This window comes from Nocardia sp. CY15 (assembly GCF_009829295.1).
GTDB classification, from domain to species: Bacteria; Actinomycetota; Actinomycetes; order Mycobacteriales; family Mycobacteriaceae; genus Nocardia; species Nocardia sputi.
Genome location: NZ_VUOT01000027.1, coordinates 57,672 through 99,283 on the forward strand (window position 1 = coordinate 57,672; position 41,612 = coordinate 99,283).

The window sequence follows — 41,612 nt, forward strand, 5'->3', positions numbered from 1 at the left end:
AGTCGACGCGAGCGGGCTCGGCGTTGGCGCGCTGGCTCGGGTTGTCGGATACCGAGTTCTATCGAATGAGCCCGACTCGCCTGCGTGCGGCGGTCGAGTTCCAGGTGGAGCGGGCGGAGCGGTTGCCGGAATGGGGGGAGCAGGCGCGCGCGTCCGCGGGTGAGCTGATCGGCGATACGGTGCGCCGGGGCATGGCGGCCGATGCCGCGAACGGGGGTGGCCCGGTCGGTGACCCGGTGAATCCGGCACAGACACTGCCGGCGGAACTGCTCAACAGATTGCAAGAGTGGGTGGGAGAGAACGCCGCACCGATGCAGCGGTGGATGGAGGTGCACGCCACCCGCGACCGGCTGCTCGACACGCCGGCGTTGATGTTGCGCCTGGAATCCGTTCCCGCGGATCCGGTGCCGGTGCGGGGCGAGGTCGTCCTGGATCCCGCGCTGAAGCCGGTGCGTGAGCTGCGGGATCTGGAAGCGGTCGAGACGCGGGTTGCGAGCCGGATGGCGGTGGGTGCACTGACGCCGGAGGCCGCTGCGGTGTTGGCCCGAAGTGGTTTGGCGCCAACGGTTCCGGCGGGTCCGATACCGATGTCCGTGGCGGGCACACCACCGTCCGGTGTGGCGCCCGCCACGGCCAGGGACAGTTCCGGCAGCGACGGGACCGGCCCGTATTCGGCTCCGGAGCCATCGGGTACCCGACCGGCGAGCTCGTCGAGTTCGGCGGCACTCGGACGTCATCGCGCCGATGTGCGGACGAGCGAGGTGGATCCCGCGTGGGCGGCAGCGGTGGAGCAGGTGCGCGACGCTCGGCAGCGGGAGTTGGCGGAAACTGCTGCCGCGCAGACTGATTCCCGGGACACGTCGACCGCCCGGACCGATGTGGCGCCCTCGGCGAAACCATCGGGCACGAGCGCGGCGGCGAATTCAGTCGACCCCGCGCCGACGAGTTCCGCGGCATCCGAATCCAGCACCGGCCACGGCGATGCCGCGGGCCGGACGAGCAGTACTGAGTCGGCATCCGCTCATGGCGACGGTCACACCGCGTCGCAGACCCCCACGCCGCCCGCGAAGGAGTCGACGGCTCCATCGAGTGCCGTGATACTCGGTGCCGGCATGGCTGCCATGGATGACGATGAGTCCACCGGTCCGTCTGCGCCACTGGTGGACTCGAAGTCGGCGACCACTCCGCTGGAGCCGGTGCCGGTGCCCGCCGTGGCATCGGACGACGCCGCGGACACCGTGCCACGAGTCGCGGTGAGCACGGGCGAAGTGCCGGGCGATCCGGCGGATCTGCGCCGCTCGCACGCCGAGGCGACGGCGCGCGCGGCCGAGCTGTTGGGGGTCGCACCCCAGGAATTGAGGTTGTGGGGCCGGGAACTGCTCGAGCAGGTGATCGACCGGTTCACGGCCTGGTCGAGCCCGTCGGGTGGTGACGGCTGGAATCAGCTGAGTCCGGCTGCACAGCAGGGACTTCGGCCAGAAGTCGGCGAGTTGTTCGGCCGGCAGTTGCGCGAAGTCGCGGAAGTGCATCGCCAGGCGGCGGCCGCGCTGGATTGGTTGCGCGCGGCCGAATTGGTGCCGGATGGCACGGCTGTCCCGGTCGAACAACGGCTGGCGGAACTGCGGCGGCTGGCTGATGCGCACGGCCCCTCGTCGCCGTTGCACGAAACCGTCGACGTTCTGGATCGCTATCTGACGCTCGATGACCGGGTAGCGGCCTTGCCGCCGGAGCCGTTGATAGAACAGGCCGCAGCCTCGGACGATGCCGCCAAGACCCTGCCGCGAGATGTGCCGACGGTGCATGACGAACCGGACGAACCTGACAGACCGGTCGACGTGCGGCAGTCGCATGCCGAGCTGGCGGCGCGGGCGGGCGAGTTGCTGCAGGTGGCGCCGCAGGAGCTGCGGTTGTGGGGCCGGGCACTGCTAGAGCGAGTGATCGATCGGTTCGAGTTCTGGTCGAATCCGTCGGGGTCGGATGGGTGGAGCCAGCTCAGCCCGACGGAGCAGGCGGGGCTGGCGCAGGACCTTCCGACGCTGTTGGGTCGTTGGCTGCGCGACCTCGCCGAAGCACACCGTACGGCGGCGCCGGTGCTGGATTGGCTGCGCACGGCCGGACTGGAACCGGACGGCACGGCTGTTCCCGACGGCCGACGGCTGGCGGAACTGCGGCGGCTCGCTGCCGAGCAGGGGCCGTCGGCGCCATTGCACGAATTGGCCGACGTCCTCGACGGTTACCTGAAGATCGACGCTGAGGTCGCGGCCATGCCACCGGAACCGATACCGGCACCGAACCTTTCCGCCGATCGCTCGAATGACGTGCTGTCGCCGTCGGCCACGCCGACGAGTTCCGCCAGGCCACGTCAGTCACTCGGGGAGTCGTGGTGGTTCGCTTCCCCGCTGCGCGGGGAATGGATCGAGGTAGGACACACGCTCGGCGAACAGGCACGCACACTCGCCCGCGAGCACGGTGTCGAGGTCGATCACTGGGCATTGCGGTCCGATTCCCCAGAGCTGGCCCGGTTGCGTGCCGAACGTGCCGCGCGGACCGCGGGATTGGCTGAGCTGATCGGCATGTCGGCCGAGGAACTGACCCTGCGGCGGATCGACGAGGTACGTGCCGAGGCCGCGGCCGAGATCGAGGCCCGGTCCGCGACGCAGCCACCCGGAACGGCGGAGCGCGTGATCGACCTCGCCGAGGCGTGCTTGCTCATGGCCGCGCTGGCCGGTACCGCCGCCCGCTTCCACTGGTTGTCGTCCCGGGTGGGGGCAGCCGTCCCGGGCGGATCAGGAGACGACCAGCGCTGGCTGGCCCAGGTGATCAAGCTCGGTCCGGCCGAGCTGCACAGGCGCATGCAGGTGCTGGGCATCCCGACCCGTCCGGTGTGGTCGAGCCCGCCGGTGGCGTCGTCGATGCCACCGCGCGCGGTGTCCGCCCCTGGAACAGTGGATTCGCCTGGGCGGGTGGTGCGGCCGGACCGTCCGGCTGCCGCCGGTGGACGCGGACGGCCGACTGTGGTGCATCGGCGGCCGAGCCCCTCGGACGCCCGGCCGGTGACCGCGCGAATCACACCGGGTCCCGGCCGACGGCGGCCACTGGCGCCGATCGCCGGAACCGGACTTTCCGGAACCCCGGACGGCGCGGGCGAGATTCGCCCACCGGATGTGCTGCCCGGCTCGAAACCGATCGATTGTGCGGTGCACACCTTCGGGTACCTGTCGCAGGAGAACCCGAACATCGCCGAGAACCTGGCCGGCGCCGCACCGACGCCCGATCCCGGGCTCGGGGGGACGGACGGTACGCAGCTGCTGAAGGCTTTGGGCGGCAAGCGCTGGGTCCAGTTCCGCACTTGGCTGAAGATCGTGGACCTACTCGACAACCTGGGGCCCGGCGCCGCCGCCTATGTGGTGATCGAGAGCAGGCGTGCCCGCCGTATCTCGGGCACCGGCCATGCGCGACTGGTGTTCCACGATCGGGCGCAACCTGGCGTGATCAAGTGGCGTGACCCACTGGTCGAGGGTGGCGCGAAGCAGTTGTTCGAGCCAGGAAAGTTCTTCCCCTCCGGCGACTTGCTGTTCGCCGTCGTCTACGGCGCCGACGGCGCCGTGTATTCGGTCCCCGAGGAGTCGACCGGAATCAGCGACCAGACGGGCTCGTCTCCGCGGCGCGCGGTCGCAGGCGTCGGCGACGCGAGGCACCCCGAGGGCGACCTGGGTGACCATGTGCGGTGGTTGCGCGCCGACGCGGCGGCCGAGCTCGAGCGGCAGGCGGTGCTTGCGCGGGACACGCTGTCCGATATCGATCTGACCCACGAGGTGCACGGTGTCTCGCTGGCTCGTTTGCGCGACCGGATCGAGCACATCGATGCCGTCGCCGCGGCGCTGGCCGAGGCGGCGGCGCAGCACCAGCGGGCGGCGGCCGAGCTCACCGCGCGCATCGTCGAATGCCGAAGCATGGACGACGAAGCCGGCTATCGGGGACCAGGGCAGCTGCGGGACACTCGGATGCTGCGCGACGACGTCCGGAATGTCCTGGCGTCCTTGTTGCGCCGAACGGATCGATCGGATGCCGAGGTGGCCAACGCGACGGCGTGGCTGCGTGAGCTCGACGCGGTCATCGACGCGGCCGCGGCCTACGAATACCGTGGCGACCTGCTCGAGATGTTCGAGAGAGAACTCGCGGACCTCGACCTGCGCGCGCGACTGATCCATACCACCCGGTCTGAATTCGCTGCCGAGCCCACCACCGCCGACCCGGCACCCGACCTGCTACAGCGGCTGCGCGACGAGCACACGGCCTTCGACGACCGCCTGCATGGCATCGTGCACCGCTACGTGGATCGAGGCCACGCCGACCCCGGGCGGCATGTGACACAAGCACGGCAGCAGGCCCGTTTCGACGCCGATGATCTGACCCAGTGGCTGCGGCAGTCCGCTCCATTCCGCCGATATCAGTTGTCGGACAGGGAATTCAGCGAGCTGCTGCGCCCGGATTCCGCAGCAAGGGCGCAGTGGCGACATGCCTTGATCGCCCGGCAAGATCAGTTGATCCGATCAGTGCCGTACGAGCCGGAGCCGTTCGCGAGCGAGCACGACCGCATGCGCTCGATGGCGGAGGATCTGCGCCACCGCGCGGACTTGCCGGCCGAATCCGCTGTGATGTTCGAGGATTTCGACGCTCGGTTTCTGGTGCTGAGCACACTCGAGGGTATCGACCGTGTCGAGCGTCGGGTCGAGCGCATCGACGCGCTGGGCGCTGTGTTGCGAGATCTGCGCTCATGGCTCGCCGCGGCCAGGGCACAGGGGCAGACCGCCGACATTCTGGCAGCCGAGTTCGATCGCATCGCCACCTCGGCCCATCGATTCGCTCGCTTGGCCGACGAGCAGTATCGGCTGCCGGAATCGGACGACGTCGTGTTCTCGTCGCTTGCCGCGATGCGTGGGTTCCACTATTGGCAGTTGCGGCCGGGCCGGCCGGAACACCAGCGCTTGAAACTCGACCTGGAACTGGTTCTCTCGGCGTTGATTTCGTTCGTGGGGCGAGAGGTTGAGCTCGACGAATCGGCGCGATTGGCGCAGCGCTATCGCGAGCGGTGGGATCACTCGGACCATGCCGCGAAGTGGCTGCGCACCCAACTGCGATCGGTCCTCGGACGGGCCGTCGATGGCGTCGACGGGGCCGTGCTGGCCGAGCTCGCGCAGCTGTGCCGGGACGGGACCGATCCGTTCTCCGATTCACTGCGCGATTACCTGCAGTCGATGTCGGCGCGCTGGTATCTGGATCTGCGCGCGATCGCCCGGCAAGCCGACCTGGCCGAGGAGCACCGCCGCTTGGATGCCGAGCTCGACCACGTCCTGCTCGGCGCGGTACGGCGGCTGCGTGGGGCGCGGTACGGCGACGATCGTGACTCCCGTCCGGTGGAGCGCACGTTCACGCTGGGAAAACATTTGGCAGGCCTGCGGGACACCGCGGTGCGCACCCGCGCCGCCGCTGCCCGAGTCCTTGCCGCCAGCGGGCGAGCGGTGGGCGTCGACGCGGTGTGGCACGTCACGCCCGGTTCCGAGACGCTGCGGCGGTTGGACGGCCGTCTCGAGCGCGCGCGTACGCTCCTGGCCGAGCTGTGGCAGTGTGCCCCTGCCGCGGTGACCGGTGACCTGGTCGACCAGCGACATGCGGAGCTCGAATCGATCTCGAACAGCACCGCCGAGGCCGAAGCGATCGCGGAGATCCGCGCAGTCGAGCCGGTGGTCGACGCCGCAAGGCAATTCCATCGGTACGACGCGTGGGCGCGGGCCATCGATGCCGTGGATGAGTCGATCAACGTGGCGCGCTGGGAGGAGGCGCACAGCGAAACAGCACCCGCGGACGATGCCGCGGCGCTGCGTCGGCGCGCGAGCCTGGCCGCATGGACAGCGTCGCTGATCCGCCGGGCCCACCTGCTCGATGACGCCGCGTCGGCTCGCGCGGCGGCCGTCGCCGCCGGGCGGACCGCCGAGGTCGAGTTGCGCGATAGCGACCTCGATCGGCTGCTGGATGCGGTGGCGGCGGAGATCGCCGAACGAGCGGCGCGGCTGGACGGACCGGTCGGCTCCACCCCGGACGGTTCCGCCGCGGACACGGAAGACACACCGCAGCCGTTGCCGCCGGACGCCCGGCGCGCGGTTGTTCGCAGCGTCGACCGGCAGCGCGCCGAGCTGCGCCGGCAACTCGATGACCTGCTCCGGCCGCTGGCCATCGATTCCGCCCAGCTGCTCGATATCGGCTCGCCGGTGTGGGCGCACTGGTCGGCACAGCACGGGCAGGCGCGCGATGACCTGATCAGGCTGCTGTGGCCCGAGGTCGAGCCCGGCCGGGTGGCGGACTGGTGGTTGCACCGGATGGTGCTGCATCGGCGGGAGCTGGGCGACATGCCTGCCGAACTCGCCGCGACGGCGCAGCGTTTCATCGAGTCCCACGCGGTGTCGGAGTTGCTCGACGCTATCGGACGAGCGGACCGATGGGCCCGCACGATCGAGACGGTGGAACAGGAGCTGACGTGGCGGTCCATCGAACGCCGTCGGCGGGCCGCAGCGGTGCGCGAGCTGCGCCGGGCCCCGGAAGGCCTGCGTTCACCAGGTGCGCCGGTGCCCGACATCGAGACCGCGCTGGCTTCGATGATCAAGCAGGACGACGTGTTCCAGCGGATGGACGGCCAGCTCGATCGCCTGTATCGGCTCGGCATCGCCATCGCGGATGTGCAGCGGCGGATGCGCTCGCTCGCGCCGACCCGTGCGCGATTGCTCTCATCGATGCTCGAATACGGTATGGCGGAGCCGGACTCGCGGCCGGCGATGCTGTTCGGGAATGCTCGATTGACCCACTTGGCCGCACGTCCTCTGCCGGAGCCACCGCGTGCGTCCGGCGTCGCCGGGCCGGAACGCGACCTGGGTGAGCTGCTGTGGGAGTCGAGAATGCTCGCCGGGCTGGACGACCAACTGTATTGGCTGAACGCCGATCTGGAAGCGTCCCTGGACGAGTTGACGTCGGAGCTCGCCGGTGTACCTGCCGCTGCGGCCCGGCCGCAGGGACAGGTCGTGGAGCTACCCGGCATCGGCTTGATATGGGGTGCTTTGGACTGGGTGCGCGTCGATGTTGCCGCCCGGCGTCGACTCGCTGTCGCCGCACTCACCGCGGGGCCGAGCGCGGAGTTCGGCATCGACACAACGCGACTGGACACCGGCCGCGACGGTGAGTGGGGATTGACGCGCCTGAACACGCTTCGTGCGCAGGCGGCAACCGTGCCGGCGCAGGCCGAGCAACTATCGCGACTCGATACCGCCATCGGCCTTGTGCGCACGGTGATCCGGACGACCGCCCAGGTCGACGCGATCGACATTGTGGCGGCGGCACTCGATGACGCGAACCGAAGGCTGGATCGGATCGAACAGCGGTTCGCGCGCCTGTCGGCAGACCACCTCCTGCGGCACCCGCTGGATGGCCGGGCGATCCGGGCAACAACCCGAACGCAAGCGCACGCACTGCGTGACGCCGCCTTGTGGTGCGGTCAACCGTTGGAACACGCGGGCTGGGATGTGCGCCCGGATCAGTTGCGGCAGCGAATGAATACCGCACGGGCCCAGCCCGATACGGACGTCGGCGCCAGCGAGATTCGCCTGGCTGAGGTTGCCGAGCGGTATCTCGGATTGCGCGGCCTCGAGGACGTGTTCGACGAGCGAAGTCAGCTGATCCAGTGGATCGGCAGTCTGAAGTCCCGGGTGCTCGCACTTTACCACAACGTCGCCTTCCGACACATCGCCGAGCGATGGTCGGACATGCAGCGGAACATGCCCCGCAGACCGGCCGACACCGTCGTGGCCGAGCCGACCCGACCCGGCAGGACGCCCGATCGGCCACGGCGGCTGCGGCACATGCTCACTCGAGCCCTGCATCAACTGGTTCACACGCTCGGTCCGAATCTCGTCCACGACGTGCACAAGCAGTCCCGCGTCCCGTCCGCTCAGCTGGATATGCACCGGGTCCTGCTCGCGCTGATCGAACTTGACCGGCTGACGGTGCGTTATCCGCAGCTGGGCACCGACGCCGTGGTGCGGCGAGCCCACCGCTGCCAACGGCTCTGCCTGCTGGTCGCCGCGGCCGAACAGACCCCTTTGCTCGTCGAATCCCATGACGATGACCAGGAATTCGGCAAGCTCGTGCGGTCCACCCTCGCGTTCGCGGTCCGCCAGGGCGACGAGGACGACGATCTCCCTCCCATCACACTCCCGCCCACCGGCCACGACCTCAATCGCTGCGCGAGGCTGGTGCTGGAAATGCACCAGCACGAAACCGGTAGGCCGACGTCGGGCGATCTCAGCGATACGGGCTTGGGCGGGGTACTGGCCGGGCGCTACCTGCGCGCGCTGGGTGCCGGTCGCCCCACCCGCTATGCGATCGATCCTGATAAGCCACTGCGGCGGGTCGTGGCGGCGCTCGACGAGTTGGTGCGGGATATGTCTGCCGCGAACCGTTCCGGTGTCTCGATCATCACGATCGAGGGCACGCACGCGGCGGACGAACACGGGGTGGCCGCACACACGCGTCGCTGGGTGTACCGGTGCGACGAGCAGGGCAACAACGCCCGTATCGAACTGCAGGATCCAGGCAAAGCGCTGTTCGGCACCCCGGACGAGGACAAAACGAACGCGTCTGACCTGACCGCGATCTGGGCCGTTGCGTTCGACAAGAACGGCAATCCGTTGCCGTTGCCGGGCGGCGATGCCGAGGGACCGCCGCAGCACATGCGGGTCGGCCGAAGCGATGAGCCACCGCCGTCGGTCCGCGGCGGCATCGATGGTGTGCGAGAACCCTCGAGGGCCGAGCGAGCGGCGCGGTTGGCCGAATTGCTCGCTCGGACAGAACCTCTCGACCGTGCCGAGATGGATACCGTCATCGATGACGCCTCGGTTCTTCATCCGAAGGAGTTCGGCGACTGTCTCGCTCAGTTGCCCGGCGGGCAGCGCGAGTGCTTCACCCTGCGGTACCAGGACGGACTCAGCGAAGCGGAGGTGGCGACGCAGCTACACAAGACGAGAAAAGCGGTCTGGCTCGTCGAGCGGCGCATGGTGCGGCAACTGGTGTCGTTGCTGCGTGAAGAGCTCGGGCGCGCCGGCCGATTCGCCGAGTTGCTGAACCGCGTCGGGTCGCTGAGCCTACCGGAGGCGGCGGCGTTCGTGCGTGACGCGCTGGCGCTGCATCCCGAGACGACGGACCGTTGCCTCGCCCAGCTGGGCGACGAGCAGCGCGAGATCGTGCAACCGAGGTTGCTCGACCGGCTCAGGAAAGGGCCGGTCACGCGGCTGGATAATCCGGTCGGGGACATCCGGACCGCGGCGGTGTGGCGGATGGTGGACTTGCTGCCCGCTGAGCTCGAGCGGCACGCACGTCTCGTCGAGCAGGTGAAGCAGGCTGGTTCGCTATCTATCTCGCAGGCATCGGCGTTGATCGAGACGGCGTGCGAGCTCCGTCCGAAAGCGACGACCTGGTGCCTTCCTCAGCTCGACGACGCGGAGCGCCGGTGGGTGGAGTTGCGGTATCTGGAGGGACTCGGCCGGGCGGAGGTGGCGACGCGGCTCGGCGTCGCCACTGAATCGGTCGAGCATGCCGAGACGAGCGCGGTGCTGCGCTTGCTCGAGGTGCTTCCCGGAGCGCTCGATCGGCCTGCGCGATTCGCTGAGCTGATGGTCAGGATCGACTCGTTGAGCGATGCGGAGGCTGGGACGCTGGTCCGCATCGCGCTGGACATGCACCCGGAGGCAGCCGACCGCTGTCTGGCTCGGCTGCCGGAAACGGAGCGCGAGTGCATCAGGCTGCGATTCCGGGACGAGCTCACGCGAGCAGCAGCAGCGCCGCGGCTGAAGAAGCCGAGGCAGGCGGTCGAACAGATCGAAGCGTACGCCGCGCAGCGGTTCGTCCAGCTGCTGCCCGACGAGCTCGATCAGCGTCGGCGGTTCGCCGCGATGGTGGACCGTGTCGGTTCGCTGACTCGTTCGGAGCAGTCGACATTCGTCCGCGACGCGCTCGACCTGCGTCGCGAGGCGGCGGACCGTTGTTTCGCGCAGCTTCCGGCCGGGCAGCACGAGTGTGCGCGGCTGCGCTTCGTGGCGAAACTCAGCAGGAAAGAAGTGGCAGACCGGCTCGGCACGACAACGGACGCGGTCAAAAAGTCCGAGGGTGCCGCGGTGTCGCGGTTGGTGCAGTTGCTGCCCGGTGAGCTCTATCCGGTTCGGCGATTGGCCGGACTGTTGGATCGGGTGGGGTCGTTGACTCTGGCGGAGGCGATGACGCTCGTCCGCGATGCGCTCGCGCTGCATCCGCAGGAGACGGCCCGTTGCTTCGCACAGCTGCCCAGCGCGCAGCGCGAGACGCTGCGGCTGCGATTCATGGACGGCCACAGCCGGGAAGCAGCGGCGGCGCAGTTGGGCCTGACGGAGGGCAGGGTTGCGCACTCCGAGACCCAAGGCGTGTGGCGGCTGGTAGCGCTGCTGCCCGGTGCGCTCGGTCGTCCGCGTCTGGCCGAGTTGCTCCTTCGCGCGGGTTCGCTGACCCCGAACGAGCGGTTGGCTGTGGTTCTCGAAGCAAATGCCGCGCATCCGGGAGTGATACGGAACGGCCTGAACCGGCTCGCCGAGGACCGCCGTCGATGCGCCGAATTGCGCATAGTGCAGAACCTCAATGACGATGAAGCGGCGGCGGAGCTGGGCACCACTGTCGCGAGCGTCATGGCCCTCTACCAGCATGCCGAGCGGCAATTGGTCGAATGGCTTGCTGCCGAGTTGATACCCGATCCCGCGGCATTCGATTCGGCGGTCGAGTGGGTGGCAGCGATCGCTGTGTTCCATGGTGAAAGCCGCGAGAGTTTCTCGGCCGCAATCGGGCGCCATCATGTGTGGCTCACTCAGGCGCTGGCCATGAACAGCGACCTTCGCCTGGTGTCGTTGCGCAAGGTGCGTGATGCCGGGTACATCTCGAATGCCATGTTGCGAGGCGCTATCGAGAATTTCTACCTGCGGCAGCAATATCGCGTTCCGGCAGAGGCCACCGAGGAGGCGAAGTTCTGGGAACTGATAGATGCGCCAGTTGGCTCGGACAAAGAAAAATCTATCCTGGATAGTATCTGTCGGAAGTTCGATGGGATCGCGATAGCCGCAGAGAGTAAATGGTGGCGGCGCTGGGACCGCGATCATGGTGAACTCGCCCAGTTCTTTCGCCGGGTTATTTTGGGGGCGGCATTACAGCATGTTCCTCCGTTCTCGTTCAGTGTGCACGCATGGGCGAGTTGCCGGACCGCCGTCAACAGGTATTACGTCGAGGTCATTTACGCGCACCTCGACTATGAGAACGCGACCCTGGTCAGCAAGGTCGACAGCTATATCAGTAAGCAGCTCAAGAAGACGGGGCATGAGCCCGACGATGAGGAGATCGCTCGGGCATTGGGTCTCACGGTGTCGGACGTGGTCGACGCGAAGCGTATGGGCGCGACGTCGGAGACGTCGATCGATGCACCGGTACGGTCCGACAAGCCCAATTCGAGGGCAATCGACATCGGGGATCCGGCCCGGCCGGAGACCGACGATGTCGAGTTCAGAGATGAGCTGTTGCTGGCTTTGGCGGATATGCCGAATCCCGCCCTGGCGGCAGCGTTGGTCGAGCTGTGCCATGTGCGCGACATCCCAGTGGCGGATGTCGCCGGCCGATTGCGGATCGACGTCACCGCCGCCCAGGCACTTCTTGCCGAGGCGGCCGAGCGGCTGCGGACCGAGGAATTCCGCGCGCAACTGGTTGCCGTGCGAACTCGGCGCATGATCGATGAGGTAGCGGACGCCTCGGTTGCCGCGGAGGCGGAAGACGGGCGGCCCCGTCATGCCGTTGACGACGGCACGGTGCCGTATCGGCGGCCGGACGGTGCGATGCACGATCAGTGTGGGCGGCGGGTGCTGGAGTTGCACGGGATGCGGACCGGCCGGTCGTTCGTGGTGCCGGAGCCGGACGGTCTCGCGGGTTCGTCGTTGAAACGTCTGCTCGATGCGGTGGGTGGTCGGCCACAGTGGTTTGCGGTCGATCCCGTGCGTCCGCGCCGGTTGATCGACCGGGCTTTGACGGAGTTGTTGAGGTCAATGGATTCCGCTGCGCGCGAGGGTGTTTCGCTGCTGGTGGCGGAGATCTGGCAGATCCCGGATGGGGACGGCGTGATGGGTCATCTCGATCGCGCCGAGTATCACTGTGCCGCGGACGGAAGCAATGGCTGGCTCGAGGAACAAGATCCGGGTAGCGGTCGGCTCGGTCGATGGGGCGATTCGGAGACAGGGACAGAGCTGGCCGGTTACGTAGTGTCGGCTTTCGACCCGCACGGTGAGTCGGTGCTGCTTCCCGGGACAGCCGTTGTCGATCTACACGATCGCTTCCGGGTCGGTCGGTCCGACGAGGAGCGGGCGTCGAAACGTGCCTTCTTCTTCCTGAAGTGGATTCGTGGATTGTCGCGATCCAGCAGTCCGAAGAAGAAGGCGGACGCCACCCTGAAACGGTTGAACACCGGTTCGATCAGTTCGAACCTGACCAGCGTGGGTCTGTCCACCTACAGTCCGCTGCTCGTGCAGCAGCTGAGCAACTCGATGCAGTTGGCAGGACTCACCGCATCGGCCGGGCAATTGGTGACGTTGCTTGCCAAGCCCGCCGCCGGGTATATCGCCGATCGGTTCGATAACCGCCGCACCATCCAGATTTCGTCGACAGCCGGGCTTGCCACCTCGACAGCGGCCGGTGCGGCCGTCCTGCTGGGTCTTCCCGGTGCGGTGCCCATAGTCATCGGGTCGGCTCTCGCAGCGGCGGCGACCAACACCGTCGGGGGCGCCGCAACGACAACCTATGGCCGGCGCTTGGTGGATCAGGACCAGCAAACAAAGGCCGTGACGATCTCCCTGGTCGGCCGGCAGACATCCGCGACGGCGGGTAAATTCCTCGTTCCGGCCATCGGTAGTGTCTCGCCGGCGCTGCCCTTCTTCGCCGACGCCGCAACCTATGCGCTGTATCTGGAACGGCTGCGGAAACTTCCTTCGGTGCGGCCGGATCCGGCCGACAGGGTCGGCCTGCTCGACGGTGCGCGCGCGATGTGGGCAGATTCCTACCTGCGTGGCAATGTGCTGCTGCTGGTTCCGTGGAACATCGGAAACGCTATCGGGGCAATGCAATTGGTCGATTTCATTGCCGCGTCCGACTATGCGGCTCAGCTGGGCGGCTTGGCACCGCTGATGTCGGGTTGCTTGCTCGCCGCCGGAGCGGCGGGGACGCTGCTGGCGGTCATGACCGTACCGGAACGAATTCGCGAAAAAATCAACCTGAAAGTGTCGGATCCCCTCACCATGGTGGCCGGCGGCGTACTCGCGACATCCTTTGTGCTGACGCCGAATCCGTGGGTGATCCTGCCGCTCTCGATCGCCGTCGGAGCAGGCAGCATGCTCAGCGCCGAACGCTACTTCTTGTACCAGCAGAAGATCGTGCCGCAGAAGATGATCGGCGGCGCGATGTCGGTGAACGGTGTGCTCGGCGCCATCGGCAGCATGGTCGGCGGGGCACTGGGCGGATTCCTGCTGTCCACCGCGGGCGCCGGGATCACGGGCTGGCTGGCGAGCGGACTCTTCGCCGCGACATCGGTTGCGTCCGGGGTGCTGGCTTACGCCACTCGCGGGCGAGCAGTGCACGGCGTCGGTTCCAGCACGACCACCGATCTCTCGGCACGCGACGTTGCCTGGTGGTCGGTCGCGACCGATTCGCGGACCGGCGGCCGGATCAATTTTTGGGATTGGGAGGCGATGCGAGACGAGCTGCCTCCCGCAAAACCGGTCCAGCGGCCTCCGGTGGACATACGCCAGCTGAGGCCGGACGACTGGCGGCAGGATCGCACGATTACGCTGACAGCGCTTGCCTCGGCGCCTGAAGCGTTCGAGGCGACGGTCGAGCAGACGCGCACGTTTTCCCCCGATGAGTGGCGCGACGGCGTGCAGCGATCGCTGGCAGCGTTCGTCGCCTTCCAGGACGGCGTACCGATCGGCAAGGTGGCCGCGACGGCGTACGACGATGCGGATACCGTCCAGCTGGCCTCGCTGTTCGTCGTGCCGGAAGCCCGCGGTCGTGATGTCGCGGACCGCTTGATCCGATCGGTGGTGGATTGGGCATGGCGGCAGGGCTTTTCGAGGGTCGCCGTGCGGGTTCGAGAAGAAGACGAGCGTGCCCAGCGGGTTTGCGGGCGGAACAACTTCGGGTGGTCGGGGCGGGAGGGGGACGGTCCGCGTGGCCGCTGGATCGAAATGCATCGTCTGCTGGGGGAGGCCAGTTGGATCGAGTACACCCCGACGCCGGTCGCCGTCCAGCCCGAACCGGATGGAAAGTAGCTCGACCGGCTCTGCCACCCGTCGTGCCCCACGGCATCGATCGGGAACGGTCCGACGAATCGATCCAGCGCGGGGTGCGCACGTGGCGCCGCTGACCTTTGGCGCGGGGTACTCGATATGGCCGGTCGCGGGAGTGTTCCGGATCGGCCGAGCCGACCTGATGCGGGTGAGTCGGCCGGGCCGACCGGCCCGCACCAGGGGGCACCGGACCTGCGGGGCCACCTTCGCGCCGAGCAACTCGATGTTGTGCAGGACCTTCTCGTGTGGCAGCGTGCCAACGCTGGTGTGCAACACGAACCGATCGAGCCCGAGGGTGTTGCGGATGTCGGCCACCTTTCGGCGACATAGTCCGGCGTGCCGACGAACAGCGAACCCTCCTTCGAGCGCAGGCCGTCGAAACTGGGCGCGGGTCATCGGCCGAGCCGCGTTCGCGGCCGATGATGCTCTGGCACGCGCGTACGGCTCGTAGAAATCGAGGATGGCTTCCTCGTCGGTGTCGGCGATATAGCCGTGCGCATGCGCCGCCACGGGCCGCCGCTCGTGCCCGCCCTCGGCGAGCACGCGGTGCTACAACTCGACCAGCGGCTCGAAGCGGGCGGCCTGGCCATCGATGATCGCGATGGCAAGCGGCAGGCCGAGCAATCCGGCGCGCACCACCGATTCGGGGCTGCCGCCCGCCGCGATCCAGACCGGCAGCGGCCGGTTGTCGGTGCGCGGGTACACGGTGGTCTCGCGCAGCGGCGCCCGGAATCGGCCGGACCAAGTGACCGGCCGGTCCTCGCGCAGGTGCAGCAGCGCCAGTTTCTCCTCGAACAATGCGTCGTAGTCGGACAGGTCATAGCCGAACAGCGGGATACGACTCGGTGAAAGAACCGCGCCCGGCCATCAGTTCCGCGCGGCCGTTCGAGAGCCCGTCCAGCGTCGCGAAATCCTGGTACGCACGTACCGGTCGCCGGAGCTCAGCACGGTCACCGCGCTGGTCAGCCGGATCCGTTCGGTACGGGCCGCGATCGCGGCCAGCACGACGGCGGGCGCGGATCGGCAAAGTCCTTTCGATGGCGTTCGCCGACACCGTAGACGTCGAGCCCGGCCCGCTCAGTGGCGACGGCATCCTCGACCACCTCGCGCAGGCGCTCGCCCGCAGTCGGTGCGGGCCGATCGCCGACCGGATACAGCGCGGCGAATGTCGTGAGTCCCAGTTCCACGGTCGAGCCCCATCTCTCAGTAGTATCTATGTCAACCAATCCCGTAAACGGACCATAGTCCACCAGCATTCCGCCGGGGTGGATCCGCACGTCGGGCTGCGGCGGGGCAGCGGGCGTTCGCGGCGCACAGTAGGACCAGGCCATCGAGTCCGCACTCGACAGCAGCGCCCCGTAGCGGCTCAGGCCGGTGGTCTTGACCCCGAGCCCGTGCAGCCGGATCCCAGGCAGCTCGGTGGTGAGCACGGACATGATGCGTGCGACCTCACCGGTGCAGCGCGGGACGCGGAAGCACTCGAAGCTTGTCGACGTCCCATCGAACGCCGAGGCCTGCTTGCAGAGGGCCAGGATTTGGGCAGCGCGGCTTCCACTACGGCCACGAGTGGACGCCGACGGCCGAGTAGTCGATCGACAGGGTGGCAGGTCCGCGAGGGCACCTCGGCCCCGCAGCTATGACGCAGCGCACACCGCAGGGGCGGCGCACCGAGTGAACCTATGGTCGCGACAGTTCGTAGTACAGGTGACGAGATGCAGTGTGCGCCTCGCTGAACAGCGACGAAAGGGACCGAAAGATGACCTCGGCCAGAAGATTCCAGCGTGCCGCTGTGCCGGTCGCAGCCACCGTGGTCGTATTCGCAGGGCTGCTGAGCGCCTGTGGTGGCGATGACGGGCGACCTGTTCCGGCGGCCGAGCCGGCATCGTCGACCACGGTGACCGCCGCGCTGGCGCCCGCTGCGGGGCAGGCTCCCGCGGTCGCGAAGACGCAGGGCTGGCTGAAGATCTACGTCGGAGCAGCCCCGGCCGGGACTGCGAATGCGGTGCAGCTCGATGTGACCAGCGATCCCAGTGTCGGGCAGTACGTGTCGGACGGGACGGGCCGGTCGCTATACCGGTTCGACAAGGACACCGCGAAGCCGTCGGCGTCCAACTGCGCCGGGCAATGTGCCGTGACATGGCCGCCGCTGACCGTTTCCCGCGACCAATCGGTCTACGCGTCGGGAGTCGACCCACAGCTCGTCGGGTTCATCGAACGGGCCGACGGCACATGCCAAATCACCCTCGGCGGCTGGCCGGTGTACTTCTTCTCGAAAGACAAGAAGCCAGGGGATCTGCTCGGCCAGGGCGTCGGGGGGACATGGTTCGCAGTGGCTCCGAATGGCGGCAAGGCTCTCGCCAAGTGATCCGAATGCCGCTGGAAGCGAGTTCGCTGCAGCGCGACCCGTCCACGCCGACCACAACCGGGCAGTGTGGCGCACGGGGAACCGATTCCTCGACATCGGGCACGACTGCCACGGGGCATCTGGCATGCCTGATCAGCCCGATTCCGACCGATCCGAGCATCACCCGCTCGAAGGCGCCGAGTCCGCGGGCGCCGACCACCAGAAGCTGGGCGGCCGCGGATCGACCGACCAGCGTGGGTACCGGAGAAGACGACTCGACAAAGGTTTCGACCGCGGTCACGCCGACGGGTCCGGCGGCCTCCTGCACGATGCTGCGTCCCGCGCTCAGCGCGGAATCGCCCACTTTGCGCAATCCGCTCGTGTCGAACAGTAACCGGCCCAACACGGGCACAGCGTCGGCTGGGACGCCGATCGCGTGGACCAGATGTAACGGCGCGTGACGCCGAGCGGCTGTCACGGCTGCCCAACGAACCGCGGCGAACGATGCCGCCGAACCGTCGACGCCCACGACAACAGGACGAACGGCACGCATAGTCACAACGATGTCGCCTCTCAGCTCGCAGGCATTCGCCCGCGTTCGGACGTCAGCTGACTGGTGCACTGGCCGACTCGACGCTATCTGACGAGACCGAAACCTGCGAATACTCAGCCTCTGGCCTGCTCTTCGTAGCTGGGGCGGGTACGGATTCGACCGGTTCACGTGGGCCCTGATCGAGGCGGAACGGCGGGTACTCGTCTCGCATCAGCGCGGCATAGGCCAGCACCCGGTACAGCCAGCGGTTGATGCCGACGACGAAGTCGAACAACGGGCGCGGGTACCGCCCGGTGATCAGCAGGGTGATCGCGGCGATGAGTACGAGCACGCCGATCAGCGGGATGGCGGTCGGGCTGTCGCCGTCGTCGCCCGCCAGCACTACCGCACCGCCCCACATCGCTGTGACTACCAAGTAGTGCGGGATGGCCAGCAACCACCACTTCACCAGCACAAGGCCACGAGACAAACGATCCGGATAGTCGACCTGTATTTCGGCGGGATATCCGGTGGGGCGCAGCGCGAACGGCGGGTACCGGTCGGTGCCGAGCGCGGCGTAAGTGTAGAACTGCACCCGCCACGACCACCGCATCACGCCGACGTTGAACGCGAAAATCGTCCGCGGATAACGGCCGGTGAACAGAATCGACACTCCCGCTACCACGGTGAGCACCACGAAGGCGATCCACAGGAAGAACAGGACAACGTAATGCGGGATCGCCAACAGCCACTTCAGCAGCCACAGCCAGCGCGACAGCGGCTCTTCCAGGTCGCCACGCAGGTATACCGGATAGGCGGACGCGGTGTCGATGTCCCGTCCGGCCGCGTTTGTGCTTTCTGGATTCATGGTCGACGCTCCTTATCGCGTCATGGTGCGAGCCTCGAAATGCCGCCCGTCACAACTACCTTCGGATGGCCGCGGATTCGGCGTCTGCGCCCCGAACGTTCCGCAGAGAGCCGTAAATGGGATGATCTGGCCGGTCGACCAGGACACCCGAGGACAACGGCCTCGTCCCGAAACGTATCGCTGACATCCAGCGCTACGCGAGGCGGACGCTGCGGTCTCGATCGAGCGTCGAGCGGAAGGGACCCTAATCGGCTTGCTTGTGCAGCATCGCGCGCCAGCCAGAGGATACGCACCGCACGCCACAGCAGGCCGATGGAACCGCCGGTCCCACCAGTGGAAGGACTGACGGGCCCCGGAGGGAAGCGAGCGGCCATGACCGACAGCCTCGCGGAAAATTCGTTCGCGAGCGAGAGACCTTGGGCCCGGGCATCGAGGGACCTGCGTGTCGCTTTTCCCTGTTCGTCTGAGGCCTTTCGTCCCTGTCCTCTGGGCCGATAAGCCGCATTCGCGGCTGTGGTGGGGCTCATACGGTTGAGGGGTAGCGCCCGGCCGGGCGCTACACGATCACATGGGCTCAGGAGGCATGCCATGACAGAGCGTCGGTTCGACAATCCACATCACCTCGCCACGGCGAAGGTCATCGTCGGTGTGGACGGTTCGGACGGGTCGTGGGCCGCTGTGCGGTGGGCGGCGCAGTTCGCGGCCGAGCGCGGGCGAGCTCTCGAGATCGTGCACGGCATGGATCTGGTGGGCACCGGTTGGGTGCTGGGGGACTACGAGGTCGTTATGCCAACAGTGATCGACGCTGTGCGCGAGCAAAGCGAGGATGTAGTCGCGCGCGCCGAACGGCTGGCCCGGGAGACCGCGCCCGGACTGCGTGTCTCGACTCGTGTGTCCACCGACACCGGTAGGGAACTGTTGATCGAGCACAGCGCCGAGGCCTATGCGGTTGTGATCGGCGCGACCGGCAACACCGGCACATTCACCCATCTGGGCTCTACGCTGCTGGCCGTGACCGCACACGCCCAGGGCACGGTGGTGGTTGTTCGCACCGGCCGCGACGCCGGCGACACGACGCTCGTCTCGGGGCCGGTGGTCGTGGGCGTGGACGGCAGCGCGGTCGGTGAAGCGGCGATCGCCGCGGCGTTCACCGAAGCGGCCGAGCGTGGAGCCGAACTGGTCGCCGTACATGTGTGGAGTGATTGGGACTTCGGCTGGTTCGCCGGGCACGCCAGCTTGGGTGAGCTCGACCTCGACAGCGTCGAACGGGCGGTTCTTGCCGAGCGTCTGGCGGGTTGGCAGGAGAAGTTCCCGGAAGTCCGCGTCGCTCGGAAGGTGGAGGTGGCCGCGCCGACTTCGCATCTGCTGGACTGGTCGAAGGTGGCGCAGTTGGTGGTCGTGGGCAGCCGCGGGCGCGGAGGTTTCGCGGGCATGCTCCTGGGTTCGACGGCCAACACTCTGGTGCAGCACGCGTCGTGCCCGGTGATGGTCGTCCATCCGCACGATGATCAGGGCGGCAGCGGACACCGCCACTGACGTCGGCGCGGCCCCTTCCGGTCGACCTGTTTGCCGCCGTGGCGGCGGATCGCGGCCAGGTCGGTTGTCGGAATGTTCCTCCAGGGAGCCGATATCCTCACACGCTGCCTCGCGTCATTGGGGGTGTCGGTACCGACTACCCGCAGCACTCCCGGCGGACGTGTGACGCCCCGCGCTGGCCGGTACAGCTTCGGTGTCGGCAGCGTGGACGCCGTGTACACGATCAGAGCGACGGTCGGCGTGTATTGGGGGAGCGCGGCGGAGTGCATTTCCGCGGCCAATTGTGGCCCGGTCACTGTGGTGAGGTCCGGGCGTTGTCGGCATCGGTTAGGTGCTAGTCGGATCGCTGTGCCTCTTCCCTGAACTTGCGCCGTCGTTCCTCGCCGAGACCGCTGAAGGTCTCGATCCCGGCGTGGTCGACCGGCTCTTGCCGATGGTGGTTGTCGTCGCTGTGCTGTGGGTGATCGTCGCCGGCGCGCGACTGGTCGTGCGTGCGTGGACGCTGCCGGTCACCGCGCTGTCGATCGCGGTGGATTTGCTCGCCGTCATTACGGGCGTCGCGGTCCTGGTGCACCGGCCTTACTTCACAGCCGAGTTCATCGCCAGCCTGCACGACGGCGACAAGGGTGATCTCGGCAGGGCTCTCGACATCGGGATCGGTCTCAGCGCTATCGCAGCGATACTGGTCTGCGCCGCCGGAATCGTCAGCGCTGCGCGCAAACATCTCGCCTATCGCCGGAGCTAAGGGCTGAGGGCTGAGGGCTGGCGCGGGATAGTCGACGACTACGCCTCGGCGCGCTCGAGCAGCTGTCGCACTGGCGCCGGAATCGTCTGCGCGATGAGGGTGATATCGGGTGCGCCGTCGAAATCGCCTGTGATTCCGAAATTCAGCATGCCGTGATAGCTGAGCATTGCGATGCCGATGCGCAAGCGCATCGCGATGGGGGCCAATTGGAAGATATCGAGCACATCGGCGCCGAACATTCGCTGCGTCTGCGTCGGCCTTGCCACATTCGTCGCCAGAGCGGCGACACCGTGCTGCGGGTAGCGCAGCGCCGTCCTTACCGCCCACGCCACCGACGCGAACGGCACAAGCTTGGCCAAGGTGATCAGCGTCTGCCCCGCGTCGGATTCTCCGCCGCTCTTGAGCCTGCCCATCCGCTTACGTACCACGTTCAGCTTCTCCACCGGATCGTCGAGATCGACCGGTACCACCGGCAACATCATCGAGACCCGGTTGTCCAGCCGTCCGGATGCCCCCGCCGACCGAGTGGAGACAGGAGTGAGGAGTCGAGGGGCCGAGTCCATTCATCGGCTCTTTCCCAGCAGACGGACGAGCAACAGGCCCGATACCGCGGCCATCGCGGCTGCCATGAGCAGTCCGCCGAATACGCCGATCACCGCCACCAGTGCGGGCGACTGTCCAGGCTGCCAGAGCGGCGTGGTGAACGCGGCGAAGGCAGTCAATCCGGCCAGCCAAGCCGCGGCGGTCGCCGCAATCCAGCGCACCGCCCCGCGCACGTACCCGCGTAGAACGACCCACTGCGCCACTCCTGTGGCAGATTTCGGCAACGGATGAGCGCTCGCGGTTTCCTCATGTCTGTAAACGTCGCCGAACCTTGGTTCTGGCCCACATTTCGTGATCGTTGAGGGCCCGGTCTTTCTGACCGACCGCAAGGCGAAACACGGTGTGGCCATGGACGACATCGACCCATTCACCTTGCGCTGAGCGGTTGTCGTATCGGTGAGCGGCCGAGTTGTTCGAGCATTACACGAGCGATTTCACGCGCGGACCGTTCACGCTGCCTCAGCTCCGTCGCTCGAAGCTTACGCACGCTGCCGAGGACGGGGCGTGGACACCGATGCTGATGCGGCCTGAGCGGATACGCCTCGGTGTGGTCGCTGGGAAAGCACTGGCGGCCGTCCGCCGAGGCGTTGATCGGATGGCAGGCTCAGACCGACCGAGCCCCGGCCCCGACTGCTGGGTCGTTCGATGTCATCGAGCGCTTGGAAGACAGTGACGGCTCGGATCATCGAATGCCGCGGCGGTGAGCCTCTCAGAGGTCGAATGGATACACCGGATGCGGGCGACCGGGGCCACGCTGCAGCCACGAGTCAGTGTCGTCGACGGTCATGTCGCCGGCTACATCGCCCAGTGGCGTGACGCCCACAGCGCACGTCTCGGTCCGGCGATCACCGACCTCGAGGTCGGAGCCGGCCTGAGCCTGCCCGATCTGCGCGACGGGTGGGAGGACGACGCGCAAGCAGCGGCCGACGCGCAGACCGAATGGAAATTGCCGCGTGCGATCAAACCGTCGGCGCGAGAAACCGCGCTGTCGGCCGACCCCGAGCTCTGGGCGCATGCCTTGGCTGATGTCCGCAGCTTCAATGAGGCGTTGGCACGTGTTCCGAGCATCGAGCGCGCGGTATGGCGATGGGCGGCAAGCCGTGTCTCCGGCGTGCTGGCGGTCTGGTCGTGGCGGACGGAGCCGGACGCGAGAGGGCCGTTCGCCGTCGCCTCGCACAAATTGGGTATGTCGGCACTTGTCGCCGGGAGCTGCGCACGCCCGCTCGTCTTCCGACCGCCCACACCGGATCTGGAAACGGCAGCGTACGTTCTGGCCCAGCTATGCCGAGAAGTTCACGCCCCGCCCATCGAATCCGATCTGGTCGGCGAACTGATCACTGGTGTCGCCGTGATCATCAAGGCGCATCGCGCACGGGGGGAAACGGCTCGAGCGTCGAGTATCTACGCTATGGCCGTAGGTCCCCTGAAGTGGATAGAACATGACATCCGCACCACAGTCCCGACCTCGGTGATCGGCTGCCAACTGCGGGCCGAGCACCCATCACGGCCCCAGCCCAGTTGACCGGTTGCTCCCACCCGCGCCGGCAGCAAGGTCAACCGGCAGGTCGCTCCTCGTCCGGATAACCCCATTCCAGATCGATGTCCGCCTCGGGCGCAATACCGCGAACGACATCTGTGACGTCGCGTTCGAAGGTCTTGCTCCATTCGCTGAATCCGCGGACGATGATCGGGCCGTTCTCGCTGGATGCCTTCACCCAGGGCGGGTTGTGAAAGACGCTCACCAGCATCCAGGAGTCGATTCTGTGCTCCTTCAGCACTTTGTCCAGCGCCATCTCGATGGTGTCGGCTTGTGCTGGCGAGGAGAGCTTTTCGACGTACAGCGAGAGATGAATATTCACGGACATCAGCGATACCCTCCTGCGATCCCTGTCTATCCGGACTGTATCCGCTGCCGATCCACCGCCCGAAATGCGGGTAGCTCCGAGGCGAGTAGTTCGGCGGGGCGTACGGCCGGACACGAAGCATGACCGGTGTGAACACGACGTTTCGCAATGGTGCGGTCTGCCGGTAGAGACAGTGTGCGTCGACGACGGCAGGCCGAAACGCCACACTGCGGCATGGACCGAACGCGCGTGGTGAGGTTGTCGTTGGCTGCTCCATACAGGGCGCGCGCGACGCAGGCTACCTGCGCACTCGGTGACGGTGGAACCATGCGTGCAGGCCGAGACACTTGCAGGCATGAGGCAGGCCGCCGATGCGGTATGCGACATGGCGCCGCGCTAGTCGAACTGGTCCCAGCCGCGCCAGGGTGCGTCAGGGGACGACTTCACCGCGCCGCAGGCCGAGCTCGGGGAGGTAGACAGTGACGAACTGCCCGCGACCGCTCACGGTGCCGGTGTATTGGAGGTCGGTCAGGTCCACCCCCAGGGTTTGCAGGGCGTCCACCAACAGCTCTGCCGTGGTGTCGGCGTGCTCGTCGGAAATCGTGTTGCGGAAGTGCCGCTGCCACAGACCGCTTTCTGGTGTCAGCCGAGCTCGATGAGCCGGCTCGGGTCGGGCAGATCCGGATGGTGGAAGAATGCTTCGGTGGTGAGATCCCTCCTACATTCCACACGCTGACGAAAAGCTTCTCATCGACCGCCGATTCCACATGGAAGATGAACTGCCCTGGGAATTTCGGTGTGTCGTGGCACAGAGCTCGCAGTGTGGCACTGAGCCGGCGGCGCAGGTCATCCCAGTCGGTGACGACGACACGGGGTTCGCGAACGAGTAGTTCCGAACGGGAACGGCGTTCCGCCGAGAGCTGGACCTGGCCGCAACGGGCGACCGAACGCGTCCCGTAGCGTTCCGTCCTGCCTCAGCTGGTGCCGTCCTGTACCGGATAGTCGATGATGACCGCACCGCCAGTGGCGTAGTTGGCCACATCGGCGGCCGCCCGCTGGCCTTGCTGCGACGCTGACGCCGCGGCCATGGCGGCGGCGTCAGCGTAGTCGGCTTCGAAGACCGCGAAATACGGCGATTCTCCGTTGGTCGCCGCTACGTCGAAGCTGTAGCGCCATGCAAGCAGGCCGGGGATCTTCATGACCAGTGGAAGGTGGTTGGTCACGTAGTACTCGCGAAAGTGGTCAGGGTCGGCGGGCTTGGGATATAGGACTACCAACTTATGCATGACTGCCTCCTGCGTCGCTAGGTGTGTGTGCGATGTCCGGTACCGCGGTCGGTTGAATCGTCATATGCGCAGGTTAGGGGTTGATGTGAGGTCGAGGGAAAGACCGGGACGGGATAGACTCAAAACGAATCGTTATCAATCGGCAGGGAGGGCAAGTGGCGCCGGATACGGTGAGCCTGCGGCACTTTCTGGTGCTGGCGCAGGAGTTGAACTTCACCCGCGCGGCCGCACGGATCGGTATCGCGCAGCCCGCACTCAGTGCCCGGATGCGCCGATTGGAGGCGGAACTCGGTACGAGCCTGCTGGTCCGCAACACGCGCAGCGTCGTATTGACCACGGCCGGTGCGGCTTTGGCGGAGTCCGCGCCGCCCGCGCTGGCGGCGCTGGACCGAGCATGGGACACCGCCCGTAACGCGGGGGCCGGTGAACTGGGCACGCTGCGCATCGGATACAGCCTCAGCACGGGGGCCGAGACGGCACCGGCCCTGGTGGACAGGCTCATTCGCAGCAGCCCTGGCCTCGAGGTCGGCGCGGTCCCGATGGCGACACCGGAGATCTCTCTCGCGGTCGCCGACGGCCGCATCGATGCGGGGATCACCCGCGGTGAACAGCCGGGTCGTGGCGTGCGCCGGTTCCTGCTGCGGCGCGAGCGCGTCGGGGTCCAATTGGCACAGCATCATCCGCTGGCCGAACACCCGGAGATCGGGATCGCCGATGCGGCCGCGTATCCGCTGCGACTCCCGGACCGTGCGGCCAACCCCGTGATCCACGATCAGCTGTCCGCACTGTTCCGCGACACCCGACCGAGCCCCCGATTCCACACGCCCGCAGTCTCTTTCGACATGTCTCAGCGCGACCTGCGCGACGGGCTCACCCTCGCCCCGGCTAGTGAAGCCGCGGTCGCGGCACTACCGGCCGGTCTCGAGTGGCGACCGCTGCGGGGCGCACCCACCTTGACGATCCACTTGGTCCTCCCGCGCGTGCAGTCACCACTTCACCGCCGCATCCGTACCGTCGCCAAAACTCTCGCACACGAGCTGCACTGGCTGCCGGACTGACGCGCAGCAGGTCACGCGAGACGGACGTCAACGGTGGCGAGGCCGACCCACAGGGGATCCGCATACTCCACAGCGGATGTACTCGACCATACGTCTGTGAGACTTCGTACGGATAGCGGATATTGATCAACCGACGACCATCCGCAATGCGGCAGAGGAGTGCGTTCGGGCGACGCCGGGATGGGCATGGCCAGTTAGTTCAGGGAAGCATGCCTCAGATGCCCAGCCTCCGCGTCGCCCAGGCGGGCCGCGACCGCCTGGCCGAGATCACCGTCAACCTACGCGACCGCATCGCCGAGGCCAAGACCAACGGCTGGACCGGAGAAGTCGAGGGTCTGCAAGTCAGCCTTTAACGCCGCAGCAGCCAAACTCTCCCACCTCGACAGAATATCCGGGCAATCGACCGGATGCCGCCTCTCCGTGTTGCTCCGGATAACGGGGGCGCTTCATGTCAAGACGTGGATCGATGACACGGATGGCGGATTCGGGGTGCTGACGACCGAGTCCTGTGAGGAGATCACCGTAGGCGGTGTGCCGATCGAAGGAGTTGTGCCACTGCGCGCGGGTGATCGCGTTCGGATCGATTGCACAAGCGCGACCGAGTGCACGATCAGCAAGCTGGTTCGGTTCGACTGACAGCGGATGGGCGAGCGCGCACAACCGTGCGTGCCTGTTTCTCGGCCCAGTACAGGCGTTCTCGGGTCCACCACGTCTCGGCCGTCCAGCCGTCGACTATCTCACCGGCAGCGTTGATCGGCGGGTAGCACAGCTGGCAGGAGGCCCACCGGTGACCTCGCCAGCGCTTCCGAGCGGCATCTTCCCTGCTTCCTGAAGCGGCCTTCAGGCCGCTTCAGCGTGGCTTCAGGGCCTCCCTGCCACTCTGGCCGCCGATGATCGACAACGGCGAAAGGGGAGAACAGACCATGAACCCGACAGTGCGCATCGACGGGTATCCCTACCGAGTGGTGGGCAGGACTCGCCTGACGACGGCCTCACGGGCGTGCTACGGCAAGTACCGGTTCGTCCTGCGGCGGTTGACGGACGGGTCGCTCTGGACGGTGTTCGACTCCCGGGTCACGTCCACGTCGGAACTGCTGAAATGGGAAGGCGACCCGCGGCGGTGACGACCCCGCCGAGACCGTCGGCGAGGATCCGGCCGCCGTGTCCGGCGACCGGGTCCTCCGGCGGTCAGCGTGCACGAGTGGAAGCAAGCCCAGGAAGTCACCGCGGCGCTGCGCACAGGGGCGCAGGAGGGCGGCTCGCTGTTGCGGATTCGCGTTGCGGCCCGTCGGCTGGGGTTCACCGTCACGGCAGTCAGTAGCAGTGAAACGCACACGGTGTGCCGGATCGGCGGGCGGAAGGCGGTTTTGCCCACCCCGATGCCGGACATGGTCGTGCAACAGGTAATCGCCGACATGGAGAAACCGACATGAGCGACAGGATCGAGTGCCGGGCCAACAGGCGCGGTCGCGACTGGGTGGCGCACATTCCCGCGCACGGGGTGTACGGGTACGGGCGGACGCTGAAAGCGGTGCGCGAGAGCATCGAGGACGGGCTCGAGCATGTCGGCGTGACCGCCGAGGTCACCGTCATCGCAGTGACACCAGAGCTGGAGAACCTGCAGTCGGTCGAGGACACCTACATGACGGCCTTGCGCGAGGCGGTGGCTGCCCTGGCACTGGCCTCGACAACGCCAGGGGACATCGCCCTGGCGACAGGAGCGCCAACCAATCAATAAAAGCCCTGCTTGCCGAACTCACCGTGGCTCCTAGCATGTGATGGAGTTCCCGACAGGTCTGCGCCTCAACTGGGCATTCGAGCAATTGACGTCTGTTGATCCGCATTATCGGACGTCAACCTGAAGTAGTTCCGAGAACTGGGCACCCCAAGCTGTCCCGTCTCAGTGAATATGGCCAAGTCTCATTCAATTTGGCCGTTGCACTGGTTATCTGGCCACTGTCTCAGTGTTGTTGGCCAATGTGGCATGGTCTCCGGCGACGCCCCGCCGATCGGCTTGTGAACCTCCCGCACGACGGCTCCGCAGGCCATACCGATCGAGACGCGGATTCCGTGGCTTGCGCTCCGGTGGAATATCGCGAGCGACTATCCCTCGCGGCCGAAGTCGTCTTCGAGCCGGACGATGTCGTCTTCACCAAAATAGGTGCCAGTCTGCACCTCGACGAACACGAGATCTTCGCTGCCCGTCGCGGCGATACGGTGCGCAGTCTCCATAGGAATGTCGACAGCGTCACCAGCCTGCACCAAGCGTTCCTGGCCATCGAGGGTCACGAACCCCCTCGCCCGACACCACGAACCAGTGCTCGGCACGCCGGGAGTGGCGCTGATAGCTGAGCCGCCGACCGGGGCGGACTGTGATCGTCTTGACTTTGAACGTCGGCTCCTCGGAAAGGACCTGGTAGACGCCCCACGGGCGTTCACTGCGTTCCATCACCAAGGCATTGTATTGGTGGTCCGACCAGAACCTCCTGCACATCAGGCCACCACGCCATCGGCTCCGGAACCCCGCCTGCCGAGGCGGTTCCGCGCTGGTCAGATTGAATGAGACTACCAACAATGTCTCGTCTCAATAGATCTGGCCGTGAACCGTCACGGGTTCGGGACCGGCTTCCGGTTTAGACCAGCGCCGGTCGGCGTGGTGGTTGTTGAGCGTAGTAGGCGCTCTCGTATTCGGCGGGGCCCAGGTAGTCCAGCCGGGAGTGCAGGCGGGCGTTGTTGTACCAGTCGACCCATTCCATCCGTTCATGCCCAACTCCCGCATGATCCGATCGACCGTGCAGAACGCCGCCGCGTGGCCTTGCCGGGCTCAGCCTGTGCCTTCACGATCCATACCCGCAGCGTCTGTCGAACCCATCAGTCGCCCGCCCGGGTCCGGCGGCACTGTGCGAGCGGACGTGCGCTGACAGTGAGCGACTCCTGGGTAGGCGAACGGTCATCCCGACTGTCGCCGTCGACCGCTCAACGCGGCTCAGGATGCCTTGCGGTGCTCGTCGTTCTCGTGCTGAGCGATCACGGCCAGGAGTTCGCGCACCCACGCCGGTCGCTGCTCACCGGTTCCGGCCTCGGCCACATCGCGTTCAATCAACGAACGGATATAGGCCGACTGCGACATGCCGAGGTTCGCGGCGCGACGCTTGCACGCCTGATCGAGGTCACGGGTCAGCTTCACCGAGCGGGGGATGAGGACCGGTTCGGTGCCCGGGCCGGTCTCGATCGGCGGGGTGACCGGTTCATCGGTGAACTCGAGGCGCTCGGTCATCGCCGCTACCTCGGCGGGGCTCATGTTCAAGAACGGATCAGTCATTGCGGGTCGCCTCCCACTTCTCGAAGTCCGCGGCCTGGTCGGCGGTCAGGTATGCGGCGCTGTACACCTCGATGTCGCGACCGAGACGCCGAGCGAAGACCGACAACGGTGTGCCGTCGTCGGCACGGCCCCAGATCACCAGGGACCTCGGCCCGGTTGCCGAGTCGGCGGCTGTCCGTAGCCAGACCGGCCGATTGCCCTTCATCCAGGCATCCACGAAGTCGAATACGTCGTCGGGACCGACGCCTGTTCGCGCCAGCACCTGGGCGAGTGCCCAGTACCACTCGATCGCCGCATTGTGAGACTACCCTAGGGACTACCCACCGGGGAAGATGGGAGAACCAGCACGTCATCAGAAACGACGACACATGCACCGGGCGTATGGATTTTGATATGTCGATCGGATTCGCCGGGCGCTCCGCGGCCTCGGGCCGACATCGAGGACCGGGCTCGCGGCAGCCACCAGCGCGCCTCGCCGGAAGGGTGCAGCAGGCATCGGTCATGGTGATCGGCGGACACCGGCGGCGTGGGCGCTCGGTTGCCACTGAGCGGACGGCCGCGGGACGCACCGCGGGGTGATCGCCGCGGGGCCGCCGCTCTGCTCATCCATGGGCGGCGGATGTGCGGGTGATGTCCTCGCCGACCGCGGTGGCGGCGGGTCGTGGGCGGCCGATGAACAGGCAGATCACGGCCACGACCAGCGAGCATCCGATGAACCATCCGACGGCCAGGGTGAACGACGACAGCGTGGGGGAGGTGGTTCCCGGGACGGTAGAAAGCGACAACATCACCGACACGATCGCCGAGAACGCCTGCCGGGCGGTGGACAGCACGCCGGTGGTGACGCTGGTGACGTCCTCGGGCACGGATTCGATGACGATCTTCGAGTACCCGGTGTAGGCGAAGGCCGTGGCGACCGCGCCGACCACGAACACCGCGATCATTACCGGAAAGGACCGGTGGCCCAGCAGGATCATGACATTGGCGAGCGCGAACAGCGCCGCACCGGCGAGGAACGCGGTCCGCCCGCCCCATCGCCCGGCCACCAGTCCGGCTACGGGGGAAGCCGCGAATCCGACGATCGCGCCGAGTCCCGCCACCAGACCGGTAACCGTAGCCGACATGCCCAGCCCGACAGGCAGTGTCGCGGGGGACTGCAGGATCATCGGGGTGACGATCTGCACAGCGCCCGCCGGGCCCAGTGCGAGCACCGACAGCGCGATCAGGTTGAGCGCCATCTGCCGGTCGGCCAGGACCCACAGGTCGACCAGCGGGTCTCCCCGGCGCAGCTCCCAGAGGGCCCACCCTGCCAAAATCGTGATGCCGGTGCCGATGAAGGCGAGGACGCCAAGACTGGACCAGCCCCATCGCGGCCCCTGGGTCATGCCGTAGAGGAGCGCGGTCAGACCCGGAGTGAGTAGCGCGGCGCACAGGTAGTCGAAACGGTGCAGCTGTCCGGAGGCCGAGGAAGGCGGTAGTCCGGCCGTCGCGACGGCCGACGCCACCACGGCCAGTACCGCGGCGAAGACGAAGATCATGTGCCAGTCGGTGACATCGAGCAGCACGCCCGCGATCAGGGAACCGCCGGACCCGGCGAGCAGCGCGGCGCCGCTGATGAATCCGACTGCGAGCGACACCTTTCCGGGCGGCAGGGCCTCGCGGGCGAGGCCGTAGCACAGCGGCAGGATCGCGCCCGCGACGCCCTGGATGCCGCGGCCGGCGATGATCGCGGCCATCGAGTCCCCGGCGACACTGACCAACGACCCCGCGGCAGACAGCAGCATGATGGCGATGAGGACCTTCTTGCGGCCGTGCAGGTCGCCGAGGCGGCCGCCGACCAGGGCCGCGGTCGCCGCGACGAGCATGTAGGCGGTCACCGCCCAGCCGGTGGTGGAGGCAGGCGCGCCGAAGATCTCGCCGAACCGCGGCAGCGCGATGAAGATCATCCCGGCTTCGAACGCGCTGACGCATTCGGCCATGCGGGTGTAGACCCGGAGGTACGCCAGCAGATCCGGGCCCTCGTCGATGATCGAGCCCGTCAGGCCGGGGAGCTCGGGCGCGGCGCTGCCGCGCGCCGTCAGCAGTGGAGGGACAAGTCCGCCGCCGCTGTCGCTGCCCGCGACGACGCGATCGCTCAGCGTCAGGCCGCCGCCGCCGGCCGCGGACCGAACCCCGGGGCGCGGGCCTGCACCACCCGTCCCGACCGCGCCACCACCGCAGGACAGGGCCAGTCCCGCCCCGGACCCGCGGTCGGCGCCGGTGGACGCCGCCAGCTGCACCGCGAGGAGCTCGGACGATGACCAACGCCGACATCGACCTGCACGTCATCGCCCGCCTCGACGATACCGACGGCGCGGTCGCCGACCTCTACTCCTGCGAGCTGTTCTACAACGACGACGGCAGCATCCACGGCCGCCACGTCAGCTGCCGATGGGAATCCGTACCCGCCGAACCAGGCGCACCGGCCAGCCTCGACGCGCTGACCGCCGCCGGGTACACCCGCACCGGCAAATGGCGGCGCAAGACCACCAGCTCCGGCGCCGTGCGGTACTTCACCGTCGCCACCATCCGAATCGAGGACATCTGATGAGGACACCACAGGGAATCCAGCAGCGTGTGCTCGCTGTGTGGTGGCGCGGCCTGCGTCACGAGGTCGTGCACGCGCGGCGGCTGCGGCGGGCGTTGCTGTGCGCCGAGCTGCGCGGGCGGGGTGTGGCGCACACCAGTGGTGGGGACGCGGTCACCGTGCGTATGGACGGGCTGTGGTTCGACGTGTACGCCTGGCTCCGCGAGGACGCCAGCTTGACCTGGGTGGTCGACCACCCGCACACCGAACTCGACGACGAGTACCCCGGCCACGAGATCGGCCGTTGCCGCGGCTTCCGCTTCCCCCTCGACCAGCTGCCGGTGATGTGGGCGCGCTACCGAGGCGTCGACTGAATACCCAAGTAGGCAGGGCAGCCCCGGAACACCCAACGTTCCGGGGCTGCCCTGCGTAGTGGGCTACTTCTTCCCGCCGCTCTTCCCGCTGCCGGACTTCGCCGCGCTGGACTGAGCACGGGATGCGAAGCCGGACTTCGCCGAGCTGCTGCCCGGGTTCTTCGCGGCTGCGGACTGGACTCGGGACGCGGCCGCGGTGGTCATCTTGCCGCCGCCATGGCCTTTCCCGCCTGACTTCGACATGATGCACTCCTTCCAGTATCTCGGGCCCCTCTTCCGGAATACACCGGCCCGCCTTGGCCTTCACAGCAATGTGCCCCGGCGGATACGAGCCGCCGGGGCACACTCTTGTCGGATCGGTTCAGGCGATCGCCTCCGCCGTGTGGAGGATGGCCCGCAGCCGAGACCCGATCCATGTACCCACCGACGGGCTTACGGCGGTTGCCGAACCCGTCGCACTGATCTCGGGCGGATCCCCAGACGATGAACTCGCCCTCGTGCCCGGGGAAGGTGGTGTCGAATCCGCAGCCCCTGCCGACCTCGTGCGGGCCGAGCATCCGGAAGAAGCAGTCCTCCACCGACAGATCCGCCAGCGCCGCGGCCCATTCCGCGGTGAGCAGTCCAGGGATCTGCTCGGAGGTCACGGTCGGCATCGGCTCGGCGCTGAGGGTCGGGGTGGTGTTCTTGCGGAACGGAATGACACCGGACATCAGACTCAGGGTCTCCGAGGCGAGCGCCGTCGGTAGCGGCTCGGACACCCCGCGTGGGGTGCCCTGGTAGTTGTTCACCGACGCGAACAGCATCGCCAGCTCATGGGTCGAGGTGACCGTGTCCATCCGTGATCGTGACTTGACCAGGCCGCACCTGCCAACGGAGCTCTGGGCAGCAGTCCGTCAGCGGGTCACAACGATCCGCGAGACCGGCTGACCACTGTCTTACTCCGCCGCCCACCACCGCAGCTGATTCGACAGATTCCTCACGGCTCGCTTGGCGGCCCTGCACGCCTCCACGATCAGGCTTTCGGCCTTCGCCGCCGGGCGGCGCAGATATCATTGTCGGCGTTCTTGTCCGCGACGGGGCATATACCTGCGTGGTCTCGGTGGAGGCGTGCCGGAGCCGCTTGCCCACGCCCTCGATGGAGACGCCGACGTTGATCAGCTCGGCCGCGTGCGAATGCCGCAGCTGATGGATGTCGATTTCTAATTGTCCGGGTCACGCAACGAGGGCCGCAGGGCCATGGGACGATGCTGGAAGTTGAGTGTCTGCTCATGGTGGTCGCCGAGTTCGGCATGGGCGGCGAGGCTGCAACTGTCGCATAGTGATCATCATGGACCGATCCCTTCTCGTCGCGGTCGTCGGTGACCGTGATCCGAACTTTGTTCCCCACGGGGCTACCGACGACGCGTTGGAGCATGCCGCGGCGCATCTTGGTATCGAGGTGGACATCCGCTGGCTGGCCACCGAACCACTGGAGGCGGACCTGGGCGAGGTCAAGACCGCCGATGTGCTCTGGTGCGCGCCGGGCAGTCCGTATCGCAGCCTGCGTGGCGCCGTCGCCGCGCTTCGTCACGGCCGGGAAAGCGGGGTACCCACGCTCGGGACGTGCGGTGGCTGCCAGCACATGGTCATCGAGTACGCCCGCACGGTGCTCGGTTACGCAGACGCCCAGCATGCCGAATACGACCCCTACGCCTCAACTCTGTTCGTGTCGGAGTTGACCTGCTCACTGGCCGGCAAAACGATGCCCGTTTCCCTGGTTTCCGGTTCCCGGGTGGCCGCGTTGTACGGAAGGACCGAAGTCGAGGAAGAGTACTACTGCAACTTCGGGCTCGACACCAACCGACAAGATGTCCTACACGCCGGTGGGTTCCTGGTCACCGGCGTGGACGGTGATGGAGCAGCCAGGGTGCTTGAAGTCCCCGGCCACCCGTTCTACGTCGCTACTCTGTTCGTGCCCCAGGCCCGCTCACGACCCGAGGCCCCGCATCCACTGGTCGTCGGCCTTCTGCGGGCAGCACTGTGACATTCACCCAGCTCAGAATTCTGCAAGCGGTCGCGCGGACAGGCAGCATGACCCGTGCCGCCGAGGAACTGTCCACCACGCAGTCCGCGGTCAGCCATGCGCTGCGCTCGTTGGAGAATGAACTCGGCATCGCGCTGCTGGTCCGCGGCAACCACGGCGTGAGTTTGACGACCACTGGACGCGCTGTCTGCCGTCGCGCCACGCTCATCCTCACACAGGCAGAGGCGTTGAAACACGATGCGGCCACAGCACGGGAGCACGAGCGGGGGAGCTTGCGGGTCGGTGTCATTCCCAGCGCCAACACCCGACTGCTGCCACCGATCCTGCGGCGGTTCACCGGTGCGCACCCGCAGGTTCGGCTGATCGTGCTGGAGGGCTCGGATCAGGAGGTACTCGAATGGCTCCAAACAGGAGCGGCAGATATCGCCACCCTGGCATCCGGCATCGAGGGCACCACCCGGTCGTCGATCGAACAGGCAGCCGGGGTTCTCGTTCCCGCCGGACTGACAGCGTGGCCGTTCGCTGTGGATCGCATGTTGGCCGTCGTGCCGGGCGGTCACGAACTGGGCGACTGCCACTCGGTTTCAATGGCCCAACTGGCCCGTCACCCGTTCATCATGTCCGCCGGAGGCTGCGAACCGCTCATCACCTCACTCGCGCGCGCGGCAGGCGCGAACCTGAAATGCCATTATCGTGTTCGCGATATCAACACCATCCTGGCGATGGTCGCAGAAGGCCTCGGGGTAAGCATCGCCCCCGAGCTCTCGCTACCCGCACATCACACGGGCGTACACACGATCCCGCTGGACCCCACCGCCGACCGGATCATCTTTCTTGCCTTGCCCGCCGACCCCCGGCCGATGGCAATCGCTTTCGCCGAACTCGCGAGCGCACCCATTCCGCACCCGGAATCGACGGAACTCCAATCCACTGATGGAGTGCCCAATGGTGACGAGTGACACCGTGCAGCGCCCGCCGCGTCCGCAGCCAAAGAGCTCGGCGCGGCCAATGGTGACTCGGTTCGATGGTTGTTCGGCGACCGCGGTGTGCAGGTCGGCCAGCGCGCATGGGCAGCCCAGTCGGTCCGTGTCGGCCGCAGTTGATGCCGTCCGCCGCCGAGTCATCGGCGACTTGGATCGCTGCGCGATGTCTCCATCGCTGGGTGTGACAGCGTCGATCGCTGGGGTCGCATGATGCGAGCGCGAGCAACATGGGCCGGGCTGGCGGCAATGCTACTGGTTCTCGGGGCGGTTACCAGTTGTAGGTATGAGGAAGCGGCTGGAGTCTGCGGAACCGTCGCTGACGGTGCTACGGGGACGGGGACGGGAACGGCCGACGGGAAAACGCGGGACATCGGGACGAGTCCGGAGATTGCAACAGGGTATCGGTCGGGGATGATGCCAGTGCGATCGAAGACGTTCGCGGTGGCCACGGCGAATCCGGCAGCAACGAAGGCCGCATGTGAGGTGTTGCAGACTGGCGGGACCGCAGCCGACGCGCTGATCACGGCGCAGACCACGCTGGGGCTGGTGGAGCCGCAATCCTCAGGGATCGGTGGCGGCGCGTTCCTGATGTATTACGACGCGGCGTCCAAGTCCGAAGAGGCCTACGATGGGCGCGAAGTCGCGCCCGCGGCGGCGACGGAGAACTACCTGCGCTGGGTCAGCGATACCGATCGCACCGAACCGAAGCCAAACACCCGGGCCAGCGGCCGCTCGATCGGCGTGCCCGGTGTGATCCGGATGCTGGAGATGGTGCACCGCGAGCACGGCAAAAAGGGCTGGCGCGAATTGTTCGACCCGGCCATCGGGCTCGCCGATCGCGGCTTCCAGATCAGTCCGCGGCTTGCCGGGCAGATCGCCGACTCGGCGACCGATCTCGCACGGGATGGCGGCGCTAAGGCGTACTTCCTCAATCCCGACGGCACGGGCAAGGCCGCCGATACCGTACTCACCAACCCGGCCATGGCGAAGACGCTCGGCGCCATCGCCACCGACGGCGCGCAGGCCTTCTATACCGGGGCCATCGCGCAGGACATCGTCGCCGCCGCGACCGCGGGCACCGGTGGTCGTACCCCCAGTCTCATCACGGTCGCCGACCTGGCCAACTACCAGCCGAAGAAGCGCACCGCGCTATGCACCGACTACCGCAACCATCAGATCTGCGGCATGCCGAACCCCTCGTCGGGGGGCATCACCGTCGCGTCCACCCTCGGCATCCTGGAGAACTTCGATCTCGCCGCGCTGAAGCCGGACGATCTCGGGGCCGACTCCGACACCGCCAGCAACGGCGGCAAGCCGAAGGCCGATGCGGTTCATCTCATCGCCGAGGCCGAGCGGCTGGCCTACGCCGACCGCAACAAGTACGTGGCCGATACCGATTTCATTCCGCTGCCCGGCAACTCGCCACAGACGCTGCTGAACAAGGAGTACCTGAAACAGCGTTCGGGCCTGATCGACCGCAACCGCAGCATGGGCACCGCCCAGCCCGGCGACTTCGGCCCGGTCCCGCTCGGCGTCGGCCCACAGCCGCCGGAACACGGCACCAGCCACATCTCCGTTGTCGACCAGTACGGCAACGCGGCCGCGATGACCACCACCATCGAAGCGGCCTTCGGCTCGTTCCATCTCGTTGACGGCTTCCTGCTGAACAACCAGCTCACCGACTTCTCCGCCGACCCGATGGGCACCGACGGCATCCTGGTGGCCAACCGCATTCAGCCCAACAAGCGCCCCCGCAGCTCGGTCTCACCCACCCTGGTGTTCAGTAAGGCCGCAGACGGATCTCGCGGCCCACTCACCCATGTCGCGGGATCAGCCGGCGGCTCGCTGATCATCCAGTTCGTTCTGAAAACGCTGATCGGCATGTTGGATTGGGGACTCGACCCACAGCAGGCAGTCTCGGCGCCCACCTTCGGAGCGAGTAACGACCAATCCACCAGCCTCGGCGGCGAACACCCCAACATCGACGCTGCCGACAACGGTGACCACGACGCATTGGTCCTCCGCCTCCGCGAACTCGGCCACCAAGTCTCAGTCGCCCGGCAATCCAGCGGCCTGACCGCCATCCGGCGAGACAGCGACGGCTGGATCGGCGGCGCCGATCCTCGACGCGAAGGTGCAGTATCCGGGGATACCCGCTGACCATGTCGGGTCGTCACGGCCCATAGTCGTTGCTGGGCGGCGGCCGGACCGAAACGGCGGACAATGACCCGCGAGACGACCACCTTGCAGCGGTGGCATGCCCGTGCACGACCTGCTCGGCCAGGGAGTCGGGCTGATGGACTGCGCCCGCCGACTGGGCGTGGGCCTCAACACGGTCAAACGCTATGCCCGAGCGGCCGAACCCGAAAACTGCGCCGGCCACCGCAATACCGTGCTTGTCTGGTCGATCCCTACCGCGATCACCTGCGAATACGCCGCGCTACCGAGCCCGGTGTGCTGGTCGTCGAGTTGTTCGGTGAGATCAAAGCCCTCGGCTACACCGGCAGCCTCAATTTTCTGCAGAAATACCCCACACAGGGCCGTAAGTCCGGTTCCTGCCGCCTCCGCCTCCACTTCTCGATCGCGGACAGACCGGCACTGGCCAGTTCACCGGCCGCGATCACCAGCGAGTCCAACGCCAGCTCGCGGGTAGCGTCCCAAGTTGTGACTTCGACTCTGCGTACCCAGCGTCTTGTCCTCGAGCGGTACGTCCCAGAGGACGAGGAAGGCTTCGTCGCTTTGTTTCAGGACACGAGGGTGTCTCGGTGGATGGGTGACGGCCCGTCTTCCGAAGCGGCCGACCGGGCCTTGTTCGGGCGCATCTTCACCAAGGTTTATGCGGACCATCTGTTCGACGTCTGGGCCGTTCGTCAGGACGGACGCCTGGTCGGGCATGCCGAGATCAAGCCGACTGACGTCGTCGAGGGCTACGAGATCATTTACGCTTTGACCCCACAGGTGTGGGGATGCGGTTTGGGTGTCGAGCTGGCAGAAGCGCTTGTCACCTACGGTTTCCACACCCTGGGACTGACCGAGGTGCACGCCACCGTGGCCGCGGCGAACAAGGCTTCGCTGCATGTTCTAAGCAAAGTCGGTTTCGAGCATATCCGGGACATCCCGGAAAATGATGGCAGTACCCCCCTGCTACTGACCCGGTCGATCAGTGACCACTCACCCACCGATCGATAGCAAAAACGCATCAACCAAACCCGTCACTTCCGACCGGGGCAGCTGTGTATCGCACATTCGCAGGGGCCGATACCCGGTTGGCCCGAACTGGGCCAGCTCGGCGTCGATGTCGACCTCGAAGTTTGTTGAGGGTGAGAGCTGTCGGTGTGGTCGTCTACTCAATCTCAATCCCGCATCCACACCTGTCCGTAAAACGATGCTGCGCTCAAACAGTCAGCGCGTCACCCACTGTTCAGACGCTCAGCGTAGACCTCGGCAGGGCTGCAGTACCCGTGGATCTTGCGGGGCCGGTGGTTGAGTTCGAGGGCTATGGCGTCGAGATCGTCCTGGGTGAACCGGCGAAGATCGGCGTTCTTCGGTAGATATTGGCGCAGTGAGCGATTGGTGTTCTCGTTGGTGCCTCGCTGCCACGGGCTTCGAGGTTTGCACAGATAGATCGGCGTGCCGGTCGCGGCAGTGATGGACTTGTGGCCTGCGATTTCGCGGCCCCGGTCCCAGGTCAGGGATCGGCGCATCGTTGTCGGCAGGCTGAGCAGGTATTTCGTCAAGTAGGGGGGTGACCTGGTGCGCCTTGATGCCCTCGGGCAGCGCGACCAGTGCGGTGAATCGGCTGGTCCGCTCGACCAGTGTCGCGATGGTAGACGGGCGTGAGCCCATCACGAGGTCGCCTTCCCAGTGCCCTGCGACCCGGCGGTCTTCGGCTTCGATCGGCCGTTCGCTGATCGGCACCAGGTCGGTGATGACTCCGCGACCGTCTCGACGGCGGCCGGCTCGTTTCGGATGTCGCACAGCCGGCCGGTTCGTAGTCGGCGCGTCAGTGTTCTCTCGATCGCTCTACGTCGGGGATCGAACAACGCCAGGTAGATCGCCTCGTGAGAGATCTGCTTCGATTCGTCGCCGGGGAATTCCCGGCGCAACCATCCCGCGATTTGCTGAGGCGACCAACGAACCGAGAGCTTGCCCTCGACGAGCTCTCGCAGCATCGGATTCTGCACCAGCTTGGCTGGTTTCGGCCGTCGCGCACGGTGATAGGCCCGCTGATCAGCCACCGCTGCCCGATAGGCGCCGTATCCGCCGTTGCGCGCGATCTCGCGCGCGATCGTCGAGGGCGAACGGCCCAGCCCGGTGGCGATCGTGCGGGCCGAGCTGCCCGCGGCCAGGCCGCGGGAGATCTCCTCTCGCTCGGCCATCGTCAAATGTTGGATGCGCCGCTGCGGCGGTCGGCGTTGGAGTCCTCCGGTTTGGGCCAGGAATCGCCTGACGTGCTGCAGCGGCATCCCGAGGGATCGCGCTATCGCACTGAACGATTCTCCCGCTCGCCACCTACGCCACAACTCGTCCTGACGAGCCGCAGACATTCCATAGTCCCGCACCCAAACCTCCACGCCGACATGATCATCCACGCGGTGATGCAGTCACCCCTTGAGCCCAAGATCGATTTGCGACGCCTGCGGGGTCCGGTGAGTTGTCCCGACCGGTGATTCAGCCCTCGTTTTCGATAGACCTATCGCAGGGGTGTCTGCACGGTCCGGTGGTCTTTGCCGCAGAGGAGACGCATGGAGTCAATGCAGTTCTCGGGCCATATGAAGCAGCCCGGTTCCGTCCGGGTAGTGGCTGGGCTCGTAACCGACACGGACGAAGCCGTGTGGGACTGCCCTCGGCGTGGGCGATCCGCGCCTTGATCGTTGGCGTCGGCTCCTGTTCGGCGAGCGCACGCGCCTCCTCCAGAGGAGGGGACCGCAGCACGAAAGTCGCCCTGCCAGGAGGCCAATTGACTGCTTACCTGGAGGGCCTTGACACGGTCGGGTATCGGCGTGGCCTCGCTATGGGCGAGTACCCGGTCGAGCCAGGAGCGGCCTTCCCCCGTACAGGCCACGAAAGGTCCAGAACTCGTACAATGCGGCGGCGGTGCGCAATCCGGTTACGGCGGCTTTTTCGGTGTCGTCGTTCAGGCAATTCTCGAGCGCTTCGCGCAGGTTGGACTGTTCGGTTTGAAGGCGGTTATCCAGTCGGGTTGTCGGTGGCTGATCCAGTCGGCCTCTGCGTCGAGCGCCAGCTTCTGGTACCAGTCGCGGTGCCGCCGGCGCAGATCGTGGTGTCAAGGGTCGGAAAACAGAGTGGACGAGACCCGCGCGGGCCCGGGCCCAGCCGGGTTCTGCGACGACCACAGCCAGCCCTGTTAGTCGCCCGTCACCGGTGCGGGTGTCCGTCTTTGTGGCCTGTCAGGCCACCCCGAGGAGCGGGTATTCAGCCCTGGCGCGTCGGTCGGATGGTCAGTTCCCCGATTTCGACGGCGTCGGGTTGATCGATCGCGAATGCGATCGCGCGAGCTACCGCCATCGGGTCGATGCCGAGATCGGTCATGTTCTTCCTGACGTGCTCATGCAAGGCCGGATCGTCGATGGCTTGGTCGATGAACTCGGTGCGGACCAGGCCGGGGGAGATCGATGTCGTCCGCAGCATCCCGTCGGTGCTCTCCTGCCGCAGGCCCTCCAGGAGCGTGCGCACCGCGTTCTTCGTTCCGGCGTACACCGCTTGGGTGGGAACGATTTTCAGGCCGGAAACCGAGAGGACCGTGACGAGGTGCCCGCTGCCCTGGCGGCGGAACACCGGTAGCGCTGCAGCGATGCCGTGCAGGATTCCCTTGACGTTCACGTCGACCATCGCCGACCATCCCTCGGCGTCCAGGTCGGCGACGGGGCTGAGTCTGCTGATCCCGGCGTTGCCCACCAGGACGTCCAACTGCCCGAAGCGCTCGATGGCGAGGGTGACGAGCGAGTGGAGGTCCGCAGGATCGGTGACGTCGACCCGCGCGGCGGCCGCGGCGCCGCCAGCGGCTTCGATCTCGGCGACCAGCCGGTCGAGCCGGTCGGTGCGTCGGGCGCCGAGGACAACGGCCGCGCCGAGTGAGGCGAGGTGGCGAGCGGTTGCTTCACCGATTCCGCTGCTGGCGCCCGTGATGGCGACGACCTTGCCGTGAATGGGCATCAGGATCTCCTTCAGCTAAAGTGGACATATGTCCGGTTACCCCGACAAGCTTAGCGGACACGTGTCCGCTTCTGTCAAGAGCAGCGAAACACGGCGCGCAGACGCACAACGCAACCGCGAACGGATCCTCCGAGCGGCACGAGAACTGATGCACGAGCCGGGAGAGCTGAAGCTCAACGCGGTCGCGAAAGCCTGCGGCATCGGGCAGGGCACGCTGTACCGGCACTTCCCGACGCGGGAGGACCTGCTCGCCGAGGTCTACCGCCATGAAGTGGACGAACTGGTTGCCGCGGCGGCTCGCCTGCTGACAACGCATCAGCCGCCGGATGCGTTGGCGGCGTGGTTCGATCGGGTGGCGGCCTACGCCCGGGTCAAGCGTGATGTGTTCGCCGCAGTCGAGGCGGCGACCTGGCGCGACCTCGCTGCCCACAGTCTCGGCCCGATCGGTGAGGCGGTGGAACTGCTGCTGGCGGCTGGTCGCTCGGACGGCAGCATCCGCGCCGATACCGAAGCCCGCGACGTCATCGTGCTCATCAGCTGGTTGTCGCGGCTCGACGACGCGGAGCTCGACAGTCGCGGACCGCGGTTGCTGTCGATCCTCGTCGACGGACTCCGCACACACCGCCCTCGAGCGACTACGCAGCGGCACGCTCATGATGCCAGCTGCACGGCGCGCCCTGGCCTGTCCCCTGATTGAGTAGCCGGGAGACGGCCACTGTCGCAGCGCTCAATATAGCAGGAGCACTCGGAGCGCCAAGTGGCGCATATGGTTGAAGTCGCCACCTAGCTGTTGCGGGTCGTGACGTTGGTGACGCGGTGCAGGGGTGGTGTGCTGAGGGGCGGTTCTTTCGGCGGCAGGATGTGAAGCGCCAACTCCCACGTCCGCCGTAAGCCGAAAGAACCGCCGTGA

At 66.9% G+C, this 41,612-nt stretch carries 31 protein-coding genes and 6 pseudogenes (1 of these 37 only partly in view); 18 read left to right on the plus strand and 19 right to left on the minus strand.

The annotated features are described in order from the left end of the window. On the plus strand, positions 1–14,423 hold the 3' portion of the coding sequence (locus GVY39_RS25430; protein ID WP_236565670.1) for an MFS transporter. Its footprint begins 2,299 nt before the window's first position; 14,423 of the gene's 16,722 nt are visible here — the last part of the coding sequence; its start codon lies off the left edge, out of view; its stop codon occupies positions 14,421–14,423. Positions 14,424–14,627: 204 nt separating this feature from the next. On the opposite strand, the pseudogene GVY39_RS35340 reads toward GVY39_RS25430, so the two are convergent. Next, positions 14,628–15,628 (minus strand): annotated as a pseudogene (locus tag GVY39_RS35340) (LLM class flavin-dependent oxidoreductase); the annotation flags it as partial. A 707-nt stretch (positions 15,629–16,335) separates the two neighbouring features. On the opposite strand from GVY39_RS35340, the gene GVY39_RS25440 reads away from it, so the two are divergent. Continuing rightward, positions 16,336–16,806 carry a hypothetical protein gene (locus GVY39_RS25440; RefSeq protein WP_236565664.1) on the plus strand — a complete coding sequence of 157 codons (471 nt, stop codon included), beginning with the start codon at positions 16,336–16,338 and terminating at the stop codon, positions 16,804–16,806. Between the two features lie 157 nt (positions 16,807–16,963). Here the strand turns inward: GVY39_RS25440 and GVY39_RS35345 are convergent. Continuing rightward, positions 16,964–17,338 (minus strand): annotated as a pseudogene (locus tag GVY39_RS35345) (universal stress protein); the annotation flags it as partial. 52 nt (positions 17,339–17,390) lie between these two features. Further along, positions 17,391–18,137: pseudogene (locus GVY39_RS25450) on the minus strand (DUF4389 domain-containing protein); the annotation flags it as partial. 636 nt (positions 18,138–18,773) lie between these two features. Between GVY39_RS25450 and GVY39_RS25455 the strand changes: the two are divergent. Further along, complete coding sequence (locus GVY39_RS25455; protein ID WP_159928885.1) at positions 18,774–19,721, plus strand: universal stress protein; 948 nt, start codon at positions 18,774–18,776, stop codon at positions 19,719–19,721. A gap of 331 nt (positions 19,722–20,052) precedes the next feature. Continuing rightward, positions 20,053–20,466 carry a hypothetical protein gene (locus GVY39_RS25460; protein WP_159928887.1) on the plus strand — a complete coding sequence of 138 codons (414 nt, stop codon included), beginning with the start codon at positions 20,053–20,055 and terminating at the stop codon, positions 20,464–20,466. Positions 20,467–20,504: 38 nt separating this feature from the next. Here GVY39_RS25460 and GVY39_RS25465 read toward each other — a convergent pair whose 3' ends face one another. Both GVY39_RS25465 and GVY39_RS25470 read right to left on the minus strand, forming a co-directional pair. Further along, positions 20,505–21,029 carry a WS/DGAT domain-containing protein gene (locus tag GVY39_RS25465; protein WP_159928889.1) on the minus strand — a complete coding sequence of 175 codons (525 nt, stop codon included), beginning with the start codon at positions 21,027–21,029 and terminating at the stop codon, positions 20,505–20,507. After that, positions 21,030–21,272, minus strand: coding sequence for a hypothetical protein (locus GVY39_RS25470; protein WP_159928891.1), 243 nt, complete (start codon positions 21,270–21,272; stop codon positions 21,030–21,032). Between the two features lie 530 nt (positions 21,273–21,802). Between GVY39_RS25470 and GVY39_RS25475 the strand changes: the two genes are divergently transcribed. After that, positions 21,803–22,591, plus strand: coding sequence for a hypothetical protein (locus GVY39_RS25475; protein ID WP_159928893.1), 789 nt, complete (start codon positions 21,803–21,805; stop codon positions 22,589–22,591). Between the two features lie 31 nt (positions 22,592–22,622). Here the strand turns inward: GVY39_RS25475 and GVY39_RS25480 are convergent, their stop codons facing one another. From GVY39_RS25480 to GVY39_RS25485, 3 genes are all read right to left on the minus strand, one after another. After that, positions 22,623–22,934, minus strand: coding sequence for a hypothetical protein (locus tag GVY39_RS25480; protein WP_159928895.1), 312 nt, complete (start codon positions 22,932–22,934; stop codon positions 22,623–22,625). 409 nt (positions 22,935–23,343) lie between these two features. Then, the gene (locus GVY39_RS35055) at positions 23,344–23,475 is read right to left on the minus strand and encodes a hypothetical protein (protein ID WP_255466267.1); all 132 of its coding nucleotides are present in this window, start codon (positions 23,473–23,475) and stop codon (positions 23,344–23,346) included. Positions 23,476–23,887: 412 nt separating this feature from the next. Continuing rightward, positions 23,888–24,199, minus strand: a complete 312-nt coding sequence (locus tag GVY39_RS25485) for an EthD family reductase (RefSeq protein WP_159928897.1) — start codon at positions 24,197–24,199, stop codon at positions 23,888–23,890. 155 nt (positions 24,200–24,354) lie between these two features. Here GVY39_RS25485 and GVY39_RS25490 point away from each other — a divergent pair, with 155 nt between their 5' ends. The 5 genes from GVY39_RS25490 (at position 24,355) to GVY39_RS25510 (ending at position 26,995) form a co-directional block, all read left to right on the plus strand. After that, entirely contained in the window at positions 24,355–25,257 is a 903-nt protein-coding gene (locus GVY39_RS25490) for a LysR family transcriptional regulator (protein WP_159928899.1), read from the plus strand. 218 nt (positions 25,258–25,475) lie between these two features. Further along, positions 25,476–25,610 carry a hypothetical protein gene (locus GVY39_RS35060; RefSeq protein WP_255466268.1) on the plus strand — a complete coding sequence of 45 codons (135 nt, stop codon included), beginning with the start codon at positions 25,476–25,478 and terminating at the stop codon, positions 25,608–25,610. 570 nt (positions 25,611–26,180) lie between these two features. Next, positions 26,181–26,381, plus strand: a complete 201-nt coding sequence (locus GVY39_RS25500) for a hypothetical protein (protein ID WP_159928901.1) — start codon at positions 26,181–26,183, stop codon at positions 26,379–26,381. Between the two features lie 69 nt (positions 26,382–26,450). Further along, entirely contained in the window at positions 26,451–26,690 is a 240-nt protein-coding gene (locus tag GVY39_RS25505; RefSeq protein ID WP_159928903.1) for a hypothetical protein, read from the plus strand. Then, entirely contained in the window at positions 26,687–26,995 is a 309-nt protein-coding gene (locus GVY39_RS25510) for a hypothetical protein (RefSeq protein ID WP_159928905.1), read from the plus strand. Before GVY39_RS25505 ends, GVY39_RS25510 begins: the two co-directional genes overlap by 4 nt. 365 nt (positions 26,996–27,360) lie before the next feature. On the opposite strand, the gene GVY39_RS35065 is transcribed toward GVY39_RS25510, so the two are convergent. The 6 genes from GVY39_RS35065 to GVY39_RS25535 form a co-directional block, all read right to left on the minus strand. After that, positions 27,361–27,546 (minus strand): hypothetical protein, encoded by a 186-nt coding sequence (locus GVY39_RS35065; RefSeq protein WP_255466269.1) that lies wholly within the window; start codon positions 27,544–27,546, stop codon positions 27,361–27,363. Next, on the minus strand, positions 27,506–27,751 hold the full coding sequence (locus GVY39_RS35350) for a hypothetical protein (protein ID WP_369412173.1): 246 nt from the start codon (positions 27,749–27,751) through the stop codon (positions 27,506–27,508). The genes GVY39_RS35065 and GVY39_RS35350 overlap by 41 nt, the downstream gene beginning before the upstream one ends. A 139-nt stretch (positions 27,752–27,890) precedes the next feature. Further along, complete coding sequence (locus GVY39_RS25520; RefSeq protein ID WP_159928907.1) at positions 27,891–28,013, minus strand: IS3 family transposase; 123 nt, start codon at positions 28,011–28,013, stop codon at positions 27,891–27,893. Between the two features lie 230 nt (positions 28,014–28,243). Next, on the minus strand, positions 28,244–28,579 hold the full coding sequence (locus tag GVY39_RS25525) for a hypothetical protein (RefSeq protein WP_159928909.1): 336 nt from the start codon (positions 28,577–28,579) through the stop codon (positions 28,244–28,246). Beyond that, a complete protein-coding gene (locus tag GVY39_RS25530) occupies positions 28,572–28,841 on the minus strand; it encodes a hypothetical protein (RefSeq protein WP_159928911.1) in 270 nt (89 codons plus the stop codon). The genes GVY39_RS25525 and GVY39_RS25530 overlap by 8 nt, the downstream gene beginning before the upstream one ends. Positions 28,842–29,181: 340 nt before the next feature. Continuing rightward, complete coding sequence (locus tag GVY39_RS25535; protein WP_236565666.1) at positions 29,182–30,858, minus strand: MFS transporter; 1,677 nt, start codon at positions 30,856–30,858, stop codon at positions 29,182–29,184. Between the two features lie 17 nt (positions 30,859–30,875). Between GVY39_RS25535 and GVY39_RS25540 the strand changes: the two genes are divergently transcribed. After that, positions 30,876–31,166 (plus strand): hypothetical protein, encoded by a 291-nt coding sequence (locus GVY39_RS25540; protein WP_159928913.1) that lies wholly within the window; start codon positions 30,876–30,878, stop codon positions 31,164–31,166. After that, entirely contained in the window at positions 31,166–31,519 is a 354-nt protein-coding gene (locus tag GVY39_RS25545; protein WP_159928915.1) for a hypothetical protein, read from the plus strand. The genes GVY39_RS25540 and GVY39_RS25545 overlap by 1 nt, the downstream gene beginning before the upstream one ends. Positions 31,520–31,719: 200 nt before the next feature. Here GVY39_RS25545 and GVY39_RS25555 read toward each other — a convergent pair whose 3' ends face one another. After that, positions 31,720–32,355, minus strand: coding sequence for a hypothetical protein (locus GVY39_RS25555; protein WP_201295346.1), 636 nt, complete (start codon positions 32,353–32,355; stop codon positions 31,720–31,722). Then, entirely contained in the window at positions 32,330–32,716 is a 387-nt protein-coding gene (locus tag GVY39_RS35355; RefSeq protein WP_201295349.1) for a tyrosine-type recombinase/integrase, read from the minus strand. Before GVY39_RS35355 ends, GVY39_RS25555 begins: the two co-directional genes overlap by 26 nt. A gap of 130 nt (positions 32,717–32,846) precedes the next feature. Here GVY39_RS35355 and GVY39_RS25565 point away from each other — a divergent pair, with 130 nt between their 5' ends. The 5 genes and pseudogenes from GVY39_RS25565 to GVY39_RS25585 all read left to right on the plus strand — a co-directional run bounded on the left by GVY39_RS25565 (position 32,847) and on the right by GVY39_RS25585 (position 37,714). Next, positions 32,847–33,542: a CTP synthase gene (locus GVY39_RS25565; RefSeq protein ID WP_159928919.1), complete on the plus strand. Its 696-nt coding sequence runs from the start codon at positions 32,847–32,849 to the stop codon at positions 33,540–33,542. Next, the gene (locus tag GVY39_RS25570) at positions 33,539–34,501 is read left to right on the plus strand and encodes a LysR family transcriptional regulator (protein WP_159928921.1); all 963 of its coding nucleotides are present in this window, start codon (positions 33,539–33,541) and stop codon (positions 34,499–34,501) included. Before GVY39_RS25565 ends, GVY39_RS25570 begins: the two co-directional genes overlap by 4 nt. Before the next feature lie 231 nt (positions 34,502–34,732). Continuing rightward, positions 34,733–36,685: a gamma-glutamyltransferase family protein gene (locus tag GVY39_RS25575; protein WP_159928923.1), complete on the plus strand. Its 1,953-nt coding sequence runs from the start codon at positions 34,733–34,735 to the stop codon at positions 36,683–36,685. 12 nt (positions 36,686–36,697) lie between these two features. Then, positions 36,698–37,069 (plus strand): annotated as a pseudogene (locus tag GVY39_RS34640) (ISL3 family transposase); the annotation flags it as partial. Between the two features lie 120 nt (positions 37,070–37,189). After that, entirely contained in the window at positions 37,190–37,714 is a 525-nt protein-coding gene (locus tag GVY39_RS25585; protein WP_159928939.1) for a GNAT family N-acetyltransferase, read from the plus strand. On the opposite strand, the pseudogene GVY39_RS35360 reads toward GVY39_RS25585, so the two are convergent. From GVY39_RS35360 to GVY39_RS25595, 3 genes and pseudogenes are all read right to left on the minus strand, one after another. Further along, positions 37,697–37,888, minus strand: a pseudogene (locus tag GVY39_RS35360) (hypothetical protein); the annotation flags it as partial. The gene GVY39_RS25585 and the pseudogene GVY39_RS35360 overlap by 18 nt on opposite strands. A 47-nt stretch (positions 37,889–37,935) precedes the next feature. Further along, positions 37,936–38,919 (minus strand): annotated as a pseudogene (locus GVY39_RS25590) (IS30 family transposase). Positions 38,920–39,961: 1,042 nt separating this feature from the next. After that, entirely contained in the window at positions 39,962–40,702 is a 741-nt protein-coding gene (locus GVY39_RS25595; RefSeq protein ID WP_159928925.1) for an SDR family oxidoreductase, read from the minus strand. A 61-nt stretch (positions 40,703–40,763) separates the two neighbouring features. Between GVY39_RS25595 and GVY39_RS25600 the strand changes: the two genes are divergently transcribed. Further along, positions 40,764–41,399, plus strand: coding sequence for a TetR/AcrR family transcriptional regulator (locus GVY39_RS25600; RefSeq protein ID WP_255466270.1), 636 nt, complete (start codon positions 40,764–40,766; stop codon positions 41,397–41,399). Positions 41,400–41,612 lie beyond the last annotated feature (213 nt).

What these genes read in the sequence shown, in the direction of transcription:
- GVY39_RS25485 (WP_159928897.1), bottom strand. Translation starts at nt 24,199, where the DNA reads ATGCATAAGTTGGTAGTCCTATATCCCAAGCCCGCCGACCCTGACCAC.
- GVY39_RS25525 (WP_159928909.1), bottom strand. Translation starts at nt 28,579, where the DNA reads ATGACTGATCCGTTCTTGAACATGAGCCCCGCCGAGGTAGCGGCGATG.
- GVY39_RS25475 (WP_159928893.1), top strand. Translation starts at nt 21,803, where the DNA reads ATGCGGGCGACCGGGGCCACGCTGCAGCCACGAGTCAGTGTCGTCGAC.
- GVY39_RS25545 (WP_159928915.1), top strand. Translation starts at nt 31,166, where the DNA reads ATGAGGACACCACAGGGAATCCAGCAGCGTGTGCTCGCTGTGTGGTGG.
- GVY39_RS35060 (WP_255466268.1), top strand. Translation starts at nt 25,476, where the DNA reads ATGCCCAGCCTCCGCGTCGCCCAGGCGGGCCGCGACCGCCTGGCCGAG.
- GVY39_RS25565 (WP_159928919.1), top strand. Translation starts at nt 32,847, where the DNA reads ATGGACCGATCCCTTCTCGTCGCGGTCGTCGGTGACCGTGATCCGAAC.
- GVY39_RS25555 (WP_201295346.1), bottom strand. Translation starts at nt 32,355, where the DNA reads ATGGACACGGTCACCTCGACCCATGAGCTGGCGATGCTGTTCGCGTCG.
- GVY39_RS25465 (WP_159928889.1), bottom strand. Translation starts at nt 21,029, where the DNA reads ATGGACTCGGCCCCTCGACTCCTCACTCCTGTCTCCACTCGGTCGGCG.
- GVY39_RS25595 (WP_159928925.1), bottom strand. Translation starts at nt 40,702, where the DNA reads ATGCCCATTCACGGCAAGGTCGTCGCCATCACGGGCGCCAGCAGCGGA.
- GVY39_RS25480 (WP_159928895.1), bottom strand. Translation starts at nt 22,934, where the DNA reads ATGTCCGTGAATATTCATCTCTCGCTGTACGTCGAAAAGCTCTCCTCG.
- GVY39_RS35350 (WP_369412173.1), bottom strand. Translation starts at nt 27,751, where the DNA reads ATGTGCAGGAGGTTCTGGTCGGACCACCAATACAATGCCTTGGTGATG.
- GVY39_RS25520 (WP_159928907.1), bottom strand. Translation starts at nt 28,013, where the DNA reads ATGGAATGGGTCGACTGGTACAACAACGCCCGCCTGCACTCCCGGCTG.
- GVY39_RS25455 (WP_159928885.1), top strand. Translation starts at nt 18,774, where the DNA reads ATGACAGAGCGTCGGTTCGACAATCCACATCACCTCGCCACGGCGAAG.
- GVY39_RS25575 (WP_159928923.1), top strand. Translation starts at nt 34,733, where the DNA reads ATGATGCGAGCGCGAGCAACATGGGCCGGGCTGGCGGCAATGCTACTG.
- GVY39_RS25540 (WP_159928913.1), top strand. Translation starts at nt 30,876, where the DNA reads ATGACCAACGCCGACATCGACCTGCACGTCATCGCCCGCCTCGACGAT.
- GVY39_RS25510 (WP_159928905.1), top strand. Translation starts at nt 26,687, where the DNA reads ATGAGCGACAGGATCGAGTGCCGGGCCAACAGGCGCGGTCGCGACTGG.
- GVY39_RS25500 (WP_159928901.1), top strand. Translation starts at nt 26,181, where the DNA reads ATGAACCCGACAGTGCGCATCGACGGGTATCCCTACCGAGTGGTGGGC.